50 protein-coding genes, 1 tRNA gene and 2 pseudogenes are annotated in these 56,561 nt (G+C 60.9%); 36 read left to right on the top strand and 17 right to left on the bottom strand.

The window, feature by feature from the left end; genetic code table 11:
- The first annotated feature begins 41 nt into the window (after nt 1-41).
- Nucleotides 42-956, top strand: coding sequence for a DUF808 domain-containing protein (locus CQ041_RS07965; RefSeq protein WP_105522271.1), 915 nt, complete (start codon nt 42-44; stop codon nt 954-956).
- A 56-nt stretch (nt 957-1,012) separates the two neighbouring features.
- On the opposite strand, the gene CQ041_RS07960 is transcribed toward CQ041_RS07965, so the two are convergent.
- Nucleotides 1,013-1,801 (bottom strand): VacJ family lipoprotein, encoded by a 789-nt coding sequence (locus CQ041_RS07960; RefSeq protein ID WP_105522270.1) that lies wholly within the window; start codon nt 1,799-1,801, stop codon nt 1,013-1,015.
- Nucleotides 1,794-3,092, bottom strand: coding sequence for a serine/threonine protein kinase (locus CQ041_RS07955; protein ID WP_105522269.1), 1,299 nt, complete (start codon nt 3,090-3,092; stop codon nt 1,794-1,796). The genes CQ041_RS07960 and CQ041_RS07955 overlap by 8 nt, the downstream gene beginning before the upstream one ends.
- A 235-nt stretch (nt 3,093-3,327) precedes the next feature.
- On the opposite strand from CQ041_RS07955, the gene CQ041_RS07950 reads away from it, so the two are divergent.
- The gene (locus CQ041_RS07950) at nt 3,328-3,696 is read left to right on the top strand and encodes a hypothetical protein (RefSeq protein ID WP_105522268.1); all 369 of its coding nucleotides are present in this window, start codon (nt 3,328-3,330) and stop codon (nt 3,694-3,696) included.
- 87 nt (nt 3,697-3,783) lie between these two features.
- On the opposite strand, the gene CQ041_RS07945 is transcribed toward CQ041_RS07950, so the two are convergent.
- The gene (locus CQ041_RS07945) at nt 3,784-5,337 is read right to left on the bottom strand and encodes a glycosyl hydrolase family 17 protein (protein WP_105522267.1); all 1,554 of its coding nucleotides are present in this window, start codon (nt 5,335-5,337) and stop codon (nt 3,784-3,786) included.
- Nucleotides 5,338-5,668: 331 nt separating this feature from the next.
- Here CQ041_RS07945 and CQ041_RS07940 point away from each other — a divergent pair, with 331 nt between their 5' ends.
- From CQ041_RS07940 to CQ041_RS07930, 3 genes are all read left to right on the top strand, one after another.
- The gene (locus CQ041_RS07940) at nt 5,669-6,520 is read left to right on the top strand and encodes a glycine betaine ABC transporter substrate-binding protein (protein WP_105522266.1); all 852 of its coding nucleotides are present in this window, start codon (nt 5,669-5,671) and stop codon (nt 6,518-6,520) included.
- 256 nt (nt 6,521-6,776) lie between these two features.
- Nucleotides 6,777-7,088, top strand: coding sequence for a DUF485 domain-containing protein (locus CQ041_RS07935; RefSeq protein WP_016972153.1), 312 nt, complete (start codon nt 6,777-6,779; stop codon nt 7,086-7,088).
- A complete protein-coding gene (locus CQ041_RS07930; protein ID WP_105522265.1) occupies nt 7,085-8,743 on the top strand; it encodes a cation acetate symporter in 1,659 nt (552 codons plus the stop codon). The genes CQ041_RS07935 and CQ041_RS07930 overlap by 4 nt, the downstream gene beginning before the upstream one ends.
- 327 nt (nt 8,744-9,070) lie before the next feature.
- On the opposite strand, the gene gltA is transcribed toward CQ041_RS07930, so the two are convergent.
- Nucleotides 9,071-10,360, bottom strand: a complete 1,290-nt coding sequence (gene gltA, locus CQ041_RS07925) for a citrate synthase (RefSeq protein ID WP_003210575.1) — start codon at nt 10,358-10,360, stop codon at nt 9,071-9,073.
- A 331-nt stretch (nt 10,361-10,691) separates the two neighbouring features.
- Between gltA and sdhC the strand changes: the two genes are divergently transcribed.
- The 10 genes from sdhC to brnQ all read left to right on the top strand — a co-directional run bounded on the left by sdhC (nt 10,692) and on the right by brnQ (nt 23,785).
- The gene (gene sdhC / locus CQ041_RS07920; protein WP_177429371.1) at nt 10,692-11,102 is read left to right on the top strand and encodes a succinate dehydrogenase, cytochrome b556 subunit; all 411 of its coding nucleotides are present in this window, start codon (nt 10,692-10,694) and stop codon (nt 11,100-11,102) included.
- A complete protein-coding gene (gene sdhD, locus CQ041_RS07915; protein ID WP_016974690.1) occupies nt 11,096-11,464 on the top strand; it encodes a succinate dehydrogenase, hydrophobic membrane anchor protein in 369 nt (122 codons plus the stop codon). Before sdhC ends, sdhD begins: the two co-directional genes overlap by 7 nt.
- 3 nt (nt 11,465-11,467) lie before the next feature.
- Nucleotides 11,468-13,240 (top strand): succinate dehydrogenase flavoprotein subunit, encoded by a 1,773-nt coding sequence (gene sdhA / locus CQ041_RS07910; RefSeq protein ID WP_105522263.1) that lies wholly within the window; start codon nt 11,468-11,470, stop codon nt 13,238-13,240.
- Nucleotides 13,241-13,251: 11 nt separating this feature from the next.
- Nucleotides 13,252-13,956, top strand: coding sequence for a succinate dehydrogenase iron-sulfur subunit (locus CQ041_RS07905; RefSeq protein ID WP_105522262.1), 705 nt, complete (start codon nt 13,252-13,254; stop codon nt 13,954-13,956).
- 262 nt (nt 13,957-14,218) lie between these two features.
- Complete coding sequence (locus CQ041_RS07900) at nt 14,219-17,050, top strand: 2-oxoglutarate dehydrogenase E1 component (RefSeq protein ID WP_105522261.1); 2,832 nt, start codon at nt 14,219-14,221, stop codon at nt 17,048-17,050.
- A gap of 44 nt (nt 17,051-17,094) precedes the next feature.
- A complete protein-coding gene (odhB, locus tag CQ041_RS07895; RefSeq protein WP_105522260.1) occupies nt 17,095-18,315 on the top strand; it encodes a 2-oxoglutarate dehydrogenase complex dihydrolipoyllysine-residue succinyltransferase in 1,221 nt (406 codons plus the stop codon).
- A 98-nt stretch (nt 18,316-18,413) separates the two neighbouring features.
- On the top strand, nt 18,414-19,850 hold the full coding sequence (gene lpdA / locus CQ041_RS07890; protein WP_105522259.1) for a dihydrolipoyl dehydrogenase: 1,437 nt from the start codon (nt 18,414-18,416) through the stop codon (nt 19,848-19,850).
- A 203-nt stretch (nt 19,851-20,053) separates the two neighbouring features.
- Nucleotides 20,054-21,220: an ADP-forming succinate--CoA ligase subunit beta gene (sucC, locus tag CQ041_RS07885; RefSeq protein WP_003233235.1), complete on the top strand. Its 1,167-nt coding sequence runs from the start codon at nt 20,054-20,056 to the stop codon at nt 21,218-21,220.
- Nucleotides 21,220-22,101, top strand: a complete 882-nt coding sequence (gene sucD, locus CQ041_RS07880) for a succinate--CoA ligase subunit alpha (protein ID WP_084381139.1) — start codon at nt 21,220-21,222, stop codon at nt 22,099-22,101. The genes sucC and sucD overlap by 1 nt, the downstream gene beginning before the upstream one ends.
- Before the next feature lie 370 nt (nt 22,102-22,471).
- The gene (gene brnQ, locus CQ041_RS07875; RefSeq protein WP_105522258.1) at nt 22,472-23,785 is read left to right on the top strand and encodes a branched-chain amino acid transport system II carrier protein; all 1,314 of its coding nucleotides are present in this window, start codon (nt 22,472-22,474) and stop codon (nt 23,783-23,785) included.
- 236 nt (nt 23,786-24,021) lie between these two features.
- Here the strand turns inward: brnQ and CQ041_RS07870 are convergent, their stop codons facing one another.
- Nucleotides 24,022-24,273, bottom strand: a complete 252-nt coding sequence (locus tag CQ041_RS07870) for a hypothetical protein (RefSeq protein WP_105522576.1) — start codon at nt 24,271-24,273, stop codon at nt 24,022-24,024.
- 158 nt (nt 24,274-24,431) lie between these two features.
- On the opposite strand from CQ041_RS07870, the gene CQ041_RS07865 reads away from it, so the two are divergent.
- The 4 genes from CQ041_RS07865 (at nt 24,432) to CQ041_RS07850 (ending at nt 28,139) form a co-directional block, all read left to right on the top strand.
- Entirely contained in the window at nt 24,432-24,908 is a 477-nt protein-coding gene (locus CQ041_RS07865) for a PaaI family thioesterase (RefSeq protein ID WP_105522257.1), read from the top strand.
- The gene (locus tag CQ041_RS07860; RefSeq protein ID WP_105522256.1) at nt 24,905-25,357 is read left to right on the top strand and encodes a PaaI family thioesterase; all 453 of its coding nucleotides are present in this window, start codon (nt 24,905-24,907) and stop codon (nt 25,355-25,357) included. The genes CQ041_RS07865 and CQ041_RS07860 overlap by 4 nt, the downstream gene beginning before the upstream one ends.
- Nucleotides 25,358-25,445: 88 nt before the next feature.
- Entirely contained in the window at nt 25,446-27,350 is a 1,905-nt protein-coding gene (gene htpG, locus CQ041_RS07855; RefSeq protein ID WP_105522575.1) for a molecular chaperone HtpG, read from the top strand.
- A 66-nt stretch (nt 27,351-27,416) separates the two neighbouring features.
- Complete coding sequence (locus CQ041_RS07850; protein WP_105522255.1) at nt 27,417-28,139, top strand: dienelactone hydrolase family protein; 723 nt, start codon at nt 27,417-27,419, stop codon at nt 28,137-28,139.
- Between the two features lie 109 nt (nt 28,140-28,248).
- Here the strand turns inward: CQ041_RS07850 and CQ041_RS07845 are convergent, their stop codons facing one another.
- Entirely contained in the window at nt 28,249-29,115 is an 867-nt protein-coding gene (locus CQ041_RS07845; protein ID WP_105522254.1) for a pirin family protein, read from the bottom strand.
- A gap of 64 nt (nt 29,116-29,179) precedes the next feature.
- On the bottom strand, nt 29,180-29,596 hold the full coding sequence (locus tag CQ041_RS07840; RefSeq protein ID WP_105522253.1) for an OsmC family protein: 417 nt from the start codon (nt 29,594-29,596) through the stop codon (nt 29,180-29,182).
- A gap of 140 nt (nt 29,597-29,736) precedes the next feature.
- Between CQ041_RS07840 and CQ041_RS07835 the strand changes: the two genes are divergently transcribed.
- The 3 genes and pseudogenes from CQ041_RS07835 (at nt 29,737) to CQ041_RS26780 (ending at nt 32,483) form a co-directional block, all read left to right on the top strand.
- Nucleotides 29,737-30,759, top strand: coding sequence for an amidohydrolase family protein (locus CQ041_RS07835; RefSeq protein ID WP_105522252.1), 1,023 nt, complete (start codon nt 29,737-29,739; stop codon nt 30,757-30,759).
- A gap of 98 nt (nt 30,760-30,857) precedes the next feature.
- A pseudogene (locus tag CQ041_RS26785) lies at nt 30,858-31,628 on the top strand (MCP four helix bundle domain-containing protein); the annotation flags it as partial.
- Entirely contained in the window at nt 31,620-32,483 is an 864-nt protein-coding gene (locus tag CQ041_RS26780; protein WP_371923008.1) for a methyl-accepting chemotaxis protein, read from the top strand. The pseudogene CQ041_RS26785 and the gene CQ041_RS26780, both read left to right, overlap by 9 nt.
- Nucleotides 32,484-32,582: 99 nt before the next feature.
- Here the strand turns inward: CQ041_RS26780 and fabB are convergent, their stop codons facing one another.
- From fabB to CQ041_RS07805, 5 genes are all read right to left on the bottom strand, one after another.
- On the bottom strand, nt 32,583-33,803 hold the full coding sequence (fabB, locus tag CQ041_RS07825; RefSeq protein ID WP_105522250.1) for a beta-ketoacyl-ACP synthase I: 1,221 nt from the start codon (nt 33,801-33,803) through the stop codon (nt 32,583-32,585).
- Between the two features lie 11 nt (nt 33,804-33,814).
- Nucleotides 33,815-34,330: a 3-hydroxyacyl-[acyl-carrier-protein] dehydratase FabA gene (gene fabA, locus CQ041_RS07820; protein WP_010211704.1), complete on the bottom strand. Its 516-nt coding sequence runs from the start codon at nt 34,328-34,330 to the stop codon at nt 33,815-33,817.
- Between the two features lie 249 nt (nt 34,331-34,579).
- The gene (locus CQ041_RS07815; RefSeq protein ID WP_105522249.1) at nt 34,580-36,481 is read right to left on the bottom strand and encodes an ATP-binding protein; all 1,902 of its coding nucleotides are present in this window, start codon (nt 36,479-36,481) and stop codon (nt 34,580-34,582) included.
- Nucleotides 36,478-37,407: an ABC transporter substrate-binding protein gene (locus tag CQ041_RS07810; RefSeq protein WP_105522248.1), complete on the bottom strand. Its 930-nt coding sequence runs from the start codon at nt 37,405-37,407 to the stop codon at nt 36,478-36,480. Before CQ041_RS07810 ends, CQ041_RS07815 begins: the two co-directional genes overlap by 4 nt.
- Nucleotide 37,408: 1 nt before the next feature.
- On the bottom strand, nt 37,409-39,490 hold the full coding sequence (locus CQ041_RS07805) for a TonB-dependent siderophore receptor (RefSeq protein ID WP_105522247.1): 2,082 nt from the start codon (nt 39,488-39,490) through the stop codon (nt 37,409-37,411).
- A 234-nt stretch (nt 39,491-39,724) separates the two neighbouring features.
- Here CQ041_RS07805 and CQ041_RS07800 point away from each other — a divergent pair, with 234 nt between their 5' ends.
- The 8 genes from CQ041_RS07800 (at nt 39,725) to CQ041_RS07765 (ending at nt 45,865) form a co-directional block, all read left to right on the top strand.
- Nucleotides 39,725-40,750, top strand: a complete 1,026-nt coding sequence (locus CQ041_RS07800; RefSeq protein WP_105522246.1) for an NAD(P)H-dependent glycerol-3-phosphate dehydrogenase — start codon at nt 39,725-39,727, stop codon at nt 40,748-40,750.
- A 10-nt stretch (nt 40,751-40,760) separates the two neighbouring features.
- Nucleotides 40,761-41,108: a DUF4389 domain-containing protein gene (locus tag CQ041_RS07795; protein ID WP_105522245.1), complete on the top strand. Its 348-nt coding sequence runs from the start codon at nt 40,761-40,763 to the stop codon at nt 41,106-41,108.
- Nucleotides 41,105-41,554, top strand: a complete 450-nt coding sequence (gene sixA / locus CQ041_RS07790; RefSeq protein ID WP_105522244.1) for a phosphohistidine phosphatase SixA — start codon at nt 41,105-41,107, stop codon at nt 41,552-41,554. The genes CQ041_RS07795 and sixA overlap by 4 nt, the downstream gene beginning before the upstream one ends.
- Before the next feature lie 67 nt (nt 41,555-41,621).
- The gene (locus tag CQ041_RS07785) at nt 41,622-42,065 is read left to right on the top strand and encodes a hotdog fold thioesterase (RefSeq protein ID WP_105522243.1); all 444 of its coding nucleotides are present in this window, start codon (nt 41,622-41,624) and stop codon (nt 42,063-42,065) included.
- A gap of 97 nt (nt 42,066-42,162) precedes the next feature.
- Entirely contained in the window at nt 42,163-42,966 is an 804-nt protein-coding gene (locus tag CQ041_RS07780) for an alpha/beta fold hydrolase (protein ID WP_105522242.1), read from the top strand.
- Nucleotides 42,963-43,817, top strand: a complete 855-nt coding sequence (locus CQ041_RS07775; protein ID WP_105522241.1) for an alpha/beta fold hydrolase — start codon at nt 42,963-42,965, stop codon at nt 43,815-43,817. The genes CQ041_RS07780 and CQ041_RS07775 overlap by 4 nt, the downstream gene beginning before the upstream one ends.
- A 102-nt stretch (nt 43,818-43,919) precedes the next feature.
- Nucleotides 43,920-44,738, top strand: coding sequence for a DUF4892 domain-containing protein (locus tag CQ041_RS07770; RefSeq protein ID WP_105522240.1), 819 nt, complete (start codon nt 43,920-43,922; stop codon nt 44,736-44,738).
- Nucleotides 44,739-44,809: 71 nt separating this feature from the next.
- A complete protein-coding gene (locus CQ041_RS07765; RefSeq protein ID WP_105522239.1) occupies nt 44,810-45,865 on the top strand; it encodes an AI-2E family transporter in 1,056 nt (351 codons plus the stop codon).
- 12 nt (nt 45,866-45,877) lie between these two features.
- On the opposite strand, the gene CQ041_RS07760 is transcribed toward CQ041_RS07765, so the two are convergent.
- Entirely contained in the window at nt 45,878-46,903 is a 1,026-nt protein-coding gene (locus CQ041_RS07760) for a cell wall metabolism sensor histidine kinase WalK (protein WP_105522238.1), read from the bottom strand.
- On the bottom strand, nt 46,903-47,646 hold the full coding sequence (locus CQ041_RS07755; RefSeq protein ID WP_197043148.1) for a response regulator: 744 nt from the start codon (nt 47,644-47,646) through the stop codon (nt 46,903-46,905). Before CQ041_RS07755 ends, CQ041_RS07760 begins: the two co-directional genes overlap by 1 nt.
- Before the next feature lie 265 nt (nt 47,647-47,911).
- Between CQ041_RS07755 and pyrF the strand changes: the two genes are divergently transcribed.
- Complete coding sequence (gene pyrF, locus CQ041_RS07750; RefSeq protein WP_105522236.1) at nt 47,912-48,610, top strand: orotidine-5'-phosphate decarboxylase; 699 nt, start codon at nt 47,912-47,914, stop codon at nt 48,608-48,610.
- Nucleotides 48,611-48,663: 53 nt separating this feature from the next.
- Here pyrF and CQ041_RS07745 read toward each other — a convergent pair whose 3' ends face one another.
- Nucleotides 48,664-49,671: an NADP-dependent oxidoreductase gene (locus CQ041_RS07745; RefSeq protein WP_105522235.1), complete on the bottom strand. Its 1,008-nt coding sequence runs from the start codon at nt 49,669-49,671 to the stop codon at nt 48,664-48,666.
- 172 nt (nt 49,672-49,843) lie between these two features.
- On the opposite strand from CQ041_RS07745, the gene CQ041_RS07740 reads away from it, so the two are divergent.
- The 4 genes and pseudogenes from CQ041_RS07740 to CQ041_RS26770 all read left to right on the top strand — a co-directional run bounded on the left by CQ041_RS07740 (nt 49,844) and on the right by CQ041_RS26770 (nt 54,305).
- Nucleotides 49,844-50,605 (top strand): SDR family oxidoreductase, encoded by a 762-nt coding sequence (locus tag CQ041_RS07740; protein ID WP_105522234.1) that lies wholly within the window; start codon nt 49,844-49,846, stop codon nt 50,603-50,605.
- Nucleotides 50,606-50,809: 204 nt separating this feature from the next.
- Nucleotides 50,810-52,222 (top strand): PLP-dependent aminotransferase family protein, encoded by a 1,413-nt coding sequence (locus CQ041_RS07735; RefSeq protein ID WP_105522233.1) that lies wholly within the window; start codon nt 50,810-50,812, stop codon nt 52,220-52,222.
- A gap of 115 nt (nt 52,223-52,337) precedes the next feature.
- Nucleotides 52,338-53,444 (top strand): annotated as a pseudogene (locus CQ041_RS26775) (HAMP domain-containing protein); the annotation flags it as partial.
- A complete protein-coding gene (locus CQ041_RS26770; protein ID WP_371923007.1) occupies nt 53,424-54,305 on the top strand; it encodes a methyl-accepting chemotaxis protein in 882 nt (293 codons plus the stop codon). The pseudogene CQ041_RS26775 and the gene CQ041_RS26770, both read left to right, overlap by 21 nt.
- 34 nt (nt 54,306-54,339) lie before the next feature.
- Here the strand turns inward: CQ041_RS26770 and CQ041_RS07725 are convergent, their stop codons facing one another.
- Both CQ041_RS07725 and CQ041_RS07720 read right to left on the bottom strand, forming a co-directional pair.
- Nucleotides 54,340-55,152: an alpha/beta fold hydrolase gene (locus tag CQ041_RS07725; protein WP_105522231.1), complete on the bottom strand. Its 813-nt coding sequence runs from the start codon at nt 55,150-55,152 to the stop codon at nt 54,340-54,342.
- 206 nt (nt 55,153-55,358) lie between these two features.
- Entirely contained in the window at nt 55,359-56,129 is a 771-nt protein-coding gene (locus CQ041_RS07720; RefSeq protein ID WP_105522230.1) for a hypothetical protein, read from the bottom strand.
- Between the two features lie 359 nt (nt 56,130-56,488).
- Between CQ041_RS07720 and CQ041_RS07715 the strand changes: the two genes are divergently transcribed.
- Nucleotides 56,489-56,561, top strand: a tRNA-Glu gene (locus tag CQ041_RS07715).

The raw sequence follows: 56,561 nt of genomic DNA, 5'->3' as shown, positions 1-56,561 counted from the left end.
CGTTATGCTCAGTGCATCTCACTCTGATGGAAGACCGGTTCATGGCAGGAAGCAGCTTGTTGGTATTGATCGACGATATCGCCGCCGTACTCGATGACGTTGCCCTGATGACAAAAATGGCCGCGAAGAAGACCGCCGGCGTGCTGGGCGACGACCTGGCGCTCAATGCCCAGCAGGTCTCAGGCGTGCGCGCCGAGCGGGAAATTCCGGTGGTGTGGGCGGTGGCCAAAGGGTCATTCGTCAACAAGCTGATCCTGGTGCCAGCGGCGCTCTTGATCAGCGCGTTCGCGCCGTGGGCGGTCACGCCATTGCTGATGCTCGGCGGTGCCTACCTGTGCTTCGAAGGCTTCGAGAAACTCGCGCACAAATTCCTGCACAGCAAGGACGAAGACCAGGCCGAACACGCGCAGTTGGTAGAGGCGGTGGCGGATCCGGCCACCGACCTGGTGGCCTTCGAGAAGGACAAGATCAAGGGCGCGATCCGCACGGATTTCATCCTTTCTGCCGAAATCATTGCGATCACCCTGGGCACCGTGGCGGATGCGCCGCTGATGCAGCAGGTCATCGTGCTCTCCGGCATTGCCATCGTCATGACCGTGGGTGTCTACGGGCTGGTGGCAGGCATCGTCAAGCTGGACGATCTGGGTCTGTGGCTCACGCAGAAACCCGGCCAGGTCGCGCGCAGCATCGGCGGCGCCATCCTGCGCGCGGCACCTTACATGATGAAGAGCCTGTCGGTGATCGGCACGGCAGCGATGTTCCTGGTGGGCGGCGGGATTCTCACCCATGGCGTGCCGGCGGTGCACCACTGGATCGAGACGGTCAGCCTGAGCGCAGGTGGGGTGGCATGGCTGGTTCCGGTGCTGTTGAACGGTGTGGCGGGGATTATCGCGGGGGCCCTGGTGCTGGCGGTGGTCAGCGTGGTGGGCAGGCTCTGGAAAACCGCGAAGGCTTGATCGCGCGTGCAATAAAAAAGGCCATTCAAACGAATGGCCTTTTTTTATGCTGCCGATTACTCGGCAATCTGCAGTTTGCGCGATTCCGTGTAGATGTAGCGCACCTTCTCGTACTCAAACGGCGAGTTCATCTGACCATACCGGAAGCTGGTCTGATAACGCTTGTCCACCGCGCGCAGGGCCCAGACTTCGGGGTGGTTGGAGCTGACTTCCGCCACGTTGAGGTAGTTGATCTGGGTCTCTGCGCCGTAGTCGACGACCAAGCCTGTCGTGTCGCGCAGGTTCGACGGGCCGAAGATCGGTAGCACGAGGTATGCGCCACCGGGTACGCCGTAGAAGCCCAGGGTCTGGCCGAAGTCTTCGCTCTGGCGCGGCAGGCCCATGGCGGTGGCGGGGTCCCACAGGCCAGCGATGCCAATCGTGGTGTTGACCAGCAGGCGGCCGGTGGTTTCCAGGGAGCGGTGGCCCTTGAGTTGCAGCAGGCTGTTCAACAGGTTGGGCACATCGCCCAGGTTGTTGAAGAAGTTGCTCACACCGGTGCGCAGGAAGCTCGGGGTCACGTAGGTGTAGCCGTTGACCACGGGCAGGAACACCCATTGGTCGAAGCGGTAGTTGAAGTGGTAGACGCGACGGTTCCACGCTTCCAGCGGGTCATAGACGTTCAGCGCAGTCAGTGTCGAGCGCTCGAACTCGCGCTGGTCCAGGCCAGGGTTGAACTTGAGCTTGGTCAGCGGCTCCTTGAAACCGTCGGCGCTTTGCGCAATCGGATCATTGGCCTTGCTGTTGTCGGCGTTGGCCACGCCTGCACACATCATGGCGGCAAGCAGCAGAAGATATTTAGCCACGGAAGAACTCCAGCATGGCGTCGGCGTTGACGCGGTAATTGAGGTTGCCGCAGTGGCCGCCCAGTGGGTAGACGGTCAAGCGATCGCCGAAGGTTTGACGCAGGAAGCCGAGGTCGCCAGGGCCCAGGATCACATCGTCGGCGTTGTGCATCACCGCGATTTTCGGGCTGTTGTGCAGGTAGTCCTTGAGGGCGTACAGGCTGACCTGGTCAACCAGTTGCAACAGGCTGCCGCCGTCGGAGCGGGCGCGCCACATCGGGATCACCTGCTCGGTGAGGTAGCAGTCGAAGTCGCATTGCAGCGCGCGCTTGAGGAACGGCGTGAGGCTGGTGCCTTCGGTAATCGGGTGCTTGGGCGGGATGATCAGGCCGCGACGGTTGATCAGGTCCGAGGTAAAGGCAATGTCGGCCGCCGAGAAACGGAACGAGGTGCCGATCAGCATGGCCATCTGTTCGTTGGTCAGGTGCTGTTTGGACTGTTGGAAGTCGTAGAGCAGGGCGTCGTTGAGGTCGACGTAGCCTTTTTGCTGGAAGTACCGGGTCAGTTTGTTCAGCACCAGCTCATAGAATGTGGTGGTGTTGTTGATGCCCTTGACCTCGGTCTGTACCAGCTTGTCGAGGTTGGTGATCGAGGTGTAGAGGTTGACCGGCGGGTTCAGCAGCAACACCTTCTTGAAGTTGAAGCTGCGGCGAGTTTCGTCCAGCTTGGCCACGAAGGCCGCGTCCAGGCCACCCAGGCTGTAGCCGGTGAGGAAGAAGTCGGTCACCGGCAGCGAGGCGTTCTGCGCGCGAACGGCCTGCATCACGCGGTACATGTCTTCGGCGTCTTCCTGGGTGATCCCGGGAGTGGCGAAACGCGAGGCCGCACTGATGAAGTCGAAGCTGGTGGGCGACGACAGTTGCACCACGTGGTAACCGGCCTGGTAGTACAGCTTTTTCAGGTATTCGTTGAGGCTGCTGTCAAACCGCGCGCCGGTGCCGGCGATCAGGAAGATCAGCGGTGCGGCGTGGTCCTGCTTGGCGATGCGGTAGGTGAGTTTCTTCACCGCCCAGAAGTTGTCCGGCAGGCTGAACTCACGCTCGGGGCGCATGTTCAGGGTGTAGTCGGATTGGTTGATCTCGTCGTCACTTGGCAGTTTGGGCCGAAGGTCGGGCGGTGTCGTGGCGATGGTCGCTTCGAACGGGTTCGTCAAAGGGTAGCCATAGGTGGCTTGGTCAATATCGACGGCCAGTGCTGACGCACTCAGAAATAGGCTGCCCAGCAGGGCAGCACAGCGCAAGGAACGGAGCATGACTTAATCCCTAAGAGGAAACGTGCTGAATGAAGTTCGCAGGCTATGACCACCGTGCTTTCGCCGAAGTGCCATGACTCGGCACGAAAAGTCGGAAAAAACGTCGGAATCGGGGTAATAGTAGCCAGACGATACACTTTGCCACGCGTTGATGAACACTAATTGTGTGTATGCGCCTTGCCAACCGCTGCCGGGGCATTAAGCTGAGCGCCGTTTTTGCCTATCGGAGTGCCCCATGTCCCGTCGCTTGCCGCTGATTTTGCTGCTTATCGCCCTGCCGTTATGGCTGGCCGCCAGTTATGGCGCACGCTACGGGTTTATGGAGGATGGTCGTTGGGTGGGCCTGTGCGCGCAGGAGGCCAGCCGTTGGGAGTGCCAACTGCGTGGCAACCTGGGGTGGATGATTCACTTCAAGGTGCTGGGCTGGGCGGCGTTGATCACGTCGGTGTTGGCATTTTGCGTGCCGGGCCGTGCAGGATGGGGGTTGGCGGTACTGGGGATGATGTTCGGGTTGCCGGCATTGGCGTTGTACAACACCGGGTTTGCAGTGTTCGCGCTGGTGATTGCGGGGTTGCGGTTGGTCCGTAGTCCTCGGGTCACCTGATCGGGCCTCATCGGGGGCAAGCCCCCTCCCACATGTTGATTGGTGAATACAGTCAAGTGTGGGAGGGGGCTTGCCCCGATAGCGACCTTAAGCCTTACGCACCCGCAAGCAGCGCCACATCGCTACAACCATCAACACGCTGACCACCGCCCAACCCCAAGCCTGCTGGTTCAACAGGCCTTCACGGTACAGCTGCGGCGCAATGCCGGCGCCGATGATAAAGGCCAGCAAGGCAATCTCCCTACGCGGCCCTGTCACCGGGCGCACCAGGTAAACCAGTGCCGGCAGCACCAGCGCGGCACTTGGGAAGCTGCGATAGCGCGGGTCGAACACCAGCGCCAGCATCATGACCGCGCCGGCAAATCCGGCAAATGCCACCAGCCAGCCAGCGCGTTGCTCCAGCCAGTTGAATGCCCGTTCACGCCAGCCTTCGCGGGCGCTCAAGGCCAGGGCGGCATGCGCCAGCACCAACAGGTTCAACACCAGCAGCAAGCCTGCCCACACCCATTCATCGGCGAAGCGCGCGGTGAGGCGGGTCAGTTCTGCCCAACTGCCGATGGAACAGGCAGCCACCGCGCCCAGCAAGGGCAGGGCCAGGGCGGTGCGCGGGGTGCGAACATGCCCACCGACCACCAACGTGCCCAACAGGATAATCCCGCCCACCCCCAGCCACAGCGGCCAGTACGGCACATTGCTGACCGGCCCGGCGAGGATGCTCTTGTCCTGGCGATCCGCATCGAACAGGCCCCAGTATCCGCCGACCGCGCCTTCGCTGGCGCGCTTCCAGGGCTGGTCGAAGGCTTCGATCAGGTTGTAGCGCCAGCCATTGGCTTCAGCCATGGCCACGAAGCCGCGCATGAACTTGGCCTCGTTGACCCGGCTCGGCACGGCGGTTTCACGCTGGCGGCCCTCGCTGGGCCAGCCGGTTTCGCCGATCAGGATGTCCTTGGGCGCAAATTTGTTGCCGAAGACCTGGCGCACTTCGCCCACATGCTTGAGCGCCTGGTCGATGCCCGACGGGTCATCTTCCCAATACGGCAGCAGGTGGATGGTGAGAAAGTCCACTGCCGGGGCGATTTCCGGGTGTTGCAGCCAGAATTCCCACACATCGGCGTAGGTCACTGGCTGCTGGATCTGGGCTTTGACCGTCTCGATCAGCTTCACCAGTTGCGGTGCGGTTACTTCCTTGCGCAGCAGGGCTTCGTTGCCGACGATCACCGAGGTCACGATGTCGGGCGCGGCATTGGCCGAGGCGATCACTTGCTCGATTTCTTTTTTCGTGGCCACGGGATCGCTGCTGACCCAGGCCCCCGCCATGACCTTCAACCCATGCTTGCGTGCCATGTCCGGCAAGGCTTCCAGGCCGGTCATGGAGTAGGTGCGAATGCACTCAAAGCGTGTGGCGAGCAAGGCCAGGTCCGCATCCATGCGCTCGGGGCGCAGTGTGAAGGGCTGGTCGAAAGGGGACTGGTCCTTGTCGAACGGGGTGTAGGACGCGCACTGCATCTTGTGACTGGCGCTGGCCACGTCCGGTAACACCACGGGGCGGCCGAGGCCGTACCAGTAGCCAATCAGCGCCAGCAGGCCGATGAGCAGCGCAAACAAATAGGGCAGGGCAGGGAAGCGGGCAGTCGCGGGCATGGTCGGCTTATCTGGGGAGCAAAGGCGCGCATCTTACCCGGAATTGGTCTGTCCCAGTGGGGCAGCATAATTTTGACATGCAAAGTTCGGGCGGGATTTTGGCGCCATGTCCTGCAAAGCGACCTGCTGGCGTTGTGATGTCGTTTCTTGCTTGCGCAAGGTCGCTGACAGAGCAGGTTCCAAGTCCCGGCAGGTCGATGATCGACCTGTCAGCACTCCACTGATGCCGTGGCAGTCGGTTCGATGCGCGTGAAGGGGGCGCGGTGCACCACATAACAACAGGTTGACGTCGCTCGGCATCCGTCGGGCGCAGCACTTTCGGGGAAGTACGATGAAGATGCGACGACTCTTGGGCGCAGCTGCCACTTTGGTAGTTGCGATGAGCTCCACACTGGCCAGTGCCGACAGCAAAACCCTGAGCATCGGCTACGTGGACGGCTGGTCCGACAGCGTTGCCACCACCCATGTGGCGGCAGAAGTGATCAAGCAAAAGCTCGGTTATGACGTGAAACTGCAAGCGGTTGCCACCGGGATCATGTGGCAGGGCGTGGCCACCGGCAAGCTCGACGCCATGCTCTCAGCCTGGCTGCCCGTGACCCACGGCGAATACTGGACCAAGAACAAGGACAAAGTGGTCGACTACGGCCCGAACTTCAAGGACGCGAAGATTGGCCTGATCGTACCGGAGTACGTGAAAGCCAAGTCCATCGAAGACCTCAAGACCGACACCACCTTCAAGAACAAGATCGTCGGCATCGACGCCGGTTCAGGCGTGATGCTCAAGACCGACGAAGCCATCAAGGCTTACGGCCTGGACTATAAGCTGCAAGCCAGCTCGGGCGCCGCGATGATCGCCGAGCTCACCCGTGCCGAAGACAAGCAGGAATCCATTGCGGTCACCGGTTGGGTGCCACACTGGATGTTCGCCAAGTGGAAATTGCGTTTCCTCGACGATCCAAAAGGGATCTACGGCGCTGCTGAAACCGTGAACAGCATCGGCAGCAAGGGCCTGGAAAAGAAAGCACCGGAAGTGGCAGCCTTCCTGAAAAAATTCCAGTGGGCCTCCAAGGATGAAATCGGCGAAGTCATGCTGGCGATTCAAGAAGGCGCCAAGCCTGATGCCGCCGCCAAGGATTGGGTTGCCAAGCACCCTGAGCGTGTCGCCGAGTGGATCGGTAAATAAGACTACAGCTACATCCCTTGTGGGAGGGGGCTTGCCCCCGATGGCGGTCTGTCAGCTATAAATGTGCTGACTGACACACTGCTATCGGGGGCAAGCCCCCTCCCACAATTGTTTTGCGTCCCGCAAATCCTCCAGCGGCCTCAGAATCCCTCGCTACACTCGATCTAAGACTAAGGTCGTCTGGAACCTGTCCCGCAGCCGAATACAGTGGATACGTTCCAAAATAATAAAAAGCTGTGCTGCGAGGATAAAAACAATGAACGACAGCATTTACCTCTCGATTCAAAACAGCCCGCGCTTCAAGGAGCTGGTGAGAAAAAGGGAAAGGTTCGCCTGGATTCTCTCGGCGATCATGTTAGGGCTTTACTCCGCTTTCATCCTGTTGATTGCCTACGGGCCACAAGTACTGGGGGCCAAGCTCAGCCCTGGTTCCTCGATTACCTGGGGCATTCCCCTGGGCGTCGGACTGATTGTGTCCGCCTTCATCCTGACCGGCATCTATGTACGCCGCGCCAATGGCGAATTTGACGACCTGAACAATGCGATTCTCAAGGAGGCTGCGCAATGATCCGGCGTCTACTGGCAGTATTGGGCGCTTCGTTGTTTGCTCCAGCTCTCTGGGCTGCGGACGCATTGACCGGTGAAGTGCACAAGCAACCCCTGAACGTATCGGCCATCGTGATGTTTGTCGCGTTTGTCGGTGCCACCCTGTGCATCACCTACTGGGCGTCCAAGCGCAACAAATCGGCGGCCGACTACTACGCCGCCGGCGGCAAGATCACCGGTTTCCAGAACGGCCTGGCGATTGCCGGTGACTACATGTCGGCGGCGTCCTTCCTGGGGATTTCCGCGCTGGTCTACACCTCCGGCTACGACGGCCTGATCTACTCGATCGGCTTCCTGGTGGGCTGGCCGATCATTCTGTTCCTGATCGCCGAGCGCCTGCGCAACCTGGGCAAGTACACATTTGCCGACGTGGCGTCCTATCGCCTGGGCCAGACCCAGATTCGCAGCCTGTCAGCCTGTGGCTCGCTGGTGGTGGTGGCGTTCTACCTGATCGCGCAGATGGTGGGCGCGGGCAAGCTGATCCAGCTGCTGTTCGGCCTGGACTACCACGTGGCGGTGATCCTGGTGGGCATCCTGATGGTGCTCTATGTGTTGTTCGGCGGCATGCTGGCAACCACTTGGGTACAGATCATCAAGGCAGTGTTGCTACTGTCCGGCGCCTCGTTCATGGCGCTGATGGTCATGAAACACGTGAACTTCGACTTCAACGCGCTGTTCTCTGAGGCGATCAAGGTTCACCCTAAAGGTGAGGCGATCATGAGTCCCGGCGGCCTGGTGAAAGATCCGATCTCCGCGTTCTCGCTGGGCCTGGCACTGATGTTCGGTACCGCTGGCCTGCCACACATCCTGATGCGCTTCTTCACGGTCAGCGATGCCAAGGAAGCACGCAAGAGCGTGTTCTACGCGACGGGCTTCATTGGTTACTTCTACATCCTGACCTTCATCATCGGTTTTGGCGCGATCCTGCTGGTGAGCACCAACCCGGCGTTCAAGGATGCAGCAGGCGCGTTGCTGGGCGGTAACAACATGGCGGCGGTGCACCTGGCCAATGCGGTGGGTGGCAGTATTTTCCTGGGCTTCATCTCGGCCGTGGCCTTCGCCACCATCCTCGCGGTGGTTGCCGGCCTGACACTGGCCGGTGCTTCGGCGGTGTCCCACGACCTGTACGCCAGCGTGATCAAGAAAGGCAAGGCCAACGACAAGGATGAGATTCGCGTATCGAAGATCACCACTATCGCGTTGGGCGTGCTGGCTATCGGCCTGGGTATCCTGTTCGAAAGCCAGAACATTGCGTTCATGGTCGGCCTGGCGTTCTCCATTGCCGCCAGCTGTAACTTCCCGGTGTTGCTGCTTTCCATGTACTGGAAAAACCTCACCACGCGCGGTGCAATGATTGGCGGCTGGCTGGGCTTGATCAGTGCCGTGGGCCTGATGGTGTTGGGTCCGACCATCTGGGTCTCGATCCTGCACCACGAAAAAGCCATCTTCCCTTACGAGTACCCGGCACTGTTCTCGATGATCATTGCGTTCGTCGGTATCTGGTTCTTCTCCATCACCGACAAGTCGGCGGCGGCAGAGAAAGAGCGTGCGCTGTACTTCCCGCAGTTTGTGCGTTCGCAGACTGGCCTGGGGGCAAGTGGGGCGGTTGACCACTAAGGGTTGTCGCTGAACAAGAAATGCCCCGGTCGAAAGACCGGGGTATTTTTTTGCCTGGGGGTTGTGGGGTGGGTGGTCTATTGCTATCGGGGGCAAGCCCCCTCCCACATTTGACTGTGTTTACACATCCAAAGGGTTAACACACTGCAGGGTGGGTGCCTCCTCCCGCACTGGCTGTGTTCACACGCCAAACTGTGTGAATGCGGTCAATGTGGGAGTGGGCTTGCCCCCGATAGGGCCAGTTCAGGCAGCACAGTCTCCCGAACCCTGCACAAACAAAAACGGCCTCCGCTGAGGGAGGCCGTTTTCAGTGCAACTAAGCGATGCTTACTTGCGATCTTCCAGCTTGGTGATGTCACGCGACTCGTAGCCGGTGTAAAGCTGGCGCGGGCGGCCAATCTTGTACGGGCTGGAGAGCATTTCTTTCCAGTGGGAGATCCAGCCCACGGTCCGCGCCAGGGCGAAGATCACGGTGAACATGCTGGTTGGAATGCCGATCGCCTTGAGGATGATCCCCGAGTAGAAGTCGACGTTCGGGTACAGCGAGCGTTCGATGAAGTACGGGTCGGTCAGGGCGATCTCTTCCAGGCGCATGGCCAGTTCGAGTTGCGGATCGTTCTTGATGCCCAGTTCCTTCAACACTTCGTCGCAGGTCTTCTTCATGACGGTGGCGCGCGGGTCGCGGTTCTTGTAGACCCGGTGACCGAAGCCCATCAACTTGAACGGATCGTTCTTGTCCTTGGCCTTGGCGATGAACTTGTCGATGTTGGAGACATCGCCGATTTCATCGAGCATAGTCAAGACGGCTTCGTTCGCACCGCCGTGGGCAGGGCCCCACAGTGCGGCGATACCGGCGGCGATACAGGCGAACGGGTTGGCACCCGAAGAACCGGCCAGACGTACGGTAGAGGTAGAGGCGTTCTGTTCGTGGTCGGCGTGGAGGATGAAGATCTTGTCCATCGCAGCGGCCAGCACCGGGCTGATCGGTTTGATCTCGCACGGTGTGTTGAACATCATGTGCAGGAAGTTTTCCGCATACGTCAGGTCGTTGCGCGGGTACATCATGGGTTGGCCCATGGAGTACTTGTAAACCATTGCGGCCAGGGTCGGCATCTTGGCAACCAGGCGGATCGCGGAGATTTCGCGATGCTGCGGGTTATTGATGTCGAGGGAGTCGTGATAGAAGGCCGACAGGGCGCCGACCACACCGCACATGACGGCCATCGGGTGGGCGTCGCGACGGAAACCGTTGAAGAAAGTCTTCAACTGCTCGTGAACCATGGTGTGGTTCTTCACAGTGCTGACGAACTGGGCTTTCTGCTCGGCTGTTGGCAGTTCGCCATTTAGCAGCAGGTAGCAGGTTTCCAGGTAGTCCGACTGCTCGGCCAGTTGCTCGATCGGGTAGCCGCGGTGAAGCAGAATGCCATTGTCGCCGTCGATATAGGTGATCTTCGACTCGCAAGAGGCGGTCGACATGAAGCCTGGGTCGAAAGTGAAACGGCCCGTGGCCGTCAGGCCCCGTACGTCGATAACATCGGGACCAACGGTGCCGGTTAAAATGGGCAGCTCGACGGGGGCTGCGCCCTCGATGATCAACTGCGCTTTTTTGTCAGCCATGTGGCCTCCTATTTATGCTTCAAATCATCAGACAGACCCCCCACGCAGGGCCCGCACCACTATATTGATATAAATCCAGATGTCAATTTGCCTAAAGTCTTGCACCAGAAGGCTTTAACCGGACTTTTTCCTCGAAATTGACTGCCATTTACGCCTTTTATCCCGCCAGCGCAATCCGCTATTAGGGTGAGGCAGGCGCGTTGTCATTAGTAACCTAACTGTCTATACTCGGCCACCGACCGCCAAGGGCTTTTGGGCTTGCTTTCATTGGGGGTCGCACTCCCTGGGTGGTGCTACCTGACCAGTGCACTCCCCTACAACTTTGCCCTGATTGTTAGGGGCTCTTCAGTGTGAAAAAAAAGCCGTGAAGAATAGCCAACGACCTGTAAACCTAGACCTAAGGACCATCAAACTCCCCATCACCGGCGTTACGTCGTTCCTGCACCGTGTTTCCGGCATCATCCTGTTTTTGGGCCTGGGCATCATGCTTTACGCATTGAGCAAATCCCTGGGTTCCGAGGAAGGTTACGCCGAGGTGAAGGCATGCTTGACCAGCCCGCTGGCCAAGTTCGTAGCATGGGGCCTCCTGTCCGCTCTGCTGTATCACCTGGTTGCCGGTGTGCGCCACTTGATCATGGATGCGGGTATCGGTGAGACGCTGGAAGGCGGCCGCCTGGGCTCGAAAATCATCATCGCCATTTCCGTGGTGCTGATCGTTCTGGCAGGAGTTTGGATATGGTAACCAGCGTTACGAACCTTTCGCGTTCGGGCCTCTATGACTGGATGGCACAACGTGTGTCTGCGGTCGTTCTCGCGGCTTATTTCATCTTCCTGATCGGATACCTCGTCGCCAATCCAGGCATCAGCTATGAGCAATGGCATGGCCTGTTTTCCCACAATGCGATGCGAATCTTCAGTCTGCTGGCCCTTGTAGCCCTGGGCGCACACGCCTGGGTCGGCATGTGGACCATCGCGACCGACTACCTGACGCCGATGGCGCTGGGCAAGTCCGCGACCGCAGTACGTTTCCTCTTCCAGGCAGTCTGCGGCGTCGCGATGTTCGCTTACTTCGTCTGGGGTGTGCAGATTCTTTGGGGTATCTGATCCATGGCTAACATTCCAACTATTTCATTCGACGCCATCATCATTGGTGGCGGCGGTGCTGGCATGCGCGCCGCGCTGCAGCTGGCCCAGGGCGGTCACAAGACTGCCGTGATCACCAAGGTGTTCCCGACGCGTTCCCACACCGTATCGGCCCAAGGTGGCATCACCTGCGCCATCGCTTCCGCCGACCCGAACGATGACTGGCGCTGGCACATGTACGATACCGTCAAGGGTTCCGACTACATCGGCGACCAGGACGCTATCGAATACATGTGTCAGGAAGGCCCGGCCGCGGTGTTCGAGCTGGACCACATGGGTCTGCCGTTCTCGCGTACCGAACAAGGTCGTATCTACCAGCGTCCATTCGGCGGCCAGTCGAAGGATTACGGTAAAGGCGGGCAGGCTGCACGTACCTGTGCCGCGTCCGACCGTACCGGTCACGCGCTGCTGCACACCCTGTATCAGGGCAACCTGAAAGCCGGTACCACGTTCCTGAACGAGTACTACGCGGTCGACCTGGTGAAGAACGCACAAGGCGAATTCGTCGGTGTGATCGCCATCTGCATCGAAACCGGCGAAACCACCTACATCCGCGCCAAGGCCACCGTGCTGGCAACCGGCGGTGCTGGCCGTATCTACGCCTCGACCACCAATGCCCTGATCAACACCGGTGACGGCGTCGGCATGGCACTGCGTGCGGGCGTTCCGGTACAAGACATCGAAATGTGGCAGTTCCACCCAACCGGCATCGCCGGCGCCGGTGTACTGGTGACCGAAGGTTGCCGTGGTGAAGGCGGCTACCTGATCAACAAGCACGGCGAGCGTTTCATGGAGCGTTACGCTCCGAACGCGAAAGACCTGGCGGGCCGTGACGTTGTAGCCCGTTCGATGGTTAAAGAGATCATCGCCGGCAACGGCTGTGGCCCGAACGGCGACCACGTGATGCTCAAGCTCGATCACCTGGGCGAGGAAGTGCTGCACAGCCGCCTGCCAGGTATCTGCGAACTGTCCAAGACCTTCGCTCACGTTGACCCTGTGTTGGCGCCGGTGCCGGTTGTTCCAACCTGCCACTATATGATGGGCGGCGTACCGACCAACATTCATGGTCAGGCAATCACCCAGAACGCCGAAGGCCAGGACGAGATCATCCACGGTCTGTTCGCTGTAGGCGAAGTGGCCTGCGTATCGGTTCACGGCGCCAACCGCCTGGGCGGCAACTCGCTGCTCGACCTGGTGGTATTCGGCCGCGCGGCCGGCCTGCACCTGGAAAAAGCGCTGACTGACGGCATCGAATACGATGACGCCACCGACGCGAACATCGAAGCCGCCCTGGCGCGCCTGAACGCGCTGAACGAGCGCACCGATGGCGAAGACGTGGCTACCCTGCGTCGCGAGCTGCAAAGCTGCATGCAGAACTACTTCGGTGTGTTCCGTACCGGCGAATACATGCAGAAGGGCATTGCCCAGCTGGCTGATCTGCGCAAGCGCATCGCCAACGTCAAGATCAACGACAAGAGCCAGGCGTTCAACACCGCTCGTATCGAAGCCCTTGAGCTGCAAAACCTGCTGGAAGTCGCCGAAGCGACCGCGATCGCTGCCGAGGTTCGTAAAGAATCCCGTGGTGCCCACGCCCGTGAAGACTTTGAAGATCGCGACGACGAAAACTGGTTGTGCCACACCCTGTACTTCCCGGGTGACAAGCGCGTGACCAAGCGTGCCGTGAACTTCTCGCCGAAGACGGTGCCGACGTTTGAACCGAAGATTCGGACTTACTAAGGGTGGCTGCCATGTTGAAAGTCAGTGTTTATCGCTACAACCCTGATCAGGACGCTGCGCCGTTCATGCAGGAATTCCAGGTCGATACCGGCGGTAAAGACCTGATGGTGCTGGACGTATTGGCACTGATCAAAGAGCAGGACGAGGGTTTCTCCTACCGTCGCTCTTGCCGTGAAGGTGTGTGCGGTTCCGACGGCATGAACATCAACGGCAAAAACGGCCTGGCGTGCATCACGCCGCTGTCCGCCGTGGTCAAGGGTAACAAGCTGATCGTTCGTCCTCTGCCAGGTTTGCCGGTTATCCGTGACCTGGTCGTCGATATGAGCATCTTCTACAAGCAATACGAGAAAGTTAAGCCGTTCCTGCAGAACGACACGCCGGCCCCGGCCATCGAGCGTCTGCAGTCCCCGGAAGAGCGCGACAAGCTCGACGGTCTGTACGAGTGCATCCTGTGCGCTTGCTGCTCGACCTCGTGCCCGTCCTTCTGGTGGAACCCGGACAAGTTCCTGGGTCCAGCTGCCCTGCTGCAAGCGTACCGCTTCCTGGCAGACAGCCGTGATACCAAGACGTCCGAGCGTCTGGCTTCGCTGGATGACCCGTTCAGCGTATTCCGCTGCCGCGGGATCATGAACTGCGTCAACGTATGTCCCAAAGGCCTGAACCCGACTAAGGCCATTGGTCACATCCGTAACATGCTGCTGCACAGCGGCGTGTAACTGACGTTGTAGTAAAAGCAGGACCGTTGTGCCCGTAAATGCTGCGGCGCAGGCTTCAACCGGCGCCGTAGTTTTAACTTGAGCAGCGACTTACAAAGCCGCGGCTCTTATTTTGAAGAAATGAGACAAGCAGGGGCATTCGGGTTGGTACCCGAACTATCAGCGTGATCCTAAGTGGCTTGTTTTGGTCGCTGCACTTGGCCTTTTGCAAGCAAACTCGGTGTTTTCGCCGGTGGTGTCCCCAAATCGAGGGTGACCAAGCATGCAAGAAAGCGTGATGCAGCGCATGTGGAACAGCGGCTATCTTTCAGGTGGTAACGCTGCCTATGTGGAAGAGCTTTATGAGCTCTACCTGCACGACCCTAACGCTGTGCCAGAAGAATGGCGCACCAAATTTCAGACGTTGTCTTCAGACGGCAACGCTGCCACCGATGTATCGCACGCAACGATTCGCGATCAGTTTGTGCTGCTGGCAAAGAACCAGCGCCGCGCCCAGCCGGTTTCCGCCGGCAGCGTGAGCAGTGAGCACGAGAAGAAGCAAGTTGAAGTGCTGCGACTGATCCAGGCCTACCGGATGCGTGGCCACCAGGCGGCCCAGCTTGACCCGCTGGGGCTCTGGCAGCGTCCTGCACCTGCTGACCTGTCGATCAATCATTACGGCTTGACCAATGCCGATCTTGATACGACCTTCCGTGCCGGCGACCTGTTCATCGGCAAAGAGGAAGCGAGCCTACGCGAAATTCACGAAGCGTTGCAGCAGACATATTGCCGCACCATCGGCGCCGAGTTCACGCACATCACCGATTCCGAGCAGCGCCAGTGGTTCCAGCATCGTCTGGAAGGTGTGCGCGGCCGTCCGGTTTTGTCCGCTGACGTTCGCGGCCACTTGCTTGAGCGCGTGACCGCTGCCGAAGGCCTGGAGAAGTACCTGGGCACCAAATACCCAGGCACCAAGCGTTTCGGTCTGGAAGGTGGCGAGAGCCTGATCCCGATGCTCGACGAGCTGATCCAGCGTTCCGGTTCCTACGGCACCAAGGAAATCGTGATCGGCATGGCCCACCGTGGTCGCTTGAACGTGTTGGTCAACACCTTCGGCAAGAACCCGCGTGAGCTGTTCGACGAGTTCGAAGGCAAGAAGAAGGTCGAGCTGGGTTCCGGTGACGTTAAATACCACCAGGGCTTCTCGTCCAACGTGATGACCACCGGCGGTGAAGTTCACCTGGCCATGGCCTTCAACCCATCCCACCTGGAAATCGTTTCTCCAGTGGTCGAGGGTTCGGTCCGTGCGCGCCAGGATCGTCGCAACGACACCACCGGTGAAAAAGTCCTGCCGATTTCCATCCACGGTGACGCGGCATTTGCCGGTCAGGGCGTGGTCCTGGAAACGTTCCAGATGTCGCAGACCCGCGGCTTCAAGACCGGCGGTACGGTTCACATCGTCATCAACAACCAGGTTGGCTTCACCATCAGCAACCCGCTGGATGCGCGCTCCACCGAGTACGCCACCGACGTTGCCAAGATGATCCAGGCGCCGATTCTCCATGTGAATGGCGATGATCCGGAAGCCGTGCTGTTCGTGACCCAACTGGCGGTCGACTACCGCATGCAGTTCAAGCGTGACGTGGTCATCGACCTGGTCTGCTACCGCCGTCGCGGTCACAACGAAGCGGACGAGCCAAGTGGCACCCAGCCGCTGATGTACCAGCAGATCACCAAGCAGCGCACCACCCGTGAGCTGTACGCCGAAAGCCTGACCAAGGCCGGTGTGGTGGACGAGGCGCGTGTTCAGGCGAAGATCGATGAATACCGCAACGCGCTGGACAATGGTCTGCACGTAGTGAAAAGCCTGGTTAAAGAGCCGAACAAAGAGCTGTTCGTTGACTGGCGTCCGTACCTGGGTCACACCTGGACTGCGCGTCACGATACCTCGTTCGACCTGAAAACCTTGCAGGAACTGTCTGCCAAGCTGCTGGAAATTCCGGAAGGCTTCGTCGTACAGCGCCAGGTTGCGAAGATCTACGAAGACCGTCAGAAGATGCAAGCCGGCGGCCTGCCGATCAACTGGGGTTACGCCGAAACCATGGCGTACGCGACCCTGGCGTTCGAAGGTCACCCGATCCGCATGACCGGCCAGGACATCGGCCGTGGTACGTTCTCGCACCGTCACGCGGTCTTGCACAACCAGAAAGACGCGGGCACCTACGTGCCTCTGAAACACCTGTACGAAGGCCAGCCACGTTTCGACCTGTACGACTCGTTCCTGTCCGAAGAAGCCGTACTGGCGTTTGAATATGGTTACTCCACCACCACGCCGAACGCGCTGGTGATCTGGGAAGCCCAGTTCGGCGACTTCGCCAACGGTGCCCAGGTGGTTATCGACCAGTTCATCACCAGTGGCGAGCACAAGTGGGGCCGTTTGTGCGGTCTGACCATGCTGCTGCCGCACGGTTATGAAGGTCAGGGTCCGGAGCACTCCTCGGCCCGTCTGGAGCGTTACCTGCAACTGTGCGCCGAGCACAACATCCAGGTGTGCGTGCCGACTACGCCGGCCCAGATCTACCACTTGCTGCGTCGCCAGGTGATCCGCCCGCTGCGCAAGCCGTTGGTAGTGCTGACGCCGAAGTCGCTGCTGCGTCATAAATTGGCCATCTCGACCCTGGAAGATCTGGCGGATGGTTCGTTCCAGACCGTGATCCCGGAAATCGACACCCTGGACGCGGCCAAGGTCACTCGCCTGGTCCTGTGCAGCGGCAAGGTCTACTACGACTTGCTGGAAAAACGTCGTGCCGAAGGCCGCGAAGACATCGCCATCGTGCGTATCGAGCAGCTTTACCCGTTCCCGGAAGACGACCTGATGGAGGCCATCGCGCCTTACACCAACCTCACCAACGTGGTGTGGTGTCAGGAAGAACCGATGAACCAGGGCGCGTGGTACAGCAGCCAGCATCACCTGCGTCGCAGCATCGGCAACCATAACAAGGCCCTGGGCCTGGAGTATGCCGGTCGTGATGCTTCTGCTGCACCTGCATGTGGTTATGCGTCGATGCACGCCGAGCAGCAGGAAAAACTGCTGCAAGATGCTTTCACTGTTTAACGCCTTCGCGCTGACTGAAACCGAATTTTAAGGACCCACAGATAATGGCTATCGAAATCAAAGCCCCGTCATTCCCGGAATCGGTTGCCGATGGCACCGTTGCCACCTGGCACAAGAAACCAGGCGACGCTGTAAAGCGTGACGACCTGATCGTCGACATCGAGACCGACAAAGTCGTTCTGGAAGTGTTGGCCGAGGCTGACGGCGTACTGGGCGCAATCGTGGCTGAAGAGGGCGCTACCGTCCTGTCGAACCAGGTACTGGGTTCGATCGAAGAGGGCAGCGCTGCTGCCGCTGCTCCTGCCGCTGCTGCACCGGCTGCTTCGGCTCCTGCTGCCGCCCCGGCTGCGGGCGCTGAAGACCCGATCGCTGCTCCGGCTGCGCGTCAGTTGGCTGAAGAAAACGGCATCAACCTGGCGTCCATCAAAGGCACCGGCAAAGATGGCCGCGTGACCAAGGAAGACGTGGTTGCTGCTGTTGAAGCCAAGAAAAACGCGCCAGCGGCTGCACCTGCCAAGGCTGCTGCCCCGGCTGCCGCTGCCCCGGTGTTCGCTGCTGGCGACCGCACCGAGAAGCGCGTACCGATGACCCGTGTACGTGCCACCGTGGCCAAGCGTCTGGTTGAAGCCCAGTCGAACATGGCGATGCTGACCACCTTCAACGAAGTCGACATGACCGAAGTCATGGCCCTGCGTTCGAAGTACAAGGATCTGTTCGAGAAGTCCCACAATGGCGTGCGCCTGGGCTTCATGTCGTTCTTCGTGAAAGCGGCTACCGAAGCGCTGAAACGCTTCCCGGCCGTCAACGCTTCCATCGACGGCAACGACATCGTTTACCATGGCTACGCAGACGTCGGCGTTGCCGTGTCCAGCGACCGTGGCCTGGTGGTACCGGTTCTGCGTAACGCCGAGCACATGAGCCTGGCTGAAATCGAAGGCGGCATCGCCGGCTTCGGCAAGAAAGCCCGTGACGGCAAGCTGACCATCGACGAGATGACCGGCGGTACCTTCACCATCACCAACGGTGGTACCTTCGGTTCGATGATGTCGACGCCGATCGTCAACCCACCGCAAGCTGCGATCCTGGGCATGCACAACATCATCCAGCGTCCGATGGCCATCAACGGCCAAGTCGTGATCCGCCCAATGATGTACCTGGCACTGTCTTACGATCACCGCCTGATCGATGGTAAAGAAGCCGTGACTTTCCTGGTGACCATCAAGAACCTGCTGGAAGACCCGGCTCGTCTGCTGCTGGATATCTGATAGAAGCAGCTGCAGGCTCTGTGTCAGGCCGCCCATAAGGTGGCCTGGCGCGGGGCTTGCGGCTTGAAAGCTTGCTGCTAAATAGAGGAACTATTTTCATGTCGCAGAAATTTGACGTTGTAGTGATTGGTGCAGGTCCTGGCGGCTATGTTGCCGCCATCAAGGCCGCACAACTGGGCCTCTCGACTGCTTGCATCGAAAAATACACCGACAAGGAAGGCAAACTGGCACTGGGCGGTACCTGCCTGAACGTTGGTTGCATTCCTTCCAAGGCGCTGCTGGACAGCTCCTGGAAATTCCACGAAGCCCAAGACGGCTTCGCGATCCACGGCATCAACCATGCTGGCGTGACCATGGACGTGCCAGCAATGGTCGGCCGTAAAGCCAACATCGTTAAAGGCCTGACTTCCGGCGTTGCGACCTTGTTCAAGGCCAACGGCGTGACTTCCCTGCAAGGCCACGGCAAGCTGCTGGCTGGCAAGAAAGTTGAAATCACCAAGCCAGACGGCTCGGTTGAAGTCATCGAAGCTGAAAACGTGATCCTGGCGCCAGGTTCGCGCCCAATCGACATTCCGCCTGCTCCTGTTGACCAGAACGTGATCGTCGATTCGACCGGCGCCCTGGAATTCCAATCGGTACCAAAACGTCTGGGCGTGATCGGCGCTGGCGTGATCGGCCTGGAACTGGGTTCGGTATGGTCCCGCCTGGGTTCGGAAGTTACCGTTCTGGAAGCCCTGGACACGTTCCTGCTGGCTGCCGACACCGCTGTTTCGAAAGAAGCGCTGAAAACCCTGACCAAACAGGGTCTGGACATCAAGCTGGGCGCTCGCGTGACTGGCTCTAAAGTCAACGGCGAAGAAGTTGTCGTTAACTACACCGACAAGGATGGCGAGAAAACCATCACTTTCGACAAGCTGATCGTAGCCGTGGGTCGCCGTCCAGTGACCACCGACCTGCTGGCTTCCGACAGCGGCGTGAACATCGACGAGCGTGGCTTCATCCACGTTGACGATCACTGCGCGACCACCGTGCCTGGCGTGTACGCCATCGGTGACGTGGTTCGCGGCATGATGTTGGCGCACAAGGCTTCCGAAGAAGGCATCATGGTTGTCGAGCGCATCAAGGGCCACAAAACCCAGATGAACTACGACCTGATCCCGTCGGTTATCTACACCCACCCGGAAATTGCATGGGTCGGCAAGAACGAACAGCAGTTGAAAGCTGAAGGCGTTGACGTTAACGTCGGCACCTTCCCGTTCGCTGCTTCCGGCCGTGCCATGGCAGCCAACGACACCGGTGGTTTTGTCAAAGTCATCGCTGATGCCAAGACTGACCGCGTATTGGGCGTCCACGTGATTGGCCCGAGCGCTGCAGAACTGGTTCAGCAGGGCGCAATCGGTATGGAATTCGGCACCAGTGCCGAGGACCTGGGCATGATGGTCTTCTCCCATCCGACCCTGTCCGAAGCGTTGCACGAAGCAGCGTTGGCAGTGAATGGCGGCGCCATCCACATCGCCAACCGCAAGAAGCGCTAAGCGAGATAATAAGAAACCACGGCGGAGTTGCCCGTCGTGAGCCTTGCGAGCAAGACTCACCGCGGAATATCCGCTGGACGCAGTCTTGCACAGTCTTACGGGCTTAAGCCCCGCAGGTTGTGCAAGCAGCAGTCACAGGTGGCGCGGCACTCATAATGAGCGCAGCGCCGAATGCGCAGTACCTAACGAAGACGGTAAAAAGCATGAATCTTCACGAGTATCAGGGTAAGCAGCTGTTCGCTGAATACGGCCTGCCAGTATCCAAGGGCTACGCAGTAGACACCCCGGAAGCAGCAGCAGAAGCTTGCGACAAAATCGGTGGTACCGAATGGGTTGTCAAAGCCCAGGTCCACGCTGGTGGTCGCGGTAAAGCGGGCGGCGTTAAGCTGGTTCGCAGCAAAGAAGACGCCAAGGCCTTCGCACAGCAGTGGCTGGGCAAGCGTCTGGTGACTTACCAGACTGATGCCAATGGCCAGCCAGTCACCAAGATCCTGGTTGAATCGTGCACTGATATCGCTAAAGAGCTGTACCTGGGCGCTGTCGTTGACCGTTCGAGCCGTCGCATCGTGTTCATGGCTTCCACCGAAGGTGGCGTGGACATCGAGAAGATCGCACACGAAACCCCAGAAAAAATTCTGAAAGCCACTATCGATCCACTGGTTGGCGCTCAGCCATTCCAGGGTCGCGAGCTGGCTTTCCAGCTGGGCCTGGAAGGCAAGCAAGTTGCCCAGTTCGCCAAGATCTTCGTAGGTTTGGCCAAACTGTTCCAGGATCACGATCTGGCCCTGCTGGAAGTGAACCCGCTGGTGATCAAGGCTGACGGCGATCTGCACTGCCTGGACGCCAAGATCAACATCGACGCCAACGCCATGTACCGTCAGCCTAAGCTGAAGACTTTCCACGATCCGTCGCAAGACGATCCGCGCGAAGCGCACGCTGCCAAGTTCGAACTGAACTACGTAGCCCTGGAAGGTAACATCGGTTGCATGGTCAACGGTGCTGGCCTGGCCATGGGTACCATGGACATCGTCAACCTGCATGGCGGCAAACCAGCCAACTTCCTCGACGTAGGCGGTGGTGCTACCAAGGAACGCGTAACCGAAGCGTTCAAGATCATCCTGTCCGACTCCAACGTCGCTGCAGTACTGGTCAACATCTTCGGCGGCATCGTTCGTTGCGACATGATTGCCGAAGGCATCATCGGTGCAGTGAAAGAAGTCGGCGTTAAAATCCCGGTTGTTGTTCGCCTTGAAGGTAACAACGCTGAACTGGGCGCTAAAGTACTGGCAGAAAGCGGTTTGAACATCATCGCGGCTACCAGCCTGACCGACGCTGCTCAACAAGTTGTCAAAGCTGCGGAGGGCAAGTAATGAGCGTCCTGATCAATAAAGACACCAAAGTTATCTGCCAGGGTATTACCGGTTCGCAAGGTAGTTTCCACACCCAGCAAGCCATCGAGTACGGCACCAAGATGGTTGGCGGCGTGACTCCAGGCAAAGGCGGCACCGAGCACCTGGGCCTGCCAGTGTTCAACACCGTGAAAGACGCTGTTGCTCAAACTGGCGCTACCGCCAGCGTGATCTACGTACCGGCTCCTTTCTGCAAAGATTCGATCCTGGAAGCAGCATTCGGCGGCATCAAGCTGATCGTGTGCATCACCGAAGGCATTCCTACCCTGGACATGCTGGACGCTAAAGTTAAGTGCGACGAGCTGGGTGTTACCCTGATCGGCCCTAACTGCCCAGGCGTGATCACCCCAGGCGAATGCAAGATCGGCATCATGCCAGGTCACATTCACTTGCCAGGTAAAGTCGGTATCGTTTCCCGTTCCGGCACCCTGACCTACGAAGCTGTGAAGCAGACCACTGACGCCGGTTTCGGTCAGTCGACTTGCGTCGGCATCGGCGGTGACCCGATCCCAGGCTCCAACTTCATCGACATCCTGAAGCTGTTCCAGGAAGACCCGAAGACCGAAGCGATCGTGATGATCGGTGAGATCGGCGGTTCGGCTGAAGAAGAAGCGGCTGCCTACATCAAGGCACACGTGACCAAGCCGGTTGTTTCCTACATCGCTGGTGTGACTGCCCCTGCTGGCAAGCGCATGGGCCATGCGGGCGCAATCATCTCTGGCGGCAAAGGCACTGCAGACGAGAAATTCGCTGCACTGCAAGACGCCGGTGTTAAAACCGTGCGTTCGCTGGCAGACATCGGCAAGGCCCTGGCCGAGCTGACCGGTTGGGCTGTCAAGTAAGCCTCGCGCTTAACTGACGCTTTACCAGGCAAAGGCCACCTTCGGGTGGCCTTTGTGCATTCTGGGTTTGTATAAAAGTTGAATCAAACACAGCTCAACTGTGGGAGGGGGCAAGCCCCCTCCCACATTTATCCTCATTGTCAGCTTTAGTATGAAAACGCGACATTCAAATGTCGCTTATCGGACAGTGCGCCCCGCAACAGTGCGTTTGTCGGCCAATTTCTGTACCCTAGCCGCCTCTTTATGCGTGCGCCTCCCAAAAGGAAGCTCCGCGCAAGACCGGTCGGCCCCCATCAGGGCCGGCAGTAGTTCCCTCATCCACAGGGAATCCCTCTCTAAATTCCGATTCAGTAGTGTGGTATTTCCCGAAATGAAAGTGTTGAAAAGCCAGGATATCCTGGCGTTGGGCTTTATGACCTTTGCCCTGTTCGTGGGCGCCGGCAACATCATCTTCCCGCCTATCGTTGGTTTACAGTCCGGGCCGCACGTCTGGATGGCAGCGCTGGGTTTCTTGATCACCGCAGTGGGTTTGCCGGTGGTCACCGTGATCGCCCTGGCCAAGGTCGGCGGCGGTATGGACGCGTTGAGCAGCCCGATTGGCAAGATCGCCGGTGGCCTGCTGGCGGCGGCGGCGTATCTGGCGGTAGGGCCGCTGTTCGCCACCCCGCGTACCGCGACCGTATCCTTTGAAGTCGGCCTGGCGCCGCTGACCGGCGAAAGCCCGCTGGCGCTGTTCCTCTACAGCTCGGTGTACTTCCTCGTGGTGTTCTTCGTTTCCCTGTACCCAGGTCGACTGCTCGACACCGTAGGTCGCTTCCTTGCACCGCTGAAGATCATCGCGCTGGCCATCCTCGGTATTGCCGCGTTTGCCTTGCCGGCCGGTGAAGTGGGCGTTGGCACGCCGGAATACGTTGCTGCGCCGTTCTCCCAGGGCTTTATCAATGGCTACCTGACCATGGATACCCTGGGCGCCCTGGTGTTCGGCATTGTGATCGTCAACGCGATCCGCTCCCGTGGTGTCGACTCGCCAAAGCTGATTACCCGCTATGCGATTATTGCCGGCCTCATCGCTGGCGTCGGCCTCGCCCTGGTGTACGTCAGCCTGTTCCGTCTGGGTTCTGGCAGCCACGCTGTAGCGGCCGGTGCCAGCAACGGTGCGGCCGTGTTGCACGCCTATGTGCAACACACCTTCGGTTCCCTGGGCAGCGGCTTCCTGGCGGTACTCATCTCGCTGGCGTGCCTGGTCACCGCCGTGGGCCTGACCTGCGCCTGCGCGGAGTACTTCAGTAAAGTCCTGCCGCTGTCCTACAAGACCCTGGTCGTGATCCTGGCGTTGTTCTCGCTGTTCGTGTCCAACCTGGGCCTGACCAAGTTGATCGCGTTCTCGATCCCGGTGCTGACGGCCATCTACCCGCCCTGCATCGTGCTGGTGGCCTTGAGCTTCTGCAAAGACTTCTGGCAGGAACAGGGCCGCATCGTTGGCCCGGTGATGCTGGTGTCGTTCATCTTTGGCAGCATCGACGCGCTCAAGGGCGCAGGCCTGGCAGACTGGTTGCCGGCCCAGTTGGCCAACCTGCCGCTGAGCGAGCAAGGCCTGGCCTGGCTGGTGCCGTCGGTGATGGTGCTGGTGGTGGCGGTGGTGATTGACCGCATGCTCGGCAAGCGCAGCGAAGCGATCGCGTAACGGCGTTTGCGCGCTACACCGAAATGCCCCGTATCAATCGATACGGGGCATTTTTTATGGGCGACTGGCAGTGTCTTTTTGCAGAGGCTAGCATCGAACAAGCGACAGAGTTCGACACGCCGATGCCGACAGCGGAAACGATTAACTTGTTAAACTTGCGAAAATCGACATGACAAAAAAAGCCCGCTATCTAAGCGGGCTTTCTTTTTGCAGCCAAGCTATTTCAAACCGCGGTCTCAAGAACCGGTGGCTGGAGTCGCTGGTGCTGCTTCTTTTGCGGCGGCTGCGTTCGATTCAGCCTGAGCTTTGGCTGCTTCGGCGTTTTCTTTTGCAGCGTCGTTCACTTTATCCTGAGCCTTCGCCATATCTTGCTGAGCTTGCTCAGAGTGCGCGGCGGCATCCTGTGCTTTGTCTTCGGATTTTTTGTCGCAGGCAGCGAGACCCAGGGTAGCGGCCAGCATCATGGAAATAGCTAAAGTCTTGCGCATGGGGTGTTTCTCCTTATTGAAGATATCTACTGGCCTTTCGAGCATGGCCGTTCGGCATTAGTTCCTTTTATTCAGTAGATATATTAATTGGTCCGTAATCGGAACTTTTGCGGGTACCCCTTCAACTGCAGAACAACACTAATAAGAGTCTGGAACGAATGACCGAAAACCCCTTGTTAGAGCGTGCCAAACGATTTGTGTCGGCGTTGCGCCATTGTCAGGTGCTGGGCATTGCCGCGCAGGATGCGAATGAGCAGGGCATCACGCTGATCATGCCTTACGCTGCGCACCTGGTGGGCGACCCCAGGACCGGCGTTATCCACGGAGGCGCCTTGACCTCCCTGATGGACACCGCCTGCGGCATGGCCACCCTGTGCGTGTTGCCAGAGTTCGAGGTGTGCCCGACCCTGGACCTGCGCATTGACTACATGCATCCCGCCGAGCCGCATAAACCAGTGTTTGGCTTCGCCCAGTGCTACCGCGTGACCGCCGACGTGATCTTCACCCGCGGCTTCGCTTATCAAGAGGATCCTGAACAACCCATTGCCCATGCAGTGGGCACATTCATGCGCATGGGCAAGCTGCTCAAGGGTACCCAGGGCATGGCCAGCGCGATCAAGGGAGTCCAGGCATGACGCACCGATTCAGGACTCGCCTGGAACAAGCTCACGCGCGCGGCAATTACGGCCTGTTGCTCGAGCAGATTCCCTACGCCCGGTTGATCGGTATCGAATGCACCCGCCAAGGGGATGAGCTGCTGTTTCGTCTGCCGGCCAGCCGCGACAATATTGGTAACCCGATATTGCCAGCGCTCCACGGCGGGGTGATTGCCGGCTTCATGGAGCTTGCGGCAGCGTTGCACCTGCTGGTATCTACCGGCGCGCCGGGCCTGCCGAAGATCATCGATTTTTCCCTGGATTACCTGCGCGCCGGCCAGTTTCGCGACACCTACGCCCAATGCCTAGTGTGGCGCCAGGGTCGGCGTGTGGCGAATGTGGCGATAACCGCGTGGCAGAGCACTGCCGCTGAACCCATCGCCACCGCCCGTGCACATTTCAAAATCGAGGAGCCAGGCCACCCTTGAAATCCTGGTCTTAGCCCCCAACTCTGATGACAACCCGCCGCCAACCCTCTGGGTGCGGCCACTGCCATCCAATTGGAGTTTGATGACCATGAGTGTGGAAACTCAAAAGGAAACCCTGGGCTTCCAGACCGAGGTGAAGCAACTGCTGCACCTCATGATCCATTCGCTGTATTCCAACAAGGAAATTTTCCTTCGCGAATTGATCTCGAACGCCTCTGACGCTGTCGACAAGTTACGTTTCGAAGCCCTGTCCAAGCCTGAGTTGCTGGAAGGTGGCGCCGAACTGAAGATCCGTGTGAGCTTCGACAAGGACGCCAAGACCGTCACCCTCGAAGACAACGGCATCGGCATGAGCCGCGAAGACGCGATTACCCACCTGGGTACCATCGCCAAATCCGGCACGGCTGACTTCATGAAAAACCTTTCGGGCGACCAGAAGAAAGATTCCCACCTGATCGGCCAGTTCGGCGTGGGCTTCTACTCGGCCTTCATCGTTGCCGACAAAGTCGAAGTATTCAGCCGTCGTGCCGGCGTCGACGCCAGTGAAGGCGTGCATTGGTCGTCCAAAGGCGAAGGCGAATTCGAAATCGCCACCGTCGAGAAGGCTGACCGCGGCACCCGCATCGTGTTGCACCTGAAAGACGCTGAAGATGAGTTCGCCGACGGTTACCGCCTGCGCAACATCATCAAGAAATACTCCGACCACATCGCTTTGCCGATCGAGCTGCCAAAAGAACAGGCCGCTGCCGAAGGCGAGGAGAAACCTGCCCTGGAATGGGAAGTGGTCAACCGCGCCAGCGCCCTGTGGACCCGTCCACGCACCGAGGTGAAGGACGAGGAATACCAGGAGTTCTACAAGCACATCGCCCACGACTATGAAAACCCGCTGAGCTGGACCCATAACAAGGTCGAAGGCAAGCTGGAATACACGTCGTTGCTTTACGTGCCAGCCCGTGCGCCATTCGACCTGTACCAGCGTGAAGCGCCGAAAGGCCTGAAGCTCTATGTGCAGCGCGTGTTCGTGATGGACCAGGCCGAATCCTTCCTGCCGCTGTACCTGCGGTTCATCAAGGGTGTGGTCGACTCCAACGACCTGTCGTTGAACGTGTCGCGGGAAATCCTGCAGAAAGACCCGATCATCGACTCCATGAAGTCGGCGCTCACCAAGCGCGTCCTCGACATGCTGGAAAAACTGGCGAAGAACGAGCCCGAGCAATACAAGGGCTTCTGGAAAAACTTCGGCCAGGTCATGAAAGAAGGCCCGGCGGAAGATTTCGCCAACAAGGAAAAAATCGCCGGCCTGCTGCGGTTCGCCTCGACTCAAGGCGAGGGTGGCGAGCAAGTGGTGGCCCTGGCCGAGTACCTGGCACGCGCCAAGGAAGGTCAGGACAAGATCTACTACCTGACCGGCGAATCCTATGATCAGGTCAAAAACAGCCCGCACCTGGAAGTCTTCCGCAAGAAAGGCATCGAAGTGCTGCTGCTGACCGACCGTATCGACGAGTGGCTCATGAGCTACCTCAGCGAGTTCGACGGCAAGACCTTTGTCGACGTGGCCCGTGGTGACCTGGACCTGGGTAACCTGGACTCCGAAGAAGACAAGAAAGCCGCTGAAGAAGTGGCCAAGGCCAAAGAAGGCCTGGTGGAGCGGATCAAGACGGCATTGGGCGAGTCCGTCAGCGAAGTGCGGGTTTCCCACCGCCTGACAGACTCCCCGGCGATTCTGGCCATTGGCGAGCAGGACCTGGGCATGCAGATGCGTCAGATCCTGGAAGCCAGCGGCCAGAAAGTGCCGGATTCCAAGCCGATCTTCGAATTCAACCCGGCTCACCCGCTGATCGAGAAACTCGATGGCGAACAGAGCGAAGAGCGTTTTGGCGACCTGTCGCACATCCTCTTCGATCAGGCGGCCCTGGCCTCCGGTGACAGCTTGAAGGACCCGGCTGCCTACGTGCGCCGCCTGAACAAGCTGTTGGTTGAACTGTCGGTTTGACCCTGATGTAGAAAAACCCGCTTCGGCGGGTTTTTTCATTCTAGTGCACCTCAACTGGAGTAAATGATGAGCCAAGTCACTGTGCGTTCCGTGGTCTATCAGATTGATGGCCAGTCCTACGAAAGTCGCCTCGCGTTCGCCGCCAGCCACCAAGGCCCGCTGCCGGGCCTGTTGATGGCGCCCAATTGGATGGGGGTGAGTGCGGGTGCGGAAGAGATTGCCAAGAGCGTGGCCAGCAAGGGCTATGTGGTACTGATTGCCGATTTATACGGGCAGACCGTGCGCCCGACGAATGGCGATGAAGCCGGCGCGGCGATGATGCCGTTGAAGAATGACAACCCGAAGCTGCTCAAGCTGATGCAGGCTGCCTTGGAGCAACTGCAAGGCCAGGCCGAAGTCGACACGTCGAAGTTGGCGACCTTCGGTTTCTGCTTTGGCGGTTTCTGCTCGCTGGAGCTGGCGCGTACCGGAGCGCCGTTGAAGGCCGCGGTTTCGTTCCACGGCACCATCGATACCCAGAACCCCGCGGGCGCGAAACACGTCAAGGGTTCAGTGTTGGTGCTGCATGGCGCTGCCGATCCGTTGGTGCCGAGAGAGCAGCTGCCTGCGTTTGAAGAGGAGATGAATGCAGCCGGTGTGGATTGGCAATTGCACAGCTTTGGCGGTGCGGTGCACTCTTTTACCGACCCGCATGCCAATGTGCCGGGCAAGATGATGTACGACGCCAAGACCGCCAAGCGGGCGTTCAAGTTGATGCATGATGTGCTGGATGAAGTGTTCGGGGGCTAATTTTTAGCGTCTGATCCGGCCTCATCGGGGGCAAGTCCCCTCCCACATGTAACCGCGTTCCTTCTGAAGAAATACGGTCAAAATGTGGGAGGGGGCTTGCCCCCGATTGCTATCTCACAGGCAGCTCAATCCTGTCTGTTTCACCCGGCACCGTCGGCCAATCCCCAGCCGCCCAGCGCTGCCTGGCCTGTTCGATCCGCACAGGATCACTCGCGACAAAATTCCAGTTGATCCGCCGTGGCCCGTCCAACGGCGCGCCACCGAACACCACCAAGTGGCAGTCGGTCTCGGCAAACAACGCCATTTCCTGGCCCTCCGGCAATACCACCAGGCTGTGCACCTCCAGCGCTTCACCGTCCAACTGCGCCTCACCCTCCAGCACATACACCGCGCGTTCCTCGTGCTCATCGGGAATCAGCAGGGTCGTGGCGGTCTGCATCTGCACATCGGCATACAGCGTGGGCGACAGCACCGGTACCGGTGACTTGAGGCAAAACCCAGTGCCGGCGATCAGGCGAATCTGCACGCCCAGGTTGTCACTCACCGGCAGGCTCGCCGCAGGGTGATGGCTGTAGTGGCCGGGGCCGGTTTCGTGGTCCTGGGGCGATGCCAGCCACACTTGCAGCCCGTGCAGGTTGAAACCGCTGGCCTTGAGCGCCTCGGGGGTGCGTTCGACGTGGGCAATTGCGCTGCCGGCGGTCATCCAGCTGACATCGCCCGCCTGCACCACTTGGTCTGAGCCCAGGCTGTCTTTGTGCTGCAGCGCGCCTTCGAACAAGTAGGTGAGGGTGCTCAGGCCGATATGCGGGTGCTGGCGGATATCCATGCCGGTGCCTGGCGCATAGTGGGTGGGGAGCATATGGTCGAAGAACACGAAAGGGCCGACGCTGCGACATTCCCGCGACGGCAGCGGTCGCAGGATCGGCTGGCCTTCGACATCTTCGGGGCGAGGGCGGATCACGGTGAGGGTGGTCATGGTGCGTCCCAGTCTGAGCGGGTTGTATAGCTCAAAGCATAACCCGCTCAGTAGGATGTTGCTGCTACTGGCTGAAGGCACCTTCCGACAATTTCGTGTCGATGCTGATCTCGGCGGTCGTCATCAGCTTGTGCACCGGGCAGCGATCGGCCACACGGTGGAGCTCGTCGCGTTGTCCGTCGGTGAGCACGCCCTTGAGCGTCAGCTTGACGTTGAGCTTGTATTTGCCCTTTTGCTCTTCAGTGGCGTCATGAGTGACTTCCACGGTCACGCCGGTCAGCGGGATGTTTTTCTTCTGCGCGTAGAGCTTGACCGTCAGCGCCTTGCACGACGCCAGCGCGGCATCGAAATAGTCATGAGGGGAGGGCGCCGAATCGTCGCCACCCAGGCTCTTGGGCAGGTCGGTGAACAATTCGTGATTATCGATGTTCAGGCTGTGGCGGAAGTTGTCCTGGTTCAGGGTGTTTACGGTAACGGGCATGGCAAACCTCACACGGTGGCAGTAAGAGCGTCATGCAGTTATAGAGCATGCTGGCACTCCGGTGTTCCTCCTTTTTTGATAGATGAACCCTGACGGGGCGGGCGAGGTCTACCCGTATCAGTTCCCATCGAGGTTTTACCGTGCCCTGGTCCCGCCTGAGTCTTGCCCTGTTACTCGCTGCCACCAGCCTGGCTGTTCAGGCCCGGGACTATGTCTACAGCGATGCGCACCTGCATTACGTGGATTTTTTCCAGGAAACCGCGGGCATGGAAAAACTGCTCGAGGCCATGGCACAGAGCCGTATCGAGCATGTGATGATTTCCGGTGTCCCCGTCGCCAAAAAGTGGCACGAGGATGAGCCCAAGCGGCCACGCTACTATGCCGGCGACGACGCTGATGCCTACTGGTACAGCGCCACCGATGTCATCGTGGCGGCGGCGATCAACAAGCTGACGCCGGAGCAACGCGGGCGCTTTCATCCGTTCCTGTCGGGCTTCAATCCCAACGACAAGAATTCCGCCGCGCATATCCAGCGCATGCTCGACCTGAACCCCGGCTTGTGGCAAGGCATCGGGGAGGTCTTCACTCGCCATGATGACCTGACCGCCCTGACGGCCGGCGACACCCCGCGTGCCAACAACGAAGCCATGACCCGCATCTACCACTTGGCGGCCGAAAACGACCTGCCGGTGATGCTGCATTCCAACATCACCTCCAAGCGCGAGCGCAACCCGCTGTACCTGGCCGAAGTCGAAGAGCCGTTGCGCAATCATCCGCACACCCGGTTTATCTGGGCGCACGCGGGCACCAGCAAAGAGATTCATCGGCATCAGGTGCAGATGGACTTCTTGCTGCCCACCTTGAGCCGAATGCTGGAGGCGTATCCCAACCTGTACATCGACCTGTCCTGGAGCGTGCTCACGCCGTATCTGCTGGATGAGGGGGGCAAGCCTCGGCCGGAGTGGGTATCGCTGGTGGAGCGCTTCCCGGAGCGCTTCATGCTGGGGTCGGACGTGGTAGGGCGCTTCAACAAGTTGGGTAGGGAAATGCACCGGTTTGATCCGTTTCTGGACGCGCTGCCGGAAGCAGTGGCGCGTAAAGTCGCCCGTGACAACTTTCTGGCCGTCCTGCCCAAGCCTCGCGGCGATGAACGGGCTGATTGATATCGCGTTTTTGTCTTATGTAAATCCATCCCCTGGCCGATACCTTTCAAGACAAGCCAGCTGCAAATGGATGCAGCGCATTTGGAAGGAATCCGGGCATGAGTATCCGCAGTCTGAATATCGCCCCCCGCGCCGGGTTGGGGTTTGGTGTACTCGCGTTAATGGTGTGTGCCCTGGGCGGTTTCGCCTTGTTGCAAATGGCCAACATGCGCCAGCAGTCGGACCAGGTGGAAAACAACTGGCTGCCCAGTGTGATGGCGGTGGGGGAGATGAGCCAGGATCTGTTGCGGATACGCGCGCTGACCTTGCGCTTGCTGCTGAACCGCGACTCCCAGGCGCTGGCCCAGAATGAACAGAAACTCACTGACCTCAAGAATGGCCTGCACCAGGCCCAAACGCTTTACGAGGCGCTGATCGTATTGCCCGAGGAGCGTGCGCTGTTCGACCGCTTCAAGGCGCAGGAGCAGCAATACCTGCAGCGCCAGGAGCAGGTGATGGGGTTTTCCAGGGCCAATCAACTCGACGAGGCGATCAGGGTGGTCAACGGCGAGATGAACCAGTTTGCCGATGAAATGGCCACTACCCTGTATGCGCTGGTCAACCTCAACAAGGTCAATGCCAACCACGCGGCGAACCTGGCGCAAAGCGTGTTCAGTCAATCCCGCAATTGGGTGATCGGCATGATCGTGCTCACAGCCTTGGTGACCATCGGCCTGGCAGCGTGGCTGACCCGCAGCATCGTGCAGCCGCTGGGGCAATCACTGAGGGTCGCCCAGGGCGTCGCCAGTGGCGACCTGACCGGCGAGATCCGCGTCAGTGGCAAGGATGAGCCTGCTCGCTTGCAGCAGGCCCTCAAGGATATGCAGGAAAACCTGCGCGATACCCTCCGGCGCATTGCTGAGTCCTCCAACCAATTGGCGTCGGCTTCTGAAGAGCTCAGTTGCGTCACCGAGGACGCCACGCGGGGCCTGAACCAGCAGAACCAGGAAATCGAGCAGGCCGCGACGGCGGTCAACCAGATGACGGCGGCGGTGGAGGAGGTGGCGAGCAACGCAGTGGCCACGTCCCAGGCTTCCCGCGAGTCTGACCGCATTGCCCAGCAGGGACGCGAGCAGGTGCAGCAGACCGTCGTCTCGATCGAGGCGCTGGCAACCGATGTGACGGATAACGTGACGCAGGTCGAAGATTTGGCGCAGAAGGTCTATGGCATCAGCAAAGTCCTCGACGTGATCCGCTCGATTGCCGAGCAGACCAACCTGCTGGCGCTGAACGCGGCCATCGAGGCGGCGCGGGCCGGGGAGGCCGGCCGTGGCTTTGCGGTGGTCGCCGATGAAGTGCGCGCCCTGGCGCACCGCACCCAGCAGTCGACCCGGGAAATCGAGCAGATGATCAGCGGGATCCAGCACGGTACCGATCAGGCGGTCAGTTCGATGCAGCAGAGCAACACGCGCGCGCGCTCGACCCTGGATATCGCCAAGTCGGCAGGGACGGCGTTGGAGGCGATTGCGTCAGCGTTTACCTTGATCAATGAGCGCAACCTGGTGATCGCCAGTGCGTCGGAACAACAAGCGGCGGTGGCGCGGGAGGTGGATCGCAACCTGATGAACATCCGCGACCTGGCGCACCAGACCTCAGCCGGGGCGAACCAGACCAGCGCGGCGAGCCAGGAGCTGTCGCGGTTGGCGGTGGACCTGAATACCCTGGTGGCGCGGTTTTCCGTGTAGGGCTGGGCACCGATGAGGCCCTCCCGGCCACACAAAACCTTCACCCATAAAAAAGCCCCGAACCAGTCGGGGCTTTTTCATGCGATCAAGCGTCAGGCCTTACTTGCCCTGCCAGCGTTTCAGCACCAGGGTAGCGTTAGTGCCACCGAAGCCGAAGCTGTTGCTCATCACGGTATCGATCTTGGCGTTTTCAACCGTCTTGAGCTGGATCGGCATGTCAGCGACAGCCGGGTCCAGTTCGTCGATGTTGGCCGAGCCGGCAATGAAGTTGCCTTCCATCATCAGCAGGCAGTAGATCGCTTCGTGAACGCCGGCGGCGCCCAGGGAGTGACCCGACAGGCTCTTGGTGGAGCTGATGGCCGGGGCCTTGTCGCCGAATACCGCACGCACGCCTTCCATTTCCTTGGCGTCGCCGACCGGAGTCGATGTGCCGTGGGTGTTCAGGTAGTCGATTGGGGTATCCACGGTGGACATGGCCATCTGCATGCAGCGGATGGCGCCTTCGCCGCTTGGCGCAACCATGTCGTAGCCGTCGGAAGTCGCGCCGTAGCCGACGATTTCCGCGTAGATCTTGGCACCACGGGCCAGAGCGTGTTCCAGCTCCTCGACCACTACCATGCCGCCACCGCCGGCGATGACGAAACCGTCACGCTTGGCGTCGTAGGCGCGGGAGGCCTTTTCCGGGGTTTCGTTGTACTGGGTGGACAGTGCGCCCATGGCGTCGAACAGGAACGATTGGCTCCAATGCTCTTCTTCACCGCCGCCGGCGAACACGATGTCCTGCTTGCCCAGCTGGATCTGCTCGACGGCCGTACCGATGCAGTGAGCACTGGTGGCGCACGCCGAGGAGATCGAGTAGTTCACGCCCTTGATGGCAAACGGCGTGGCCAGGCAGGCCGATACGGTGCTGCCCATGGTCCGGGTTACACGGTACGGGCCAACGCGCTTCACGCCTTTTTCGCGCAGGATGTCCAGCGCTTCCATCTGGTTCAGGGTGGATGCGCCGCCCGAACCGGCGATCAGGCCGGTGCGTACGTTCGAAACCTGGTCGTCGCTCAGGCCGGAGTCGGCGATGGCGTCTTTCATGGCCAGGTAGGCGTAGGCGGCAGCGTGGCCGACGAAGCGATAGATCTTGCGATCGATCAATTCTTCGAGGGGCAGGTCGATGGAGCCGGAAACCTGGCTACGCAGACCCATTTCGGCATATTCCGGGTTGAAGCGGATGCCAGGGCGACTTGCACGCAGGTTAGCGGTGACGGTCTCTTTGTCATTGCCCAGGCAAGAAACGATGCCCAGACCAGTGATAACGACGCGGCGCATGCGGATAACCCTTAAAAGTTGTCAGTGGAAGTGAATACGCCGACCCGAAGGCCTTCGGCAGTATAGATCTCGCGACCGTCGACGCTCACCGAACCATCGGCAATGGCCAGGTTCAGCTTGCCCTTGAGGACGCGCTTGATCTGAATGTTATAGGTGACTTTCTTGGCAGTCGGCAGGACCTGCCCAAAGAACTTCACTTCGCCCGAACCCAGGGCGCGACCGCGACCCGGCAGGCCTTGCCAGCCGAGGAAGAAACCGACCAGCTGCCACATGGCGTCGAGGCCCAGGCAACCTGGCATCACAGGGTCACCTTCAAAGTGGCAGGCGAAGAACCACAGGTCCGGGGTGATATCCAGCTCGGCGACCAATTCACCTTTGCCGTACTTGCCACCCTCTTCGCTGATATGGGTGATGCGATCCACCATCAGCATGTTCGGGGCGGGCAGTTGCGCGTTACCTGGGCCGAACAGCTCACCGCGACTGCAGCGCAGCAGATCTTCCCGGGTAAAGGCGTTTTGTTTGGTCATGCGAGCTCCTCAATAATCCCATGCGGCAGGGTAGGGTAAATCTTCCCGAACCGAATGAAGCGTTCGTGCCTCATGTCGGCAGCCTACACATAGACTATTGCGTTGTAGTGAAAGTCACAGCGTCAAGGTACTGAATGTACACTTGTTCACTGAAATTTTAAACCGGGCCTGTTTATAGGCCCGTTCGGGTGCCTAAGACTGCCGCACTTTCGCCTTTCACGCCAGTCGGAGTTGGCTGATGGCGCGGCGCTACTGCACCCAGCGCTGCAGGATTTGCTGCAAATCCGTGCGTTTGAACGGCTTGGCCAGGTAATCGTTCATTCCCGCTGCCAGGCATGCCTCGCGATCACCCTGTAACGCATTGGCGGTCAGCGCGATGATCGGCAGGTCGGCGCAGCCTGGCAACTGGCGAATCTGGCGGGTGGCTTCATAGCCGTCAATCAACGGCAGGCGACAATCCATCAGGATGGCCGTGAAAATCAGGCTCTCGGCACTGCGGATCGCTTCGGCGCCGTCGGTGGCCAGGCTCACTTCAAAACCCAGGCTGCGCAGCATGGCTTCGACCACGGTGCGGTTGACCGGGTTGTCCTCCACCAGCAACACATGCCGGCCATCGCCAGCGCTGGCTTTGCCCTCGGCATGGCTGGCGATGGCCGGGACGCTGTGCTGGTCGATGGCCAGGGGAATTTCCAGGGTGAACACCGAGCCACGGCCTTCTTCGCTCTTGGCGCGCAAGGTACCGCCCATGCGTTCGGCCAGGGTACGGGCAATGGGCAGGCCCAGGCCGGTGCCGCCGTAACGTCTTGAAATGGAACTGTCGGCCTGCTGGAACGCGTCGAACATCAGTTCCAGGCGCTCGGCGGAAATCCCGATGCCGCTGTCACGCACGGTGCAGGTGAACCACACCAGCTCATGGTCAAGGGTCTGCCAATGCGGCTCGACGCTCACGGTACCGTGCTCGGTGAACTTCAGCGCGTTGCCGATCAGGTTGACCAGAATCTGGCGGATGCGGGTCGGATCACCCAGCACCCGCAGGCTGTCCATGCCTTGCGCAGCCCCCAGTTTGAGCGCCAACCCACGCTGCTGGGCGCTGTGTTGGAAAGCCTGGGCGCAGCTGTTGATAAGGTCTGCGAGGTTGAACGGAATGTGCTCAAGTTCCAGGGCCGCCCGTTCGATGCGCGAGAAGTCGAGGATGTCGTTGATCACCTTGAGCAAGTGCTCGGTGGACTCGGAGGCCAGCGCCGCATATTCGGTCTGCTCCTCGGTCATCTCGGTGGTTTCCAGCAATTGCAGCATGCCCAGTACGCCGTTCATCGGCGTGCGCAGTTCGTGGCTCATCATCGCCAGGAAGTCCGACTTGGCGTTGTTGGCGCGCTCGGCTTCCTCACGTGTCTGGATCAATTGCGCCATGGCCTGCTGCTGTTCGCGGCTGGCTTGGTTGAGGCCTTCGGCGAGGTTGTTGATATGCCGCGACAGGTCACCCAGCTCCGAGTCGTCCACGATCGGCAGGGGCGTCTTGTAGTCGCCTTGCTGGATTGCTTTCACCGCGTTGCCCATGGCGCTGATCGGTTGCGACAGGCTGGCGGACAGGCGCCTGGCCAGCAGAAAGGTAAACAGCAGGGCGAACAGCGCGAGAATGCCGGCCTTGAACAGGATGTCTTGCTGGCGTTGGCTGAAGGCATCGTTGGACATGCCGACGATCACGCGTCCGAGGTAGTCCGCGCGAGGCGCCTTGGATTCGTTGAGGTTGTCCTGGAAGAAGTCATTGCCCAATTGGATATGTTGCAGGCGGATCGGCGCCTGGAACACTTTTACCGACATCGAGCGGTCGTGCCGTTCCGACGGCTGCTCGACATACACCAGAATATTTTCGCTGCTGTCCTGGATCTCCAGGAAACGCACGTGGGGCGTGGCCAGTGTGGCGCGCAGCAGGCTGTCGAGCACGTCGTTGTTGCCGGAAATCACCCCGTATTCGGTGGCGGGAGCCAGTTGGTTGGCGATCAGTTGGCCGGTGTGGTCCAGTTCCTGGCGCAGGTCCTGGAGGCGCACGAAGGTGAAGAAGCTGATCAGCAGCAAGGTCAGCAACAGCGCCGGACCTAGGGTAATGAGCTGGGTGCGGGTATTGATATCCCAACGACGACGCAAGGTCATGGGCGTTTTTCTCCTTCGGCCAAGCGGGCGGCGACGCCGGTTTCATCCACCTGTTCGATCCCCAGTGAGCGCGCGACTTGAGGGTTGCCCACGACTTTAAAGTGATCCGGGTACAGCGAGTGCGGCCAGTTCGCCGGCGGCTGGTCCAGCAGGCGGTCAAGCACGGCCAGCCAGTCGGCCTGGTCGCTGTAGGTGCTGGCCAGGCTGCCAGCACGCACGAACCCGGCATTGGGCCCCACCAGCGGCAATTGCTGGCTGTAGCTGCTCAGCAGCAGGTTCTTGGCGGTTTTCGGGTTGTACAGTTGCGGGTCATCAAGTCCGAGTAGCACGTCGCTGCTGCGCAGCAGGGTTTGCAGCGGGCGACTGTCATTGATGTTGTCCCAGCGCTGCGGCACGATCTCCAGCTCCAGCGGCGCGGCGTGCCGGCGCAGTTCAGGCAGCAGGAATTCGCTGTCGTGCCCATAGAGCACGCCGATGCGTCGCGCCTGCGGCAGGATGCTGGCGATCAACTGCAACTGGCGCGACAGGGGTGGGTCGCTCCACAACAGGCTAATGCGGGGTGGACGGGTGGTGCCCAGGCGCTCATGGGCTTGCAGGCGGCTGATGCGCAGCACCAGGGTCGGCGGGCCCTGGGTGTCCTGCAGGCGCCAGTCGAGGCCGGGCAGGTCCAGCAGGATCAGGCGCGTGGTGGCCGGCAAGCGATCGGGCGCCGGCAAGGCATTGAGGGGAGTAAAGGTGACGCGGTCTTGCGGGCGTTGCCGAGCCAGGGCTTGGGCGAAGGCCTGCACGCCAGCACCGTCTTCGGCGGCCGTCAGCAGGATGTCGGCGCTCCACGCGGGTGCCGTCAGCATCAGGCACGCCAGCAGCGTAGCGCGGCGCCAGAACCGGTGAATGAATCGGGAAGTCATCCGTGACAAGTTGCCCATATCAGAACTCTAACTCCGCGCTGAAGTAGAGCACGTGGCGATGATCATAATGGTTGTCGGCCCAGGTAGTGGGCTGGTTGTCGAGGCGTTGCTGCAACATGCCGGCCAGCTCCACGTTGGCTTTGCCCAGGGCGATGCGCTTGGCGACCCGCAGGTCGGCGCGTTCGTAGCGATAGCCGTTGAGGGCATCGTTGCCATAGTAGAACAGCGCACTCGACCAGCCTTGCCCCCATTCCCGCAGCCAGCCGGCGGAGCCACTGTTGCGCGCGGTTTGCAGCTTGTCCCGCGGGTTGCTGCTGGTGGCGTCGACATAAGCATAGGTGAGCCGCAGGCGGTCGGCATTGCTCACGCGCCAGTCGAATTGCGACTCGGCCCCGGTGAACCGCGCGCTGTTGGCGTTGCTGGCAATGTACTGGTTATTGCGCAGGGGCGAGCTGATCATGTCGGTGATTTCGTCATAGAACAGTTTCACGTCCAGGTTCAGCCCGAGGTCGGCGAAGAAGCCGTTGTACCCCAATTCCCGGGATTTCATCAGCTCTTTATCGAGATTGCCCGGGCCACGGGTCTTCACGAAGTACTGGCCGCTGGTCTGGCCGTAGGCCGGCGAGCTCAGGTTGGTGACGCGATAGCTCCAGTTGACGTTGTTTTCGAACATGTCCGGTGAGCGGATGGCTTCCGAGTACACCGCGCGCAGGCCGTGTCGCGGGTTGATCAGGTAGTTGACCGCCATCCGTGGCGTGAGCGAGTGGCCGCTCAGTTGAGTGTCTTCGAACATGGCGCCGCCTTGCAGCAGCCAGTGCTCGCTGGCGCGCCACTCCAACTGACCGAACAAGCGCCAGGTGGTATCGTCCAGGGTGCCGTTGAAATAGGTGTCGGACTCGGCGCGGTCATAGCGGTAGTTGAGACCGCTGACCAGGCGCAGGCTGTCGGACAGGCTCAGGGTGTCCTGGAGCTCCAGGTCATAGCGGCTTTCGCGGGTGCTTTGATCGATGTCACCGCAGACGCTTTGGCTGGCACCGTTGCGCCATTGGTCCAGCACCTGGTTGGCCAGCGCCCGCTCGGCGGCGCTGCCGGGGGGTGCGGTGCCTTGGCTGTAAGTGTCCATGTGCCGCGCCAGCAATTCGGCGTAGTTCGGATTGAGTTGCCACAGTTGGGTCAACTCGGGGCTGAACGAGACCTTGGCGTCGCACGCTTTCCAGACTTGCCGGCGGTTCCATTGCTGGGCCGATCCTTGGATATACAGGCTGTGATCGGCGTTGAAGTCGAAGTTCCAGCGCAGCGAGCCGGCGTAGTCCTTGGCCGCGACGTCGGAATTGGTACCGGCTTCGGTAATGCCGGCAAATACCGGGGTGTAGGTATAGGGGCGTTGGTTGGTGCCTTCCTTGGCATTCAGCTGCCAGTCGATGCTCTGTTGCGCGTTCAGCGTCTGGCTCACGGCCAGGCTGAAGCGATTCAGGCGGCGGCTGTCACGGCGGTCGGCGCCAGCGGCGTCGCTGTCGAAACCCTCATCCTGTTGCCCGGACAGGGACAGGCGCAGATCACCGCTGTCCCACGCCGCGCCCTGGCTGGCGTAAAAGTCATTGATTCCGCGCTCGCCCCGCACCACCTTCACCCGCGTGCCCTGACTGTTGGCCGGCGAGCGGGTAAGAATGTTGACCACCGCCATCAGCGCATTGGCGCCGTAGCTGACCGTGTTGGGCCCACGGAACACCTCGATGCGCTCGATATCTTCCATGGCCACCGGAATATCGCTCCAGTCCACGGTCGCCAGGCCGGCGCGGTACACCGAGCGCCCGTCGATCAACACCTGCATGCGCCGCGCATCGCTGGCGCTGGTGCCATGGTAATTCACCGCCGCCTGGTTGCCGGTGGTGTAGCCCACCATCATGCCTGGCACCAGGCGCAACAGTTCGCTGATATCCCGCGCGCCGCTGGCCTTGATCAATTCGCTATCGATCACGGTCATGCTGCCCGGCACGGCGGCGGCCGATTGCTTGAGGCGTGTGGCCGTCAACACCTGGGGCAGCGGCGGGTTGTCCAGGAACAGGTCATCGGCCAGCGCAGGCGCACTGCACAGCAGCATCAGCAACAGTGATGAACGGGGAGGAGCGCCCAAATGCACGGAACGGCCTTGATAATTGCGGATAGCCGCCCATGTTAACTGAGGTGGGGGCTTTTGCCAGTCGTCGAACTTGCAATTACTTCACACAAAGGTGGCATTTTCCGACAGGCTCACGAATTGATGCGGGGGCTGGCCGACAGCGGGTCGGCCCGTATAATGCCGCCATCGCCACTGGTATGGATTAACGGATTGCATATGACTGAACAGCGCCCAATTGCGGTCCTGGGAGGCGGAAGTTTTGGTACCGCCGTGGCAAACCTGCTGGCCGAGAACGGCCACGCAGTGCGCCAGTGGATGCGTGATCCCGAGCAGGCCGAGGCCATCCGGGTCAACCGGGAAAATCCGCGTTACCTCAAAGGCATCAAGATTCACCCGGCAGTCGAGCCCGTCACCGATCTGTTGGCGACCCTCACCGACAGCGACCTGTGCTTCGTCGCGCTGCCGTCCAGCGCCTTGCGCTCGGTGCTGGCGCCCCATGCCGAGTTGCTGGCGGGCAAGCTGCTGGTCAGCCTGACCAAGGGCATCGAGGCGCAGACGTTCAAGCTGATGAGCGAAATCCTTACCGAGATCGCCCCGCAGGCGCGCATCGGCGTGCTGTCCGGGCCTAACCTGGCGCGGGAAGTGGCCGAGCACGCGCTGACCGCCACCGTGGTGGCCAGTGAAGACGAAGCGCTGTGCGAGCGTGTGCAGGCGGTGCTGCATGGCCGTACCTTCCGGGTCTACGCCAGCGGCGACCGCTTCGGCGTGGAGCTGGGCGGGGCGCTGAAGAATGTCTACGCGATCATTGCCGGCATGGCGGTGGCGCTAGGCATGGGCGAAAACACCAAGAGCATGCTGATCACCCGCGCCCTGGCCGAGATGACCCGCTTTGCGGTGAACCAGGGGGCCAACCCGATGACCTTTCTTGGGCTGGCGGGCGTGGGTGACCTGATCGTCACCTGCTCATCGCCGAAGAGCCGCAACTACCAGGTCGGTTTCGCCTTGGGCGAGGGGTTGAGCCTGGAGGAAGCGGTGACGCGCCTGGGCGAAGTGGCCGAAGGGGTCAACACCCTCAAGGTGCTCAAGGCCAAGGCTCAGGAGGTTGGCGTGTACATGCCGCTGGTCGCCGGGCTGCACGCGATTCTGTTTGAAGGGCGCACCTTGAACCAGGTCATTGACCTGTTGATGCGGGCCGAGCCCAAGACTGACGTCGATTTTATTTCCACCAGCGGTTTCAACTGAGGAACACGCCATGAATGATCCGAAAGCAGCACCCAAGTATGAATCCATTGTGTTGCGCATCCTCTGGATGCTGGTGTTTGCGCTGGTGTGGCAGGTCGCGCAGTTCCTGCTCGGCGCCCTGGTGATCGTGCAACTGATCTACCGCCTCGTGTACGCGGCGCCAAACCTGGGCTTGATGAACTTTGGCGACAGCCTCAGCCAGTTCCTGGCGCAGATCGGCCGTTTCGGCAGTTTCCATACCGAGCAGAAACCCTGGCCGTTCGCCGACTGGCCTACCCCGCGCGCACCCGAGGGCGAAGCCGCCCACAGCGTGCCGCCGGCACCGCACCCCGTGCGTGATGAAGAGCCAAAGCTGTGAAAGTGTGGATCCTGCGCCACGGCGAGGCTGAAGGGCATGCGCGCACGGACGCCGAACGCAACCTCACCGAGCACGGCCGTGGCGAGGTACTGCGCAGTGCCGCGCACCTGATCGGCAAGCCCATCAGTGCGATCCTCGCCAGCCCTTATGTGCGGGCGCAGCAAACCGCCGGGCTGGTGCGTGACGCGCTGGGTTTCGAGCCGCAGATCCGCACCTTGCCGTGGCTGACCCCGGAGGGCAATCCGCAGCAGGTGCTGGAACAACTCGACACCGATGACAATGTGCTGCTGGTCAGCCATCAGCCGTTGGTGGGCAGCCTGATCAGCTTTCTGCAGCACGGTCATCAGCGCCAGCCACAGCCGATGCACACCGCGAGCCTGGCGGAGTTGGAGGGGGATTTCCCGTTGGCCGGGCTGATGAGCCTGGTCAGTGTGAAGAATCCTTAGGAAGGATGGCTTCAGGTCGGTTTTGTGGCAGGATTAGGGTCATCATAAAACCAACAAGGACTACCCCATGAGCCTGTGGCGCACCCAACCGAATATCGAGCAGCTCAACGCCCACCAGAAAAACACCATCGGTGAATTGCTGGATATCCGCTTCGAAAGCTTCGACGACGATTCCCTTACCGCCAGCATGGTGGTGGACCCTCGCACCCATCAGCCCTTCGGCCTGTTGCACGGCGGCGCGTCGGTGGTGTTGGCAGAAAGCGTAGGCTCCATGGCGGCGTTCCTGTGTGTCGATACCCGCAAATTCTATTGCGTGGGGCTGGAGGTCAATGCCAATCACCTGCGCGGGGTGCGCAGTGGGCGGGTGACGGCGGTGGCGCGGGCGATCCATATCGGTCGCACCACCCAGGTGTGGGACATCCGCCTGACCAGCGATGACGGCAAGCCCAGTTGCATATCGCGCCTGACCATGGCCGTGGTGCCCCTGGGCGAGAACCCGCCGGTTCGATAGGCGTGGCGGGAGTGTCATCATTCCTGGCAGTTACAGTCATTGCCGGGCTGCCCACGGCTGGCGACAATCGAGCTCTGTTCTCGCAGGTGGATCCGGTATGTCGCAGCACGTGTTTTTCGCCCACGCCAATGGCTTTCCCTCGGCCACCTACGGCAAATTGTTTGCCGCCCTGGCCCCGGAATATGCCGTGGCGCATTTGCCCCAGCACGGCCACGACCCGAGGTTCCCGGTGGATGACAACTGGCAGAACCTGGTGGACGAACTGATCCACCATCTGCAACAGCAGCCGGAACCGGTATGGGGCGTGGGCCATTCCCTGGGCGGCGTGCTGCACTTGCACGCGGCGTTGCGCTGCCCACAGTTGTATCGTGGCGTGGTGATGCTCGACTCGCCCGTGCTGACCCTTGCCGACCGCTGGGTGATCCGCGCAGCCAAGCGCTTCGGGTTTATCGACCGCCTGACCCCGGCAGGGCGCACCCTGGGTCGGCGCGAAGAGTTCACCGACCTGGACGCGGCACGCAGCTATTTCGCCGGCAAGACCTTGTTCCGGGGCTTTGACCCCGACTGTTTCGACGCCTACCTGCAACATGGCCTTCACCAGGTGGGTGACCGCCTGCGCCTGCGCTTCGACCCGGCCACCGAGATCAGCATCTACCGTGGCGTGCCCCACACCAGCCCGGGCCAGGTGCGCCAACTGCAAGTGCCGCTGGCGGTGGTGCGCGGGCGCCAGAGCCGGGTCGTGATGCGTCACCACGCCAGTGGCGTCGGGCGCCTGCCCCTGGGCGAAATGCACAGCATGCCAGGCGGCCATATGTTCCCGCTGGAACGCCCCCAGGACACCGCAGCCCTGATCAAGACCCTGTGCGCCCGCTGGGACGCCCGCGAGCGCGATTGCGCATGAGCACGCCGGTCGAAGAAGTGCGCCTGAGCCTGCCCCATATCGAACTGGCGGCCCACCTGTTCGGCCCTGAAGACGGCTTGCCGGTGATCGCCCTGCATGGCTGGCTGGACAACGCCAACAGCTTCGCGCGGCTGGCGCCGAAGCTCGAGGGGTTGCGCATCGTCGCCCTGGACATGGCCGGGCATGGGCATTCGGGACATCGGCCTGTCGGCGCCGGCTATGCCTTGTGGGATTACGTCTACGACGTGCTGCAAGTCGCCGAGCAACTGGGCTGGAAACGTTTTGCATTACTTGGGCATTCCCTCGGCGCCATCGTCTCCCTGGTGTTGGCCGGTGCGTTGCCGGAGCGGGTGACACACCTGGGATTGATCGACGGCGTGATCCCGCCCACCGCCAGCGGCGAGAACGCGGCCGAACGAATGGGCATGGCGCTGCAGGCGCAACTGAACCTTCAGGACAAGCGCATGCCCGTGTACAACAGCCTGGATCGCGCGGTGGAAGTGCGCATGAAAGGCTTGGTAGCCGTCAGCCGCGAAGCCGCCGAACTGCTGGCCCAGCGCGGTTTGATGCCGGTACCGGGTGGCTACACCTGGCGCACCGACAACCGGCTGACCCTGGCTTCGCCGGTACGTCTGACAGACGAGCAAGCGATGGCCTTCGTACACCGGGTGAGTTGTCCGACGCAGTTGGTGGTGGCTGCCGACGGCATGGTGGCGAAACATCCAGAGTTACTTTCCCGGCTGCCCTTTACCGTGACTACGCTACCTGGCGGCCATCATTTGCACCTGAATGACGAGCCCGGCGCGGCTCTTGTTGCAGACTGTTTCAATCGGTTCTTCTCCGCGCCTTGACTTGGGCCGGTCAACTGCCGAGGCTGGGCGGATTGAAAGGGAGTCAACCATGAACAATCTCAACACTGCTGTGACCTCCATTGGCCAGGGCTCGTTGATCCGATGAGCGTGCGTAACGGCTGTATCCGTATCCTTGGCCTGAGCCTGCTCAGCCCCTTGGTGTTTGCCGCTGACGTGCCAGGCAGCCAGGACCTGCCCGCCGTTGCCCGCCAGGTCGATGCGCAAATCGTCGATTACCGTCCGGCCGAAGAAAAGGAGCGCATCTACCCCATGGGCGCGATCCGCAAGATCAGCGGTCAGTTGCGCTACGAGGGCCAGGCCACTGCCCGTGGCCAAGCCACGGCGATCACCTACGAATTGCCGGCTGAACACAGCGCCAGCGCTGCCTTCACGGCGACCCGCGAAGCGCTGCAGGCGCAGGGTGCGCAGCTGTTGTTCTGGTGCAAGGCCCGTGACTGCGGTGAAAGCAGCCTGTGGGCCAATGAGATTTTTGGCAACGCCAAGCTCGTGGGGGCCGACAGCCAGCAAGAATACCTGCTGCTGCGCCTGGCCGAGCCCCAGGCGAATTCGCTGGTCGCCCTGTATGCCATTACCCGAGGCAACCGTCGCGCCTATCTGCATGTAGAACAACTGGACGCCGGCGCGCCGCTGGGAGACTTGCTGCCCGCTTCGGCAACGCTGTTGCGCGAGCTTAAAAGCACCGGCGAACTGGATTTTCCCGCGTTGGGCACAGCGCCGGATGACACGTGGCTGACCCTGATTTCACGTGGCCTCAACCTCGACACCACCCTGCGCGTCAGCCTTACCGGCCCGAACGCCGAAGCGTGGCGCCAGGCCCTGGTCGACAAGGGCGTGCGCGCGGCGCGCATGGAAACCGGCACCGGCGACGCCAAAGGCTTGCACCTGCATCTGATACGCTAGGCGAGACCCGGCGAACGGCCTTGCGCCGTTCGCCTAAGCTGTCTTCCTACAGTCCTTTCTAGAGATCCCCCATGCTCAATAACGATCGCCTACTGGTGCAAATCCTGCTGCTGGTGCTGTTTGGTGCCAGCTTCTGGGTGATGGCGCCGTTCTGGTCGGCGCTGTTCTGGGGCGCGGTGCTGGCGTTTGCCAGTTGGCCGCTGATGGTGCTGCTCACGCGCTGGCTGGGCGGCCGCGAATCCCTGGCGGCCGGGATACTGACCCTGGGTTGGATGTTGCTGGTGGCGGTGCCGCTGGTGTGGCTGGGGTTCAACCTCGCGGACCATGTGCGCGACGCCGTGGCGCTGATCAAGGATGTCCAGGTCGATGGCCTTCCCGAGGCGCCGGCCTGGTTGGGCGCGATCCCCTTCGTGGGCGAGCGGCTGGTGGGCATGTGGGACAGCATCGACCAACAGGGCGCTGCGTTGATGGTCAGCGTCAAACCGTACCTGGGACAGGTGGGCAACTGGCTGCTGGCGCGCAGTGCGCAGATCGGCGGCGGCATCCTCGAACTGACCCTGAGCCTGGTATTCGTGTTTTTCTTCTACCGTGACGGCCCGCGCCTGGCGATGTTCGTGCACCGCCTGTTGGAGCGCTTGATCGGCGATCGTGCGGGTTACTACATCGAACTGGTGGCCGGTACCGTGCAGCGGGTGGTCAACGGCGTGATCGGGACCGCCGCGGCGCAAGCCCTGTTGGCGCTGATCGGCTTCCTGATCGCCGGTGTGCCGGGGGCGCTGGTGCTGGGCATCGTCACCTTCCTGCTCAGCCTGATTCCCATGGGCCCGCCGCTGGTGTGGATCCCGGCCACCGCCTGGCTGGCGTGGAAGGGCGATTACACCTATGCCGTATTCCTCGGGGTCTGGGGCACCTTCATCATCAGCGGGGTGGACAACGTGCTCAAGCCCTACCTGATCAGCCGTGGCGGCAACCTGCCGTTGGTGATCGTGTTGCTTGGGGTGTTCGGTGGCTTGATCGCCTTCGGTTTCATCGGCCTGTTCATCGGCCCTACGTTGCTGGCGGTGGCGTACAGCCTGCTGATGGATTGGAGCGCGACCCAGGCGCAGGGCCGTCGTGACAACCACTGAATACAGGGCGCGCTAGACCCTGGGCAGCCACATGACGGCCGTCAACCCGCCGCCTGGCGTCTCTTCCAGGTGCAGGCGACCGCCGAGGCGTTCCGCCGCTTCCCTGGAAATGGTCATGCCCAGGCCCACGCCGCCGGAGTTGCGGTTGCGTGAGCCTTCCAGCCGATAGAACGGCTCAAACACCGCCTCGCGCTGGTCGGCGGCAATCCCAGGGCCGTGGTCGATCACGCGGATCACCAGGGCTTCGCGGCTGTCGGTGAGCTCGATGCGCGCGCTGCCGGCATAGCGCAGGGCGTTGTCGATCAGGTTGTTCAGGCACGAGCGCAGCGCCATGGGTTGCACATGCAGCGGCGCGCAGACGCCGCCGAATTGCACGTCGCTACCCTGGTCCTGAGCGTTTTCGCTCATGGACTCCACCAGCGCCTGCACGTCCAGCCAATGCCGGGTTTCGCTGGTACGCTGTTCGTGCAGGTAGCTCAGGGTGGCGTCGAGCATGCCGATCATGTCGTCCAGGTCCTGGCGCATCTGGCCTTGCAGCCGTGGGTCTTCGATCTGCTCCAGGCGCAACTTCAGGCGCGACAGCGGCGTGCGCAGGTCATGAGAGACCGCGCCGAGCATGCGTGCGCGCTGGCTGACCTGTTCGCGAATTCGCCGCTGCATCAGGTTGAACGTCGACGCGGCCTGGCGCGCCTCCCGTGGGCCGGACTCGTCGAGGGGCGGGCTGTCCAGGTCCAGGCTCAGGCGCTCGGCGGCGTCACTCAGGCGCTGGATCGGTCGGCTCAACAGTTTGGCGCCATACCAGGCCGCGATGATCAGCGAGATGAACTGGAAGGTCAGCGGCACCACCGGACCACCAAACCAGGGCCGATGATGCATCACCTTGCTGCCGTCCGGCTGCTCGATAAACGTCTCCTGGGGCGGCGGCGGGGGCGGCCCGTAATGGCGGAACCAGGCGATGGCCAACACGTGGGCCAGGATAATCGCCACCAGCAACACGCCAAACAGTCGCCCGAACAGCGTGTTGAAGGGCGCGCGCATCAGCCGATGTCTCGGGCGTCGAACAGGTAGCCTTCGCCACGCACGGTCTTGATCAACTGCGGGGCCTTGGGATCGTCCCCCAGTTTCTGGCGCAGGCGCGACACCAGCAGGTCGATGCTGCGATCAAAGGCTTCGATGGACCGGCCGCGCGCAGCATCCAGCAGTTGTTCACGGCTCAATACCCGCCGCGGACGCTCGATGAATACCCACAACAGGCGGAATTCGGCGTTGGACAGCGGCACCACCAGGCCATCGTCGGCCACCAACTGGCGCAGCACGCTGTTGAGGCGCCAAGTGTCGAAGCGGATATTCGCCCGTTGTTCGCTACGGTCATCCCGCACGCGCCGCAGGATGGTCTGGATGCGCGCCACCAGTTCGCGCGGCTCGAAGGGCTTGGACATGTAGTCGTCGGCGCCCAGCTCCAGGCCGATGATGCGGTCGGTGGGCTCGCAACGGGCAGTCAGCATCAGGATCGGAATGTCCGACTCCGAACGCAGCCAGCGGCATAGCGTCAGGCCGTCTTCGCCCGGCAGCATCAGGTCGAGCACCACCACGTCGAAAGTGTCGGCCTGCATGGCCTGGCGCATGGCCGTGCCGTCGGTGACGCCGGTGGCAAGGATATTGAAACGGGCCAGGTAGTCGATCAGCAATTCGCGAATCGGTACATCGTCATCAACGATCAGCGCGCGGGTGTTCCAGCGCTTTTCATCGGCGATCACCGCGCCTTTTTGCTCGTCGTTCATATGCATAGTGCGATTATCTGCCTGGTTGTTGCGGTCAGCATAGGCGCCCAGCCCCATGGCTGGAAGTGCTGGTCGATGGGTCGTGCGGGCGAGCCTAGTCGTGGGGCGTGTTGGGGGCATGTCGTGAATGTATCAGCTTTGAAATAATGGCCGGAAATGCCGGGAGAAGGGCGGTTGGTCAGTATTTACCGATCATCGGATCCCGCAACGGCGCTGCTTGCGCTACAATCCGCGCCGATTTCGACTTGCCTGAGAGCCCATTCCAATGTCCGTCTGCCAGACTCCTATCATCGTCGCCCTGGATTACCCCACCCGTGACGCCGCACTGAAGCTGGCTGACCAGTTGGACCCCAAGCTTTGCCGGGTCAAGGTCGGCAAGGAACTGTTCACCAGCTGCGCCGCTGAGATCGTCGGCACCCTGCGTGACAAAGGCTTCGAAGTATTCCTCGACCTGAAATTCCACGACATCCCCAACACCACCGCGATGGCCGTCAAGGCTGCGGCTGAAATGGGCGTGTGGATGGTCAATGTGCACTGCTCCGGCGGCTTGCGCATGATGACCGCGTGCCGTGAAGTGCTGGAACAGCGCAGTGGCCCGAAACCTTTGTTGATCGGCGTGACCGTGCTGACCAGCATGGAGCGTGAAGACCTGGCCGGTATCGGCCTGGACATCGAGCCTCAGGAGCAAGTGCTGCGCCTCGCGGCCCTGGCGCAAAAAGCCGGCCTCGATGGCCTGGTGTGCTCGGCGCTGGAAGCCCAGGCGCTGAAGACGGCCCACCCGTCGCTGCAACTGGTAACCCCGGGGATCCGCCCGGCGGGCAGCGCCCAGGACGACCAGCGCCGCATCCTGACCCCGCGCCAGGCACTGGACGCCGGGTCCGATTACCTGGTGATCGGCCGTCCTATCAGCCAGGCCGCCGACCCGGCGAAGGCGTTGGCGGAGGTAGTGGCCGAAATCGCCTGATAGCCAGAGCGAACCTAGGTCCAACGGAGGGAGGGGGCTGCCCCCTCTCATATTCAGCTGACTTTGAGCACCAGCTTGCCAAAGTTCTCGCCGTTGAACAGCTTCATCAGCGTCTCCGGGAACGTCTCCAGCCCCTCTACGATATCCTCTTTGCTCTTGAGCTTGCCCTGGGCCATCCAGCCGGCCATTTCCTGGCCAGCGGCGGCAAAGTTCGCCGCGTGGTCCATCACCACGAAACCTTCCATGCGTGCACGATTGACCAGCAGCGACAGGTAGTTGGCCGGGCCTTTCACGGCTTCCTTGTTGTTGTACTGGCTGATGGCGCCGCAAATCACCACGCGCGCCTTCAGCGCCAGGCGGCTGAGCACGGCGTCGAGAATCTCGCCGCCGACGTTATCGAAATACACGTCCACGCCCTTGGGGCATTCGCGCTTGAGGGCGGCGGGCACGTCTTCGCTTTTGTAGTCGATGGCCGCATCAAAGCCCAGTTCATCCACCAGGAACTTGCACTTGTCGGCGCCGCCGGCAATGCCCACCACGCGACAGCCTTTGAGCTTGGCAATCTGCCCGGCAATACTGCCCACTGCGCCTGCGGCACCTGAGATCACCACGGTTTCGCCGGCCTTTGGCGCCCCGGTGTCCAGCAGGGCGAAGTAGGCCGTCATGCCGGTCATGCCCAGGGCTGACAGGTAACGTGGCAACGGCGCCAAGGCCGGATCGACCTTATAGAAGCCGCGCGGCTCGCCCAGGAAGTAATCCTGCACGCCCAAGGCGCCATTGACGTAGTCGCCGACCGCGAACTTCGGGTTGTTCGACGCAATCACTTTGCCTACACCCAGTGCGCGCATGACTTCGCCGATGCCCACCGGTGGAATGTAGGACTTGCCTTCGTTCATCCAGCCGCGCATGGCCGGGTCGAGGGACAGGTATTCATTGCGCACCAGCACCTGGCCGTCCTGCGGGGTGCCCACCGGCACCTCCTGATAGGTAAAGGTGTCCCGCGTGGCCGCGCCGACCGGGCGTTTGGCGAGCAGGAATTGGCGGTTGGTCTGGGCGGTCATGGCAGCCACTCTTCTGGAAATGAGCCTGAAGTGATAGCCCTTCGGCGCTTGCGAAGCAAGACCCGCCGTGGGGGCGAATGCAGCTTGATAGGCGCAACTGATAGTGCTGACGTGACGGTCGAGGGGTTGGCTAGACTCGACCCACGGCAACTTTTCCTACAGGACATCCTCCATGAGCATGACGTTTTCCGGCCAGGTCGCCCTGGTCACCGGCGGCGCCGCCGGTATTGGCCGCGCCACCGCGCTGGCATTCGCCGCCGAAGGCTTGAAAGTCGTGGTCGCCGACCTGGATGTGGCGGGCGGCGAGGGCACCGTGGCGTTGATCCACCAGGGCGGTGGCGAAGCGTTGTTCGTGCGCTGCAACGTCACGCTGGAAGCCGATGTGCAGCAGTTGATGGCCCAGACCCTCGGCGCCTATGGCCGCCTGGACTACGCCTTCAATAACGCCGGGATCGAGATCGAAAAGGGCAAGCTCGCTGACGGCAGCCTGGATGAGTTCGACGCCATCATGGGTGTCAACGTCAAGGGCGTGTGGCTGTGCATGAAGCATCAGTTGCCGCTGTTGCTGGCCCAGGGGGGCGGGGCGATCGTCAACACCGCGTCGGTAGCCGGGCTGGGGGCGGCGCCGAAGATGAGCATATACGCGGCGTCCAAACACGCGGTGATCGGCCTGACCAAGTCGGCGGCCATCGAATACGCGAAGAAGAAAATCCGCGTCAATGCGGTGTGCCCGGCCGTGATCGATACCGACATGTTCCGACGTGCCTATGAGGCCGACCCACGCAAGGCCGAATACGCCGCTGCCATGCACCCGGTGGGACGCATCGGCAAGGTCGAGGAGATCGCCAGCGCCGTGCTGTACCTGTGCAGTGACGGTGCCGCCTTCACCACGGGCCAGGCCCTGGCCGTGGATGGTGGCGCGACGGCGATCTAGGACCTTGCGCAACCCTTCGTTCGAAAAGGTTTGGAGGGGCTGTGGGGCGTTTCTACAGCTGGCGAAGTGCCTGTTCAAAATGTGTATCACAAGGTAAATAACCCAATAAAATCAATACTTTAATAGGTATTTGCAGGCTGTTTTGAGGGGCTTCTGTGCTTAACTGTTTTGGGTGGATTAACAGACAGTTGAAGTGAGTGGCTCATGGATTTAGGCATTGATCGACAAGCCCTTGTACCGGTGGTGCAACAAATTGTCAGCGCCGTGGCGCAGTGGATTGGCCAAAGCGGTGCCGGCCCCGGCACGCGACTGCCGTCCATCCGCCAGGTGGCGCTCGATAACCTGCTCAGCCAGTCCAGTGTCATCGAGGCATTCGAGCGCATGGTTGCCCAAGGCTTGCTGGCGTCGAAACCGGGTTCGGGGTTTGTGGTGGCCCAACCGGTGGCGTGCGAAGAGGGTCACTGGTATGAGGGTGCGGAGCGGCATTGGGGGACGTTTGTCGACGGTCCGCTGGGTGAGTTGAAGCTGGGTTGCGGCTGGCTGCCGGATGCCTGGCGTGAAAGCGATGACATCAGCTACGCGATCCGTGAAGTCACCCGCACCGACACGGCCGGCCTGTTCAACTACAGCACTGAGTTGGGGTTGCCGGCTTTGCGGGAGCAATTGCTCAAGCGCCTGGCGCAACACCACATCCACACCAGCGTCGACCGCATCCTCACCACCGCCGGCGCCAGCCATGCCCAGGACCTGTTGATTCGCAGCCTGCTCAGGGCAGGCGACAGCGTGGTGGTGGAAACTCCCGGGTACGGCAACCTTTACAGGCAACTGGCGTTTCACGGTGTCACCCTGCTGGAAGTGCCACGCGTCCAGGGCGGCCCGGACATTCGCGCATTGCAAGCGCTGCTGCGCGAGCATCGGCCCAAGTGCCTGTTCATCCACAGCCTGTATCACAACCCCACCGGCACCAGCCTGTGCCGCGAGGTGGCCGAGCAGTTACTGGCGTTGGCCCATCGTGAGAACTTCCTGATCATCGAGGAGGATGTCTACGGTGACCTGCACCACGCCAGTTGCACGCGGCTTGCGGCCTTGGCCCATGACGAGCGTGTGATCTACGTCGCGAGTTTTTCCAAGACCCTGAGCAGTGCCTTGCGGGTGGGGTATCTGTGTGCGAACGCGGGCGTGGTGGCACAGTTGGCTCAGCTCAAGACGCTGACGGGCTTCGGTACGTCGCGGTTTGCCGAGGCGGTAGTGGCGATGTTGCTGGCCAATGGTACCTATCGCAAGTGGGTACAGCGCCTGCGCAAGCGATTAGGCACGCACATGAAGGCCACCTTGCAGGTGCTGGAGGACGAAGAATGGGAGGTGTTCTCCGTGCCCGCCGGAGGCATGTTCCTGTGGGCGCGGCCGGGTGAGGGCAGTGCTGCGAAATTGCAGGCGTGCGCCCGGCAGTTGGGGGTGTTGTTGTCGCCAGGTGCGTTGTTCAACCCCGGCGGCGACCCCAGTGACTGGCTGCGCATCAATGTGGCCTGCGCCACCGACCCGCGGGCGCTCGCGTTGTTCCGTGCCATGGGGCCCGCCAGATCGACCTCGACCATTCTGAAAACGACGAGCATGTAGCTTTTTGCCATTATTCCGGCGCCAACGCCTTGTGTTCAAGGCCTTGGGGTTGCGAATCTTCCTGCACGTAAAACGGGCTTGATGGCATCTGCCATTGCAAGAGGGTTCAAGTGCAATGATTTCGGCCGTGCAACGACGTTTCGCCAACCTCGGGATGGCAAAAAAACTGGCCGTGGGCTTCACCCTTGTGCTGATGCTCACGGCCGTGGTCGCAGCCATTGGCGTGTGGTCCCTGAACACCATCGGCCAGCGCTTTGAAGGCCTCAAGGGCATGTCCTCCCTCAACAGTGGCCTGCTCAGGGTGCGCCTGATCGAGCAGGACTATGCGCTGCACGCCGACCCCAAGGCCGTCGAGGCCTTGCATGAACGTGTCGATGCGCTGGCCGCCGTGGCCGCCAGCCTCAAGGCTGAATCCGCTGCCAATGTACCGGTGATGAACGACGTCGAACTCGCGTTGGCGGCCTACCGCAAGGCATTTGATGAGTTCGTCGAGCTGACCCAGACCAAGGACCTGGCGTTAGAGATGGCCAGTTGGTCGGTGTCCAGCGTGGCGAACAATCTCGACGTTTTGCAGGCTGGCCTGGCGGACGATGGCGCCTATGGGCTCAAGGAAAGCCAGGGCAAGGAGGGCGCCGAATTCATCGCGCAGGCGGGGCAGGTCAGCCAGGTCTCGCGGTTGATGCTGGAGGCCATGAACGAAGCCCGTTTGCGTCTGGATCAAAGTCGCAAGGCGGATGCGGACGCCGCGGAGCAAGGCAAGATCGAACAGGCCGATCAGGCGCTGGCGCAAGTCGAACAGTTGAAAACGTCAGTCAAGGACCCCGGCTACCAGACGGTGCTCGGCGAGGTGTCCGGGCATATTGCGGCCTTCAGCGAGAAGCTGGGCGAGTACACCGGCCTGCTGGCCCAGGAAAAGCAGGTCTACCGACAATTGCACGATCGCGCTGGGGAGGTCGTCAGCCGGGTCGACCAGGCCTACGCCGCTGAAGACCAGTCAATGCAGGCGCAGTTGAAGGAAAATGCCTGGTTGATCATCGGTTCCTCGGCATTGGCCTTGCTGGTGGGGTTGATCGCGGCATGGGTGATTACACGCTTGATCGTCGTACCGCTGCGGCATGTGATCGGCGTGGCGCAGCAGATTGCCGCCGGGGATCTGAGCGGGCGAATGGACGTCACTCGCAGTGACGAGATCGGCCAGTTGATGCAGGCCATGCACCAGATGGGCAATGGCCTGAGCCATATGGTCAGCGGTCTGCAAGCCGGCATCGAACAATTGGCCAGTTCGGCGCACGCGTTGTCCAGCGTGACCGAGCAGACCAACGTGGAGGTCAGCAGCCAGAAGGAGGAAACCGACCAGGTCGCTACGGCGATGAACCAGATGACTGCCACCGTGCACGACGTGGCGCGCAATGCAGAGGAGGCCGCCCACGCCGCGCAGACGGCGGACGATAAGGTCGACAGTGGCCAGCAGGTGGTGCGCCAGAGCCTGCAGCGTATTGAATTGCTGGCGACCTCCAGCAGCCGTGCCAGCGCGAGCATCGATAGCCTGAGTGCGGAGATCCAGCATATCGGCACGGTGTTGAGTGTGATCAAAAGCGTGGCAGAACAGACCAACCTGCTGGCCCTCAACGCTGCCATCGAAGCGGCCCGCGCCGGTGAGCAGGGCCGCGGGTTTGCGGTGGTGGCCGATGAAGTGCGGGCGCTGGCCAAACGCACCCAGCAATCGACCGAGGAAATCGAGCGGCTGGTCGGCACCTTGCGCAATGCGGCGCAATCGTCGGTGCAGCAGATTCAGCAGAGTGGCGAGTTGGTGAAGCTGGCGGTCAGCGATGCGCTGGAAACCGAAAGCGCCCTTGGCAGCATCGCCACGGCGGTGTCGTTGATCCAACAGATGAACCAGCAGATTGCCGCTGCGGCCGAAGAGCAAAGTTCCGTGGCTGAAGAGATCAACCGCAGTGTCACCAGCATCCGCGCGAGTGCCGATCAATCGGCGCTGAGCATGCAGGGCAATGCCGCGTCGAGTATTCAACTAGCGCAACTGGGGGCGCAGCTCAAAGGCATGGTGGGGCACTTCCGCCTTTGATCGCTGCGGCTGCAACGATCAAAGGGCAGGGCGCTCACGCGTGGTTGGCGAGGAAGGTCAGCAAGGCCTCGTTGACGAAGTCCGGGTTTTCCCGAGCCGAGATATGCCCGGCATCCGGAATCAGGGTCAGGCTGCAGCCGATGAGGTCGGCCATTGCTTTGGCTTCGGCGGGCGGTCGTGGTTTGTCCTGTTCACCGCACATCACCAGGGTGGTGTCGCCGTCCAGATTCGGCAGTTGCGACAGCACATCCTCACGACTGAAGATCAGCCGGCCCAGCGGCACAACGCTATGCAGCAGGCGCTCGCGGGAAAAGTCCTGCAGTGACTGACGAAAATCCTGATACAGCGCAGTGTCGCGGTCGATGCCGGGGTGGAAGAAGATCGGTGCGATGACGTCCAGCAATTGATCGGAGATGGTGCCGGTGTCTTCGATCATCTTGAACAACGAAAAATAATACTCGCGCGTGGCCTCGGGCTCGGCACCCAGGAAAGTGTCCATCAGCACCAGGCTGTCCGTGCGCTGCGGAGCCAGCAACGCCAGGCGCGCGCCCCACATGCCACCGACTGACAGCCCCACCAGGTTGAAATGTTCGATGTCCAGTTGGTCCAGCAGGGCCAGGGTCTGGCGCGCCAGGTCATCCAGGGATCGGGTGTGTTCGGGCAATGGGCCCGAGGCACCATGGCCCCACAGTTCGGGCACGATCACCCGATACTGCTGAGACAGCGCTTCGATCTGCGGCGCCCACATGTCGTAGCCCCACAGGTAGCTGGAACCCAGCAGGACGACCGGGCCGGTGCCTTGGTCGATGTAGTGCAGCGGTTGTCCATCTATGACGGCGACAGGCATGTGAAGCCTCTGATTTCACGGGGTGAAGTCAAGGTTTTACGCGAGTCGGGCGCGGGGGGATAGGCTCAAAATGATGGCATGTCAGGGCGAGAAGGAGGGCCAGTCCTTGTGTGATGAGCGGGCGGAGCGACGATTCGACAAGCCCACACACCACAACAAGTCACCCTCTCAGAGGCGATCCAATCAGCAGCATCAGCCCGCTGATCTCAGTCGTAGATAACGCGTTTTTTCCACTCGGCGTCGGTATCGGCGACTTTCAGGCCTTCAGTCAGTTCGTTGACTTCATCTTCGGCCGGCTTGCTGTTGGTCAGCACGGTAGAGTTGGCGCGGGCCAGTTGCGACTCCAGCATCTGCAGTTGTGCACTGTAGACCACCGGCTCCGGCTGCTTGCGCAAGTACTGCACGCCACGCTCGAACGCCAGGCGCGCCTGGCCCGGCTGGCCCTGTTGCAAGGCGTGCTGGCCAAGGTTGTTGAAGAACTCGATGTGCAGCAACACCAGGATGTGGCGGATTTCCTTGATCCAGTGCTTGGCTTCGTTGGCCGGCAGGAATCCGTCCTGGGCCGCACGTGTGACCTGGCCGTGCAGGGCTTCGAGCAGGAAGCGCACGTCCTTGGCCTTGGCCTCGGTCTGGATCGGTGCCGGCGGGTTGTTCACCGGGATCGACTCGCCTTGAGCTACCAGCGCGTTCAGCTCGGCGATACGCGCCTTGATCGGCGCACTGGTTTTGATCAGGTTGAGCAAGCGCTGGTTGACGTTGAGTTCCAGGCGGGTCAGCAAGAGTTTAAGCGCCGGGGTCATCAGTTGGCCGGGGAACGTCTCGGTGATCTCACCGCAACGGCGCACGCGATCATTAAGCTCGATCTCGGTGCGCTTCTTTTCCAGCTTGTTGTTTTCCACCACGTGGTTCATGTAGCCAATGGCGATCAGTATTGCGATCCCGGCTATTACCAGCAGGGTGATCATGAGTGGTGTCACCGGTGTGACCTCTTTATTGGGATGTGCAGTGGAGTGTAGTGATTGGGTTATCGGCCGGATAGGACAGAACGACCAGTCGCCCAAGTAGATTCTTCTTTATAGATAAACGTTCCCTGCATAGATGCACAATGCCGTCATCTGCTGTTTCGAACTATAACGCCTTGCGCGGCGCCAGAATATAGGCGCCAAGGCCCGGACGCGCAGAATGCCCGCAAAGGCCTGATATGCCGAGCGAAGTCATTGATTTTAATAAATTTATCCTTGGGGGTTGACGACCTTCCAATCCATCCATAGAATGCGCGCCACTTAAAGCGTAAAGCACACAGCGAAACGCGATGAGTAGTGAATGTTGTACGTGTGTCCCCTTCGTCTAGTGGCCTAGGACACCGCCCTTTCACGGCGGTAACAGGGGTTCGAGTCCCCTAGGGGACG

Origin of the sequence: Pseudomonas sp. MYb60 (genome assembly GCF_002979555.1) — a bacterium.
In the GTDB taxonomy this organism is placed as follows: Bacteria; Pseudomonadota; Gammaproteobacteria; order Pseudomonadales; family Pseudomonadaceae; genus Aquipseudomonas.
Note: the sequence above shows the minus strand (reverse complement) of the source record. Positions and strands in the feature narration are given on the sequence as shown.

Excerpts from the sequence above, each read along its gene's own strand:
- CQ041_RS07965 (WP_105522271.1), top strand. The coding sequence starts at position 42 with ATGGCAGGAAGCAGCTTGTTGGTATTGATCGACGATATCGCCGCCGTA.
- CQ041_RS07955 (WP_105522269.1), bottom strand. The coding sequence starts at position 3,092 with ATGCTCCGTTCCTTGCGCTGTGCTGCCCTGCTGGGCAGCCTATTTCTG.
- CQ041_RS07950 (WP_105522268.1), top strand. The coding sequence starts at position 3,328 with ATGTCCCGTCGCTTGCCGCTGATTTTGCTGCTTATCGCCCTGCCGTTA.
- CQ041_RS07945 (WP_105522267.1), bottom strand. The coding sequence starts at position 5,337 with ATGCCCGCGACTGCCCGCTTCCCTGCCCTGCCCTATTTGTTTGCGCTG.
- CQ041_RS07940 (WP_105522266.1), top strand. The coding sequence starts at position 5,669 with ATGAAGATGCGACGACTCTTGGGCGCAGCTGCCACTTTGGTAGTTGCG.
- CQ041_RS07935 (WP_016972153.1), top strand. The coding sequence starts at position 6,777 with ATGAACGACAGCATTTACCTCTCGATTCAAAACAGCCCGCGCTTCAAG.
- CQ041_RS07930 (WP_105522265.1), top strand. The coding sequence starts at position 7,085 with ATGATCCGGCGTCTACTGGCAGTATTGGGCGCTTCGTTGTTTGCTCCA.
- gltA (WP_003210575.1), bottom strand. The coding sequence starts at position 10,360 with ATGGCTGACAAAAAAGCGCAGTTGATCATCGAGGGCGCAGCCCCCGTC.
- sdhD (WP_016974690.1), top strand. The coding sequence starts at position 11,096 with ATGGTAACCAGCGTTACGAACCTTTCGCGTTCGGGCCTCTATGACTGG.
- sdhA (WP_105522263.1), top strand. The coding sequence starts at position 11,468 with ATGGCTAACATTCCAACTATTTCATTCGACGCCATCATCATTGGTGGC.
- CQ041_RS07905 (WP_105522262.1), top strand. The coding sequence starts at position 13,252 with ATGTTGAAAGTCAGTGTTTATCGCTACAACCCTGATCAGGACGCTGCG.
- CQ041_RS07900 (WP_105522261.1), top strand. The coding sequence starts at position 14,219 with ATGCAAGAAAGCGTGATGCAGCGCATGTGGAACAGCGGCTATCTTTCA.
- odhB (WP_105522260.1), top strand. The coding sequence starts at position 17,095 with ATGGCTATCGAAATCAAAGCCCCGTCATTCCCGGAATCGGTTGCCGAT.
- lpdA (WP_105522259.1), top strand. The coding sequence starts at position 18,414 with ATGTCGCAGAAATTTGACGTTGTAGTGATTGGTGCAGGTCCTGGCGGC.
- sucC (WP_003233235.1), top strand. The coding sequence starts at position 20,054 with ATGAATCTTCACGAGTATCAGGGTAAGCAGCTGTTCGCTGAATACGGC.
- sucD (WP_084381139.1), top strand. The coding sequence starts at position 21,220 with ATGAGCGTCCTGATCAATAAAGACACCAAAGTTATCTGCCAGGGTATT.
- brnQ (WP_105522258.1), top strand. The coding sequence starts at position 22,472 with ATGAAAGTGTTGAAAAGCCAGGATATCCTGGCGTTGGGCTTTATGACC.
- CQ041_RS07870 (WP_105522576.1), bottom strand. The coding sequence starts at position 24,273 with ATGCGCAAGACTTTAGCTATTTCCATGATGCTGGCCGCTACCCTGGGT.
- CQ041_RS07865 (WP_105522257.1), top strand. The coding sequence starts at position 24,432 with ATGACCGAAAACCCCTTGTTAGAGCGTGCCAAACGATTTGTGTCGGCG.
- CQ041_RS07860 (WP_105522256.1), top strand. The coding sequence starts at position 24,905 with ATGACGCACCGATTCAGGACTCGCCTGGAACAAGCTCACGCGCGCGGC.
- htpG (WP_105522575.1), top strand. The coding sequence starts at position 25,446 with ATGAGTGTGGAAACTCAAAAGGAAACCCTGGGCTTCCAGACCGAGGTG.
- CQ041_RS07850 (WP_105522255.1), top strand. The coding sequence starts at position 27,417 with ATGAGCCAAGTCACTGTGCGTTCCGTGGTCTATCAGATTGATGGCCAG.
- CQ041_RS07845 (WP_105522254.1), bottom strand. The coding sequence starts at position 29,115 with ATGACCACCCTCACCGTGATCCGCCCTCGCCCCGAAGATGTCGAAGGC.
- CQ041_RS07840 (WP_105522253.1), bottom strand. The coding sequence starts at position 29,596 with ATGCCCGTTACCGTAAACACCCTGAACCAGGACAACTTCCGCCACAGC.
- CQ041_RS26780 (WP_371923008.1), top strand. The coding sequence starts at position 31,620 with ATGCAGGAAAACCTGCGCGATACCCTCCGGCGCATTGCTGAGTCCTCC.
- fabB (WP_105522250.1), bottom strand. The coding sequence starts at position 33,803 with ATGCGCCGCGTCGTTATCACTGGTCTGGGCATCGTTTCTTGCCTGGGC.
- fabA (WP_010211704.1), bottom strand. The coding sequence starts at position 34,330 with ATGACCAAACAAAACGCCTTTACCCGGGAAGATCTGCTGCGCTGCAGT.
- CQ041_RS07815 (WP_105522249.1), bottom strand. The coding sequence starts at position 36,481 with ATGACCTTGCGTCGTCGTTGGGATATCAATACCCGCACCCAGCTCATT.
- CQ041_RS07810 (WP_105522248.1), bottom strand. The coding sequence starts at position 37,407 with ATGGGCAACTTGTCACGGATGACTTCCCGATTCATTCACCGGTTCTGG.
- CQ041_RS07805 (WP_105522247.1), bottom strand. The coding sequence starts at position 39,490 with ATGCTGCTGTGCAGTGCGCCTGCGCTGGCCGATGACCTGTTCCTGGAC.
- CQ041_RS07800 (WP_105522246.1), top strand. The coding sequence starts at position 39,725 with ATGACTGAACAGCGCCCAATTGCGGTCCTGGGAGGCGGAAGTTTTGGT.
- CQ041_RS07795 (WP_105522245.1), top strand. The coding sequence starts at position 40,761 with ATGAATGATCCGAAAGCAGCACCCAAGTATGAATCCATTGTGTTGCGC.
- CQ041_RS07785 (WP_105522243.1), top strand. The coding sequence starts at position 41,622 with ATGAGCCTGTGGCGCACCCAACCGAATATCGAGCAGCTCAACGCCCAC.
- CQ041_RS07780 (WP_105522242.1), top strand. The coding sequence starts at position 42,163 with ATGTCGCAGCACGTGTTTTTCGCCCACGCCAATGGCTTTCCCTCGGCC.
- CQ041_RS07775 (WP_105522241.1), top strand. The coding sequence starts at position 42,963 with ATGAGCACGCCGGTCGAAGAAGTGCGCCTGAGCCTGCCCCATATCGAA.
- CQ041_RS07770 (WP_105522240.1), top strand. The coding sequence starts at position 43,920 with ATGAGCGTGCGTAACGGCTGTATCCGTATCCTTGGCCTGAGCCTGCTC.
- CQ041_RS07765 (WP_105522239.1), top strand. The coding sequence starts at position 44,810 with ATGCTCAATAACGATCGCCTACTGGTGCAAATCCTGCTGCTGGTGCTG.
- CQ041_RS07760 (WP_105522238.1), bottom strand. The coding sequence starts at position 46,903 with ATGCGCGCGCCCTTCAACACGCTGTTCGGGCGACTGTTTGGCGTGTTG.
- CQ041_RS07755 (WP_197043148.1), bottom strand. The coding sequence starts at position 47,646 with ATGAACGACGAGCAAAAAGGCGCGGTGATCGCCGATGAAAAGCGCTGG.
- pyrF (WP_105522236.1), top strand. The coding sequence starts at position 47,912 with ATGTCCGTCTGCCAGACTCCTATCATCGTCGCCCTGGATTACCCCACC.
- CQ041_RS07745 (WP_105522235.1), bottom strand. The coding sequence starts at position 49,671 with ATGACCGCCCAGACCAACCGCCAATTCCTGCTCGCCAAACGCCCGGTC.
- CQ041_RS07740 (WP_105522234.1), top strand. The coding sequence starts at position 49,844 with ATGAGCATGACGTTTTCCGGCCAGGTCGCCCTGGTCACCGGCGGCGCC.
- CQ041_RS07735 (WP_105522233.1), top strand. The coding sequence starts at position 50,810 with ATGGATTTAGGCATTGATCGACAAGCCCTTGTACCGGTGGTGCAACAA.
- CQ041_RS26770 (WP_371923007.1), top strand. The coding sequence starts at position 53,424 with ATGCAGGCCATGCACCAGATGGGCAATGGCCTGAGCCATATGGTCAGC.
- CQ041_RS07725 (WP_105522231.1), bottom strand. The coding sequence starts at position 55,152 with ATGCCTGTCGCCGTCATAGATGGACAACCGCTGCACTACATCGACCAA.